Below are 57,671 nucleotides of genomic sequence, written 5' to 3'. Positions count from 1 at the left end.
GCGGGTGGTCGTCGCCAAGGAACCGCTGGCGAGTGCCGACCCCGACACGGTCTGCGCACTCGTCGCGGGCGCCCTGGGGAACCTGCTGGAGAACCTCCCGAAGGACGGCCCGGCAGACGGGGAAAGCACCGGGAATCCGGAGTGAACGGCCAGGTCACGGCGTGGTTCCTTGCCCTGCGTGCTGCGTTCCAGTGACTCTGCGGCGGGTCGCAGGGCGGTGGACAAATGCCCGCTTATCGTCGTCTTTGCAGGAAATATTCATTTTCTGCTGAGTCGAGTGAAGGTGGAAACATGCTCCGTTCGATCCCGCGCGGCCTTGCAGTGGCCGGCCTGACCGCAGCTGCCCTCGTGGTGCCGACGGCAGGCGCCGCCACCGCCGCGACCACGCCCCCCAGCAGCTCGCCCGCCAACTGCGCCTCGCACCGCTGCGAGAAGGGCCACCCCGGCAACCAGCAGCACGACCGCCACCACGGCCGCGTCGGGCAGCGTGGCCACGACGGCTATGACGGGTTCGGCCGCGACCGCCGCGACCGCCGCGACGGCTACGGCCGCGACGGTGGCTATGACCGCTTCGACCGCGACGGCTACGGCCGCGACCGCGACCGCGACGGCTACGGCCGCGACCGCGACCGCGACGGCTACGGCCGCGACCGGGACCGGGACCGCTACGACGGCGACCGCGATGGCTCCGGTCTGGGCAGGAACGGCCTGCTCAACCTCGGTCTGCTCGGCCTGCTCTGATACCCGTTCAGATGGCGCGTGGTGGGCCCGGGGTCCTGACCCCGGGCCCGCTGCTTGTCCGGGGGCGGCCGAAGTTCACCCTGTCGCGTCACCGGTGGTAATGGCTGGTCAGGGGCGTTGTCATGGGGCGGGATCAAGCCACATTTCACGATTCAACGTTTTTGTTTTCCATATAATCATTGTCATCGGCCTTGCGTGATGGCAGGATTGTTCTGTCACATCGCGAATGGGGGATTTGTGACAACGGGGGACGGGGGAAGAGTCCCTTCTGCGTAGCGCGCACCTGACCCGTGCGCCGACCAACAAGCCCGTGGGCTCCTCGCTTCGGCGAGCGCAATTGTTTTGCGCTGCCCATATTCAACGGTTTGGATTCTGGTGATAGCGGAAGAAGTTTATGATCTCGTACTGGATGATCTCTTCATCCGGCTTGACCAATTAGTTCCCGGCAGTTCAGTCTTCCTCAAGCTGGAAGGCCTCAATCCTGCCGGTTCGGTAAAACTCAAAACGGCTGTCGCACTGGTCGCGGCGGCCGAGGATTCCGGGCGCTGCTTCCCGCGGACCCGGCTGATCGAATCGACGTCGGGCAACCTCGGCGTCGCCCTGGCGATGGTGTGCGCGGCGAAGGGCTACCAACTCACCTGTGTCACGGACCCCAACGCCACCGCCCAGTCGCGGCGTCTGATGGAGGTCCTGGGCGCCGAGGTGGTGGTCATCGACGTCAGGGACGTCCACGGCGGCTTTCTCCAGTCGCGTATCGACTACATCGGCGAGCGGCTGCGCCGCGACCCCGACCTGTGCTGGCTGAACCAGTACGCCAACCCGGCCGGGCCGCAGGCCCACCGGGACCGCACGGGCCGTGCGCTCCTCGAGGAGATCGGCCATATCGACTACGCCTTCATCGGGGCCGGCACGACCGGCACCCTGATGGGCTGCGCGGAGTACCTGCGCCGCCACAGCCCCGCCACCCGGATCATCGCGGTGGACGCCGTGGGCTCCGTGACCTTCGGCGGGCCCGCCGCCCGCCGCCACATTCCCGGCCTGGGGACGAGCCGGCGGCCGGAAATTCTGGACACCGGGAATATCGACGAGGTCGTGCTCATTTCCGAGTCGGCTGCCGTGGAGATGTGCCGGACGCTGGCCGAAGAACGCGGGTTGCTGCTGGGGGGCTCGTCCGGCACGGTGCTGTGTGCCGTGCAGGATGCCGCGAAGGAAATCCCGGACGGAAGTGTCGTGGTGGCCCTTTCACCCGACTTCGGGGACCGCTATCTGGAGACCATCTACAACGACGACTGGGTGGCGGAACGCTGGCCCGAGAACGTCGGCAACAAGAAAATATCTCAGGCACCGGCCTGAGTGGGGGGAATTTCTGATGTTCAACTTTGAGATCGTGGCCGGGGAAACGGTCCGTCAAGTTCTGCACGACAAGCGCGGAGACGTGCTCGGCATTGTCAGCAGCGCCTACCGGGCGCACGAGGCCGGGGACTCCGTCAACCCCGACAGCTACTTCCTCCGCTTTCCCGAGAAGCCGGATTCCCGGATCATCGCGCTGCCGGCCTTCCTGGGCGCTGATGTCCAGCTCGCCGGCATCAAGTGGATCGCGAGCTTCCCGGGCAACACCCGCCACGGCAACCCGCGCGCCTCGGCCGTCCTGCTCCTGAACGACTACGAGACCGGCTACCCGATCGCCTGTCTCGAAGCCGCCAACATCAGCGCGGCGCGCACCGCCGCCTCCGCGGCCGTCGCGGCGACCGCGCTCCGCCCGGACGGCTTCGCGGGGACCCGTATCGCCGTCGTGGGCGGCGGCGTCATCGCCCGCAACATCTGCGACTACCTGAACGTCGCGGGCTGCGCGCCGGACGCCTATCTCGTCCACGACCTCGACGAGACCTCCGGACAGGCGCTGGCCGACCATGTGCGCACCACCCAGAACCGTCCGGCCACCTTCACCGCCGACCTCGACGAAGCGCTGGGGGCCGACACCGTCGTGTTCGCCACGACCGCGCTGGAGCCCTACGTCCGCACACCGTTCAAGCCCGGCCAGCTCGTGCTCAACATCTCCCTGCGTGACCTCGCCCCCGAGGTGGTCCTGGGCGCGGACAACATCTTCGACGACGTCGAGCACTGTCTGAAGGCCCAGACCTCACCGCACCTCGCCGAGCAGCTGTCCGGCTCCCGTGAGTTCGTGACCGGCACCCTCGCCGGAGTGCTGAACGGGGAGGTGACGCCCGCAGCGGACCGCCCGGTGATCTTCTCGCCGTTCGGGCTCGGCGTGCTGGACCTCGCTGTGGGGGCGTTCGTCCTCGGTGAGGCGCGCAAGGACGGCAGCACCATCGAGGTGCCCAACTTCTTCGGGGAGACGCGCCGGTGGTGAATCTCAGACCTCTCTCCGTCGCGATCGTGGGCGCCGGAGCGCGGGGGCTGGGCGTCTTCGAGCGGCTCGTCGCGCACTGCCTGGCGCAGCCGGCCCCGCTCACCGTCCACCTCATCGACCCGCAGCCCTTGGGCGCTGGTTTCCATCTGCCCGGCCAGCCCGACCATCTGCTGCTCAACACCGTCTGCGCACAGCTCTCGGCCTTCGCCGACGACCGGATGGTCGACGGCCCGGTACCGGTCTCCGGCCCCTCGCTGCACGCCTGGTGCCGGGACCGGGACCTGCGGCTGGCGGACGACGGTTACACCGTGCGCGCGGGGGAGGGGCGGGAGATCCAGCCCAACGACTTCCTGCCGCGCAGGCTGCTGAGTGAGTACCTCACCTGGGCGGCGGCGGAGATCACCGCCGCGGCGCCCGAGAGCCTCACCCTGCGGGAACACCGTACGACGGCCGTCGACATCCAGTCCGGAGCCTCCGGCACCGAGACGGTCGTCCTCGCCGACGGCACCCGGATCGACGCCGACGCCGTGTTCGTCACCGTCGGGCACCACTCGCTCTACGCCCCCGCGGAACCCGCTCCCGACCCGCGGCTGGTGACCCGCCCCTATCCGCTGCCCGAGGCGCTCGACAGCATCGGACCGGGCGAACGGGTCGCCGTCCTCGGCATGGGGCTGACGGCCATGGACGTGATCGCCACCCTGACCCTCGGCCGCGGCGGCACGCACACGACAAGCGCGCGGGGGATGCGCTATCTGCCCAGTGAGCGGGAGCCGTTGATCGTGCTCACCAACCGCTCCGGGATGCCCTCGCGCAGCCGCCCGCGCCTCCACCCGGGACGGATGCGCTTCGCTCCGCTGGCACTGACCACGGAACACCTCGACGCGCTCCGCGAGCGGCGGGCCGACCGGCGGATCGACTTCACCGCCGAGGTGCTGCCGCTCGTCGAGGCCGAGATGGAACTCGCCTACTACCGCGTCCTGTTGGGCCGGGAGATGGGCGACGCCACGGACGCGGGGCTGGAGATGGCCCGGCGCTGTGCCAAGTCCGGCCACGAAACCCTGCGCGACGAGCTGCGTACCCGGTTCGGCACCACCCCGGTGCCCGGGCTCCTGTCCGCGGACCTGTCCGACCGGCAGTGGACGGGGTACGCCGCCTACCGCGACTGGTTCACCACGGAGGTCGCCGCCGACCTGGCCGAGGCCCGCGACGGCCTCGGGGTGAGCCCGCTCAAGGAAGCCCTGGAGGTGCTCCGCGACCACCGCGATGCGCTGCGTGCGGTCATCGACCCGCCGGGCGTCGACGACACCTCCCTGGCCACCTTCTTCGGGGAGTTCGCCGCGACGGTGAACCGGCAGGTGATCGGCCCGCAGCTGGACCGGTCGGCGGAACTGCTCTCGCTGATCGATGCGGGGATCGTCCGGCTCGGCCCCGGCCCGCAGCCGAAGGTCGTCGCACCGGCCGGCCAGGGGCCCTGGCGGCTGGAATCCACCTGCCTGGCCGAGCCGTTGCGGATGGAGGTCGACCACGTGGTCCAGGCGCATGTGGCCGAGCCGAGCGCCGACCGGACGCCCGGGACGCTGCTCGGCACGCTCGTCGCCGCCGGCCGCGTCCGCACCCTCGCGCACCGCGGGACGACCGTGCACGGGCTGGACGTCACCCGCGAGGGCCAGGGGATCGACCGCACCGGCACCCCGCAGCCCCGCCTGTTCTTCCTCGGACCGCACACCGAGGGATCCAGCTACTACAACCACTATGTGCCCTCTCCCGGCGCGCCCTCCCGTGCGCTGCTGGACGCGGAACTTGCCCTGAGCACCGCTCTGCCGTCACTGATTACGAGGAAGCGATGAACAACAGCGAGACCTTCACCCCCTGGACGCAGGAGTACCGGCCCGAGACGCGCGCCGCGCAGGGCGACGGCTGGCGCTGTCCGACCACCGGCATGGTGCCGCCCCCGATCGGGCTGGGCGCGACCTTCGCGCGGGACAGCGAGTACCGGGCGCCGGCCGGCCTGGCGTATCTGCGCGATCAGGGCACACCGGGGTACGAGCAGGTCGAGCAGGTGGTGGCGGGCCTGGAGGGCGGCTCGGACGCGCTGGTCTTCTCGTCCGGCATGGCCGCCGCCACCGCCATCTTCCAGGTGCTGCCGGCCGGTGCGCGGGTCGTGGTCCCGGAGACCATGTACTTCGGTCTCACGAAGTGGCTGCGGGAGTTCGGTACGCAGCGCGGCCTGGAGGTCGTCCAGGCGCCCATGAACGACGTGGACGCGGTGACGGCCGCGGTGACCGCCGCCCCGACCGCGCTGGTGTGGGCGGAGTCCCCGGCGAACCCCACCTGGACGGTGACCGATATCGCCGCCGTCGGCGAGATCGCCCACCGGGCCGGTGCCCTGTTCGGCGTCGACAACACCGTTCCCACGCCGGTGCACTCCCGGCCGTTCGCACTCGGCGCGGACCTGATCATGCATTCGGGCACCAAGTACCTCAACGGTCACACCGATGTCGTCGCCGGACTCCTCGTCAAGGCGCCGGGGAGCAGCGAGGCCCGGGACGAGATCTGGGAGCGCCTGCAGCTGCACCGCCGGCTGACCGGCCCGATACTCGGCCCCATGGAGACCTACCTCCTGATGCGGGGCATACGGACGCTCTTCCCCCGTATGCGGCAGATCTCGGAGACCGCGATGGCCGTGGCCGAGCACTTCGCCGAGCACCCGCGGATCCGGCGGGTGGCCTACCCGGGGCTCGCCACCGACCCGGGACACGCGGTCGCCGCCCGGCAGATGACGGGCGGCTTCAGCGGCATGCTCTCGCTGCATGTCGACGGCGAGTGGAAGCAGTCGCTGCGGACCGCGAACCACTGCGAACTCTTCATCCGTGCCACCTCGTTGGGCGGCGTGGAGAGTCTGATCGAACACCGCTACACCTTCGAAGGGCCGGGTAGTACCTCGCCGAAGGACATGCTGCGGCTGTCCATAGGTCTGGAGAGCCCCGCAGACCTTGTCGCCGACCTCGAACAGGCCCTGGAAAAGGCCGTGAAGGAAGACCGTTGAGTTCCAAGACACCCACGCCCCACCCCGACGCCGCTCCGCCGGGGTCCGCCCCGCCGGAGCGCGCGGAGCCGGCGGCGGCGGACGGGTCCCCGGCACCGGGGGCCCGGCCCGGCCTGTTCCGTGACGCCTCGCTGTCCGCGGTCCTGGCGGGCTTCGTCGCCGTCGTCGTGTCCTACTCGGGCCCGCTCGTCATCGTGCTCGCGGCGGCCTCCGCCGGACATCTGAACACCGCTCAGACCAGCTCATGGGTCTGGGCCATCTCCATCGGCAGCGGGCTCACCTGTATCGCGCTGAGCCTGCGCACCAAGATGCCGGTGATCACCGCCTGGTCGACACCGGGCGCGGCCCTGCTGGTGACCAGCCTGGGCGCGTACTCCTATGCGGAGGCCATCGGCGCGTTCATCGTCACCGGCCTGGTGATCACCCTGGTCGGCCTGACCGGGGTGTTCGGCTGGCTGATGCGGCAGGTGCCCACCGCCGTGGTCTCCGCGATGCTCGCCGGCATCCTCTTCTCGTTCGGCACCGGGGTGTTCACCTCCCTCAAGACCGCGCCGCTCATCGCCGGTTCGGTGCTGCTGGCCTACCTCCTGGCCAAGCGGTGGCTGCCCCGGTACGCCGTCCTGGTCGCCCTGGCGGCGGGCGTCGCGGCCAGTGCGGTCAGCTCCCGGCTGGACATCCACCTGGACCACATCGAGCTGGCCAAGCCGGTGCTGACGACCCCGGAGTTCTCGCTCGCCTCCCTCATCGGCATCGCAGTGCCGATGATCCTGGCGACGCTCGCCTCCCAGAACGCACCGGGCATGGCCGTACTCACCGCCTCCGGCTACCAGCCCAAGGACCGCCTGCTGATCGGCTCCACAGGTCTGGTGTCCACGGCACTGGCCCCCTTCGGCTCTCATGCCATCAACCTCGCGGCGATCACTGCCGCCATCTGCACCGGCCCCGAGTCGCACCGCGACCCGCGGCGGCGCTATGTGGCCGGTGTCTCCTGCGGAGCGTTCTATCTCCTGATCGGCGCCTTCGGTTCCACACTGGTGGTGCTCTTCGCGGGCCTCCCCAAGGAACTGGTGGCGGCGGTCGCCGGAGTCGCCCTGCTGGGTGCGCTGGCCGGCGGGCTGACCGGGGCGGTGAAGGAGGAGAAGGACCGCGAGGCGGCCCTGATCACCTTCCTCGCCACCGCCTCCGGCCTCACCCTCTTCGGCATCGGCTCCGCCTTCTGGGGCCTCCTCTTCGGTGTCATCGCCCACCTCGTCCTGACCCGCTTCCGCAAGCCCGCGGAAGCCGCCAAGTAAGCCGGGCCGGCCCCGCGCCGGCCCCGGCCACGACGCGACCGGCGCCCACACGGGCCGCCGGGCACCTCTGTGTGTCCGGCGGCCCGTGTCGGCACACCGTTCCTGCCTCGTACGGAGGTCCGGTCCCGTGACGGGCGCCCGGCCCCGTACCGATCCCCGCTCCCGTCCCGAAGCCCGGCCCCGTACAAACGCCCGGTCAGGACGCCCCCGACCCCGCGCCCTCCTGCTTCAGCTTGGTCACCTTCCGGGGGAGCGGCCCCGTGCCGTCGGCCGGCGGGGGAGTGGGGCCGGGTGGGCCGGTGCCCTGCTTCAGGCTGTCGAGGATGGCCAGGGCCTGGCCGACGATGCCGGAGACGATCTCGTTCACGCCGTCGGAGCCGTTGAGGACGGTCAGCCGGGCGCCGGAGAGCCCTTCGGCGGCGGATTCGGCGAGGGCGGGGAGGTTCTCGACGGTGCGGTTGGCGGCGATCAGTTCCTGGTTGCCCTCGCGCAGCGAGACCGCGAGGGCCGTGTTGGCATCGGCACGCGCCTGGGCGACGGTCCGTTCGGTGTACGCGCGGGCGTCCGCCTCGTACCGGACCTGGTCACGCTGCGCCTCCGCCAGGGTGCGCAGCCGGTACGCCTCCGCGTCCGCGGGGCGACGTACCTCGGCCTCCAGCCGCTGGGCGGCGAGCGAGGCCTGCCGCTGGGCCAGCGCGGTCTGCTCCTCGATGACCTCCTGTGAGGCCCTGGCCTGGGAGAGCGGGCCGGCCTGCGCGGCGCGGGCGTTGTACTGCTCGGTCTCGGCCAGGAACCCGGCCCGCTTGATCGCGGTGTCCCGCTCGTACTCGGCCTTCAATGCCGCCGCCTGCTGCTCGCGTTCGGTCGCCTCCTGGTCGGCCTTGGCCTGCGCGATCCGGGCCGTGCTGGCCACCGCGGCGGCGTGCGGTGCGGCGAGATTGGTGATGTAGCCGGAGGTGTCGGCGATCTCCTGGATCTGGAGGGCGTCGACGACGATGCCGAGCTTCTCCATCTCGGAGTGGCTGCCCTCCTTGACCTCCTGGGCGACCCGGTCCCGCTCCCGGATGATCTGCTCGACGGTCAGCCCGCCGACGATCGAGCGCAGATGACCGGCGAAGATCCGGCCGACCAGCTCTTCCATGGTGGTCTGCTCGGCCAGGAACCGGCGCGCGGCGTTGGCGATGGACGTCTGGTCGTCCCCGACCTTGAAGACGGCGACGGCCCGGACGCCGAGCCGGATGCCCTGCTGGGTGACGCAGTCCTCGGAGATCTCCGCCTCCCGCAGCGACAGCGACAGCACACTCGCCTTCTGCTTGACGGGCATGACCCAGCAGCCATGGCCGGTGACGATACGGAATTGGGCGTCCCCGGTCCGGCGCTTCGAGCCGGAGATCAGCAGCGCCTCGTTGGGCGCCGGAACATGCCAGAACAACATCGGAAGGCTCCTGGTCCGATGCGACCGGCCCCGGTGGGGGTGCGGGCACGGCCGCGGGAAAAGGGAGTGCTCACGTGGCCGGGCGACGGTCGGCGGGACCGCCGGGTCACGCGGGCAGCGGCGCGACGATCACCGACCGCGCCGAGGTGTGGTCCACCACGATGACCTGCGTGTGCCGGGCGATGGGCTCGCGGGACCAGGCGGCGAAAGCCTCGGAGCCGCCGCGTACGGGCAGCAGCACCTCACCCGGGCCGTCGGTCGGGATGGAGACGGTCACCCGCCCGATCACCCCGATCGGGCTGAAGTCCGTGTCATCCGTCGCGCTCACCCGGGCTCCGTCGCTGGTCAAAGCCGCTGCCGGCGCAGCCGCCGGACAGCGGGAAATCCTCGACAACTCAACGGTACTCCGGCCGGCGTGCAGCCCGCGCCGACGGCCCGGCGGCCGCCGTCGACCTGCTTCAGGCGTCCAGACGGGCGGGCCGGGCGGCCGGGACCGTCGGCTTTCGCGGGGGCAGTACATCGGGCGCCCGATGGGGCCGGAGGGCCGTGAGGGCGATCTCGGTCTCCTCCATCAGCGCACGGTAGGAGACCAGCCGCTGCCACTCGGGATCGGCGACCCCGGGCACCGTGGCGGCGCGCTCGGTCCACTGCTTCACCAGCCCGGCGAACACCGGTGTCTGCCTGATGACCTCCGCGGTGATCCACCGGGGCATCTGCCCGGGGCGGGGGAGGGAGGTCGGTCCGTGACCTGCGACGGTGCCGGAAGAGGGGACGCTCATGGCCGTAGAAACGATTCTTCGACGCTGGGGTCACTGCGTATTTTTGCAGCCGCCCGTACTTCCGCCAGGCAGGCAGGGGTGCATCTCCCTCGAATATCACCTCATGCAGTGATCTATTGCCGGGAAGCGGTCCAATCCGGACGAAGGAACGTTGTCGCAGTCATGGAACCGAGGGAGTTGTGGGAGCGCCACGCGGTACTCGCACAGGCGTTTTGCAGCAGCGATGACGAGGTCCGCCGTACACAGGGACTCCTTGACGAGGCCGAGGCCCGCCGTTCGCGGACCCTGGCCGCGTTCGCCGTGACCGTCGGCAGCGACGCGGTGGTGGCGGATCTGCTCGGCCTGGACGAACGCGAAGTGCGGCTGGCCCGGCGCACGGTGGGCAAGGACGACGCCCGCGAGGTCGCCAAGAACCTGCTCGCCCAGCGCCCGAACGAGCCCGCCGCCGCACCGCAGCAGCCCGCACCCCAGGCCCCCGCGGCGCAGGCCCCCACCCCGCAGCCCGCTCAGGGGGCCGCCGCGCCGGGCCCCGCCGCGCACGCCACGCCACCACCGCCGCAGCCTGGACCGGCCGCCGCCCCCCAGCCCTCCGAACCGGCCTGGGCCCCGGCGCTGGACGCGGTCCTGATGAGCAGCTGGCACAGCGGCGTCGACCTCACCGCCCTGGCCACCGAACTCGGCCTCGATGTCCGGCTGCTGGTGGCCCGCGCACAACAACTGTCCGCAGACAGCCGCCCGATGCCGCCCACCCCCTCGGACCGCACGGGACGGCACCGCCGGCTGGTCAACGTCCCGCCCCCACAGCCGGACCCTTCCTCTCTGACGTGGCGCGAGCGCCCACAGCATCCCCCGCGGGAGCACTACGAGCAGGAGCCCTGGAAGCAACAGCCGTACCAGCACTACCCGGACCAGCAGCAGTACCAGGAATACCGGGTGTACGAGGAACACCAGCAGTATCAGCAGCCCGCCCAGCCCATCTGGGATGCCAATGCCATCACCGCCGCCCAGCACGACTGGGACGGCATCCTCAGCCAATGGGAAGCCACCGCCGCGCCCCAACCGCCCCTCTCCGCACCGGGGCAGGGCGGCGGGTAGCGGGGAAAACCGGACGCCGCCCCCTCCCGACGTCGATTACAGTGGGCGCCGAGCCGTGACTGGCGCTTGGGTGGAGTACCACCGGGGAGCGGCTCGGCCATCCACGGCCGGTGCCGCGCGCCTGGGCGATCCCACACGACGCTCAGGAGCAGCCCATGTCCCCGGAAGCCCGCCTCATGGACGGCAGCGCACTGGCCCGCGGCCTCGTCGAACAGGCCGCCCGGCGCGCCGCGGACCTCACCGAACGGACCGGCACGGCCCCGTGCCTGGCGACCGTACTCGTCGGCGACGACCCCGCCTCGGTGACGTATGTCCGTATGAAGCGCAACCGCTGCGCGAAGGCCGGGATCCTCTCCCGGCATGTCGCGCTGCCCGCCGCCACCACGACCGTGGAGCTGGTCGACACGATCACCGCGCTGTCGAACGACCCCTCGGTGCACGGCATCCTGTTGCAGCACCCGGCCGGCCCGCACATCGACGAGCGCGCCGCGTTCGAGGCGATCGCCCCGGAGAAGGATGTCGACGGCGTCACCTGCCACTCCTTCGCCGCGATGAGCTTCGGCCTGGACGGCTTCGCTTCCTGCACGCCCGGCGGCATCATCCGGCTGCTGGATCACTATGACGTCGACCTGGCCGGCAAGCACGCCGTCGTGGTCGGCCGCAGCGCGATCCTCGGCAAGCCCGTGGGGATGCTGCTGCTCGGGCGCAATGCCACCGTCACCTACTGCCACTCCCGCACCACCGATCTGGCGTCGCTCACCAAGGAGGCCGATGTGCTGATCGCGGCCGTCGGCCGGCCCCGGTTCCTGGGCGCTGAGCACATCAAGCCCGGGGCCGTCGTGATAGACGCCGGCTCCAACCCGGGCAACGTCGGGGATGTGGACTTCGACGCGGCACGCACCCGCGCCGCCCTGATCACCCCGGTCCCCGGCGGCGTCGGCCCCATGACCATCGCCACCCTGCTCACCCAGACCGTCGACGCCGCGGCCGCCCAGCTGAACGCGGGCTGACCGCCGCCCGGCGGAGCGGTTGCGGCCGCCGGCGGGGGGCGCGGCATCCCCGAGGGGCCGCGCCCCGTGCGGCCGGTGTCAGTTCAGTGTGCGCAGCATCGAGGCGTCGAACGGCACCAGGGCGTCGGTGCGGCCCGCCAGGATCTTGGCGGCCCATTCCGGGTCGCCGAGCAGGGCCCGTCCGATGGCGACGAGGTCGAACTCGTCCCGCTCCAGCCGGTCCAGCAGCCGGTCGATACCGGAGACCCCGGCCTGTTCGTGAGCGAACGTCGCGAGGAACTCGTTGTCGAGACCGACCGAGCCCACGGTGAGGGTGGGGCGGCCGGAGAGCTTCTTGACCCATCCCGCGAGATTGAGGTCCGAGCCCTCGTATTCGGGCAGCCAGTAGCGGCGGGTCGAGGCGTGGAACGCGGTGACGCCGGCGTCCGTCAGCGGCGCCACGATCTCCTGGAGTTCGTCCGGGGTCTCGGCGAGGCGGGCCTCGTAGTTGCCCATCTTCCACTGGGACATCCGGAAGAGGATCGGGAAATCGGGGGAGACCGCTGCCCGGCAGGCCGCCACGATCTCGGCGGCGAAGCGGGTACGGGCGGTGCGGCTGCCGCCGTAGGCATCGGTCCGCCGGTTGGTGCCCGACCACAGGAACTGGTCGATCAAGTAGCCGTGCGCACCGTGCAGTTCGACTCCGTCGAAGCCGAGCCGCTCGGCCGTGGCTGCCGCCTCGGCGAAGGCCGCGATGACCTCGTCGAGATCTTGCTGGGTCATGGCATGCCCGGACGGGGTGCCGTCGAGGGCGAGGCCGGACGGGCCGGACGGCGGGGCGTCGGGGAACGGCGGTGCGCCCGCTTTGCGTGCCATACCGACGTGCCACAGCTGCGGCATGATCGTCCCGCCCGCCGCATGCACCGCTTCCACGACCCGGCTCCAGCCGTCGAGTGCGTCCGCGCCGTAAAAGCGGGGGACGGCGTCGCTGGTTCCGGCGGCGGGGTGCCGGACGTAGGTCCCCTCCGTGATGATCAGGCCGACGCCGCCGGCGGCGCGGCGTGCGTAATAGTCCGCGACATCGGCGCCCGGGACACCGCCGGGCGAGAACTCGCGGGTCATCGGCGCCATGGCGATGCGGTTGGGCACGGTGCGGCCGCCCAGGGTGAAGGGACGGGAGAGCGTTTGGGCCGCACGGGTGGCGGCGGCGCTGGCAGTCACGTGTGGGTCTCCTAGGAAGAGAGCGCGGGCGCGGAACGCCGCCGGCCGGCAGACGTTCCGCTGTTCCGAACACCCCACGGCGCCGCCGTCATCCGCCGCGCACTGTCTGCTGCGCCACAGTCGCCACCCGCGGCCGCCGCACCGTTGCCGTCACACCGCTGTGGTCATCCCACAGCCGTCATCCGGCCGACCCTCCCGCTGCCGCCTCGCACCGCACCGCCGGCCGAGGTCAGGTGGTGACCGGCTGGGCGGCGCGGGCGAGTTCGCGGCGCAGGCGCATGAAGGGGCGGGGGCGGTTCAGGGCCAGGACCGCGGTGGTGTGCCCGTCGCGTTCGTAGCAGGCGAGGAAGCTGCGGTCGTCGGGCGAGCCCTCGATGATGCGCGGGGTGTCGGTGGGCAGTCTCCGGCCGGCGAACTGGATGCGCACGCCGTACTGGTCGGACCAGAAGTACGGCAGGCTCCGGTGGGTCGCGACGGTGCGGCCGGCCAGCAGGTTCCGGACGGCGACGGCGGCTTGTTCGGTGGCGCTGGTCCAGTGCTCGGCGCGGGTGCCGTCCGCCCTGGCGACATCGCCGACCGCCACGATATGGGGCTGCGGAGTGACCCCGCCCGCATCGCAGCACACCCCGTCGTCGAGCGGGAGTCCGGAGCCTTCGAGCCAGGCGGTGTGGGGGCGTACGCCGATACCGATGACGACCACGTCGGCGGGGAGCAGCCGGCCGTCGGCCAGCTCGACCGCGGTGACACGGTTGCCGTCGCCACCGGCGCCACCGTCGTGCAGGCGGGCGACACCGGTTCCGGTGAGCAGGGTGACGCCGTGGTCGGCATGGAGGGCGGCGCAGATCCCGGCCATCGCGTCGCCGAGTTGGGGGACGAGGGGGAGCGGGGCGGCTTCGACCACCGTGACGTCATGGCCGAGTGCGGCGCAGGACGAGGCGACCTCGGCGCCGATGAAGCCGCCGCCGATCACCACGACCCTGACCGGGCCGCCGGTCAGCTCCGCGCGCAGGGCCTGGGCGTCCTCAAGGGTGCGCAGAGTATGGGTTCCGGTGGGCGCCGGGCCGGGGAGGCGGCGCGGGGTGGCGCCGGTGGCGATCACCACACCGTCGGTGGTCAGGGAGCGGCCGCCGTCGAGGAGCACCGCGCGCCCCTGGGTGTCGAGGCCGGTGGCGCGGGTGCCGAGCAGCCATTCGGCGTCCAGTTCGGCGATCTCCTCGGCGTCGGCCAGGGCCAGTTGCCCCTGGTCGGCGGTGGCGCCGGTGAGGAAGCCCTTGGACAGCGGCGGGCGGTCGTAGGGGCGGTGGTGTTCCTCGCCGACGATCACCAGCCGGCCCTCGAATCCCTGGGCGCGCAGGGCCCGCGCGGCGTAGAGGCCGGCCAGCGAGGCCCCGATGACAGCGACCGACTTCATGCGGCGGTGCCTTCCTCGGCGGCGTGGTGGTGGACGTAGATCATGCCGTCCTCGACGGTCACGGGGTGGGTGCGCACGGCCCGGCGGGCTGGCAGGCAGGTGGCCGCTCCGGTGCGCAGATCGAACGACGCGGTGTGCAGCGGGCATTCGACCAGGCAGCCCTCCAGCCAGCCGTCCGAGAGGGAGGCGTCCTGGTGGGTGCAGGTGTCGTCGATGGCGTACAGCTGCCCGTCGGCATGGAAGACGGCGATCGGAGGTGCGGTGTCGATGCGTACGGACTCGCCGGTGGGCAGGTCGGCGAGCGGGCAGACAGGAATCACAGGACCCCCCTGTTACTGTTCGGTATCATCGAGTTTCGCGTTGCGCACGATGAGGCGCCATGCGCAACAGAATCCAGCCGGGGAGCGGATGCGTCAAGCGGTCCCCGGAAATGCCGGACCTTCGAATCCCGTGCCTCGGCCGGGGTGCCAGGTGGTGAGATCCAACAGATGACGGACAGCGTGGAGGGGCAGGCGGAAACCAAGCCGCCGAAGCAGCCGGGCGGTGTGCAGTCGGTGGACCGGGCCGTGACCGTGCTGGAGATCCTGGCCCGGCACGGCGAGGCCGCCGTGACCGAGGTCGCCGAGGAGCTGGGCGTCCACAAGTCGACCGCGTTCCGGCTGCTGGCCGTGCTGGAGAACCGCGGGCTGGTCGGGCAGGAGCAGGAGCGCGGCAAGTACTACCTCGCAGCCGGGGTGCTGCGGCTGGCCGGAGCGGCGGCCGTACGGCTGGACATCTCCCAGGAAGGCGCGCCGGTCTGCCGGGAGCTGGCCGCGGAGCTGGGGGAGACGGTGAACATCGCGGTGCTGGAGGGCGACGCCGCGGTCAACGTCACGCAGGCGCGCGGTCCGGCCTCGGTCACCGCGCAGAACTGGCTCGGCCGCCGTACGCCGCTGCATGCCACCTCCAGCGGCAAGGCGCTGCTCGCGTACCAGCCCAGGGCGGTCCGGGAGGCCGTGCTGGCACGGAAGTTGCCGCGGCTCACCGAGCGGACGGTCACCTCGGCGGCCGCGCTGCGCCGTGAGCTGGCCGAAGTGGTCGAGCAGGGCTTCGCGGTGGCGATCGAGGAGCTGGAGCTCGGGCTGCGGGCGGTCGCGGCGCCGGTGCGGGCGCCCGACGGCTCGGTGATCGGGGCGATCAGTGTGTCGGTGCCCGCCTACCGGCTGGCCGAGGAGCGGCTGCCCGAGGTCGTCAAGGCCACCGTTTCCGCGGCCGGGGAGCTGTCGCGGCGGATGGGGTGCGGCAGTTGACCCGATGACGGGTGCGGGGCGGAGGCGGGGCCGGGGCGTGCGTTCCGGCCCCGCCTTTGTGTCCGGGCGCGCGGGAAATCCGTTGCCAAGAGCTGGCTCGTACCCCTTGACGGTGTCGATCCGGCGTTCCCACTATGTCTCTCATCGCGCAACCAGTCGTGCAGTGCGCAACACGGAGGGGTAGGGCATGCCACACCACGTCCATGCCGTCGTCGCGGCGAAACAAGGCGCACCGGTCGAGCCGCAGATGATTGTGGTACCGGACCCCGGGCCGGGAGAAGTGCTCGTCGCCGTGCAGGCCTGCGGGGTCTGCCACACCGACCTGCACTACCGGGAAGGGGCAATCAACGACCACTTCCCGTTCCTCCTCGGCCATGAGGCGGCCGGTGTCATCGAGTCCGTCGGGCCCGGCGTCACCGATCTCGCCCCGGGTGACTATGTCGTCCTCGCCTGGCGGGCGCCCTGCGGCAGCTGCCGGTCCTGTCGCCGCGGCCGGCCCTGGTACTGCTTCGACTCCCGCAACGCCACCCAGCCGATGACCCTGCTGGACGGCACCCCGCTCGCCCCCGCGCTCGGCATCGGCGCCTTCGCCGAGAAGACGCTGGTCGCCGCCGGGCAGGCGGTCAAGGTCGACCCGCACGCCCGTCCCGAGGCGGCCGGTCTCATCGGCTGCGGAGTGATGGCCGGATACGGCGCTGCGGTGCACACCGGCGGGGTCGGCAGCGGGGACACCGTCGCGGTCATCGGCTGCGGCGGGGTCGGCAACGCGGCGATCGCCGGGGCCTCCATCGCCGGGGCGCGCCGGATCATCGCGGTCGACATCGACGACCACAAGCTGGACGGTGCCACCCGCTTCGGTGCCACCCACACCGTCAACTCCCGTGGTACCGACCCCATCGAGGCGGTTCGCGGACTGACCGGTGGCCATGGCGCGGATGTGGTGATCGACGCGGTGGGCCGGCCCGAGACCTACCGCCAGGGCTTCTACATGCGTGACCTGGCCGGCACCCTGGTCCAGGTCGGCGTCCCCGACCCGGGCATGCGGCTCGAACTGCCGCTCATCGATCTCTTCTCACGCGGCGGCGCCCTGAAATCCTCCTGGTACGGCGACTGCCTGCCCAGCCGCGATTTCCCCGTCCTCATCGACCGCTACCTGAGCGGACGGCTCGACCTCGACGGATTCGTCACCGAGACGATCGGCCTGGACGAGGTGGAGTCCGCATTCGACAAGATGCGCGACGGCCGGGTACTGCGCTCCGTCGTGGTCCTGTAACGGCGTTACACCCATCCCAGTGGACCACCCCGACCAGCAGGAGGAGGGACATGTCCCGTACGCCCGCCCCCAGTTCCCGTGTGGTTGTCATCGGTGCCGGCATCGTCGGCTGCTCCCTCGCCGATGAGCTGACCGCCCGCGGCTGGACCGATGTCACCGTCCTCGAACAGGGTCCGCTGCCGGCCCCCGGCGGCTCCACCTCGCACGCTCCCGGCCTGGTCTTCCAGACCGGCCCGTCCAAGACCCTCACCGAGTTCGCCGCCTACACCGTCCAGAAGTTCGGCTCCCTCGACGTGGACGGGCTGTCCTGCTTCCACCCGGTCGGCGGTCTGGAGATCGCCACCACCGAGGCCCGCTGGGCCGATCTGCACCGCAAGGCCGGACTCGCGGCCTCCTGGGGCATCCGCGGGGAACTGATCGGCCCGCAGCAGTGCAAGCGCCTGTGGCCGATGCTGGACGAGACCACGCTCTACGGCGGATTCCACACCCCCGACGACGGGCTGGCCCGCGCCGTGCTCGCCTGCCGCGCCCAGATCGCCCGGGCCGAGCAGCGCGGCGCCCGCTTCCTGGACCGGCACACCGTCACCGGGATCGAGCGGGCGGACGGCCGGGTCACCGGCGTCACCACCGACCGCGGCACCTTCCCCGCCGACCATGTCGTCTCGGCCGCCGGCTTCTGGGGCCCGGTGATCGGCGCGATGGCCGGGGTGGACGTGCCACTCCTCCCGCTGGCCCACCAGTACGCCACCACCGAGCCGCTGCCCGAACTCGCCGGCGTCAACGACCCACGGGACGAGGCGAGCAAGCCGATCCTGCGTTTCCAGGACCGCGACCTCTACTTCCGCGAACACACCGACCGGATCGGCATCGGCTCCTACGCCCACCGCCCGATGCCCGTCGACCCCTTCGCGGTCGCCGCCTTCGACGACGCTCCCCCAAGCTCTCAGCTGCGTTCGAGCAGGGGGGACCCCCATGTCATGCCGTCCTCGCTGCCCTTCACCGCGGCGGACTTCGCGCCGAGCTGGCAGGACAGCGTCGGACTGCTGCCCGCACTGGGCGCGTCCCGGGTCGCCGAGGGCTTCAACGGCGTCTTCTCCTTCACCCCCGACGGTATGCCGGTCCTCGGCGAATCCCGCGAACTGCGCGGATTCTGGCTGGCCGAGGCGGTCTGGGTCACCCACTCCGCGGGCGTCGCCAAGGCCGTCGCCGAGTGGATGACGGACGGCCGGCCCGCCATCGACATCCATGAGTGCGACCTCTACCGCTTCGAGGACGCCCAGCGCTCGCCCGCCTACATCGCCGACCGCGGCGCCCAGAACTTCATCGAGGTCTATGACGTCATCCATCCGCTGCAGCCCATGGAACAGCCGCGGCCGCTGCGCACCAGCCCCTTCTACCCACGGCAGCAGGAGCTCGGCGCGTACTTCCTGGAGGGCGGCGGCTGGGAGCGCCCGCACTGGTACGAGGCCAACGCCCCGCTCGCCGAAGGGCTCCAGCTCCCCGAGCGTGACGCCTGGTCGGCCCGCTACTGGTCACCGATCGCCGCCGCCGAGGCCCGCGCCACCCGGGAGCAGGTCGCCCTCTACGACATGACCCCGCTGCGCAGGCTGGAGGTCACCGGCCCCGGTGCCCTCGCCTTCCTCCAGCGGATGACCAGCAACAACCTCGCGAAGAAGCCCGGCGCGGTCACCTACACCCTGCTCCTGGACGAAACCGGCGGCATCCGCTCCGACCTCACCGTCGCCCGGCTCGCCCCGGACCGCTTCCAGATCGGCGCCAACAGCGGAGCCGACCTCGACTGGCTGCTGCGGCACGCCCCCGACGATGGGGGCCCCTCCCGCTCGAGCGAAGCCGAGAGTGGGGGAGTCCAGGTCCGCGACAGCACCTCCGGCACCTGCTGCGTCGGCGTCTGGGGCCCGCTCGCCCGCGCCCTGGTCCAGCCCCTGACCCGCGACGACTTCTCACACCAGGCCTTCGGCTACTTCCGGGCGAAGCAGACCTACCTCGGCCATGTCCCGGTCACCGCCATGCGCCTCAGCTACGTCGGCGAACTGGGCTGGGAGCTGTACACCACCGCCGATATGGGCCTGCGCCTGTGGGACACGCTCTGGGAGGCGGGCCAGGAGCACGGGGTGATCGCCGCCGGGCGCAGCGCCTTCAACAGCCTCCGCCTGGAGAAGGGCTACCGCGCCTGGGGCCATGACATGACCACCGAACACGATCCCTACGAGGCCGGGGTCGGCTTCGCGGTCCGCCCCGCCAAGGGCGACTTCATCGGCCGGGCGGCGCTGGAGGGCCGCAGCGAGGAGACCGCGTCCCGCCGGCTCACCTGCCTCACCCTCGACGACCCCGCGGCCGTCGTCCTCGGCAAGGAACCCGTCCTCGTGGACGGCACCCCGGCCGGCTATGTCACCTCCGCCGCCTACGGCTACACCCTCGGCCGCGGGATCGCCTACGCCTGGCTGCCGGCCGCCGCGGCGGTCCCCGGCACCGCCGTACACATCGAGTACTTCGGCGAGAAGATCCCTGCCACCGTCGCCCAAGAGCCCCTCTTCGACCCGCAGATGGAGCGCATCCGCAGGTAGCCCCGGGCCCGTCCGCGGTTCGCCGGTGATCCGCCCGCCCTCCGTACGCAGAAGGAGCAACCGCATGGCTCCCACCTACGACGTCATCGTTCTCGGCCTCGGCGGCATGGGCAGCGCCGCCGCCCACCACCTCGCCGCCCGGGGCGCCCGGGTCCTGGGCCTGGAGAAGTTCGGCCCGGTGCACAACCGCGGCTCCAGCCACGGCGGTTCGCGGATCACCCGCCAGTCCTACTTCGAGGACCCCGCCTACGTGCCGCTGCTGCTGCGCTCGTACGAGCTGTACGAGAAGCTGGAGCGGGACAGCGGCCGGGACATCGCCACCCTGTGCGGCGGGGTGATGCTCGGCCGCCCCGACAGCCGGACCGTCCGCGGCAGCCTGGAATCCGCCCGCCAGTGGGACCTCCCGCACGAGATGCTCGAACCCCGGGAGATCCGCCGCCGCTTCCCGACCCTGACCCCCGCCGCGGACGAGGTCGCGCTGTACGAGGAACGGGCCGGTCTGGTCCGGCCGGAGTACACCGTCGCCGCGCATGTCCAGCTCGCCGGGCAGGACGGCGCCGAGCTGCACTTCGAGGAGCCGGTCACCCGCTGGGAGGAGCTGCCCGGCGGCGCCGGGGTCCGCGTCCACACCCCCGAAAACACCTACACCGCAGGCCAGTTGGTGATCTGCCCCGGGGCCTGGGCGCCCCAGCTGCTCACCGACCTGGGCGTGCCGTTCACCATCGAGCGGCAGGTCATGTACTGGTTCGCCCCGGACGGCGGCACCGCGCCCTTCGTCCCCGACCAGCACCCGATCTACATCTGGGAGGACGCACAGGGCGTCCAGATCTACGGCTTCCCGTCGATCGACGGCCCCGACGGCGGCGCCAAGGTCGCGTTCTTCCGCAAGGGCACCGTCTGCACCCCGGAGACCATCGAACGCACCGTGCACGACCACGAGGTACGCGCCATGGCCGAGCAGCTCGCCCCGCGCATCCCCGCCCTCCCCGGCCGCTTCCTCAAGGCCGCCACCTGCATGTACTCCAACACCCCCGACGAACACTTCGTGATCACCCGGCACCCCGCGCACCCGGAGACGGTGACCGTCGCCTGCGGCTTCTCCGGGCACGGCTTCAAGTTCGTACCGGTGGTCGGCGAGATCGTCGCCGATCTCGCGCTGACCGGTGCCACCGCGCACCCCATCGAGCTGTTCGACCCCCGCCGGCCCGCCGCCGCGGCCGCTTGAGGAGAGCCACCATGACGACCACGCCCACCGAGTCCTCGCCGGCACCCACCACACCCGCGACCGCTGCCGCCCCGAGCCTGATCGCCACCCTCGCCGGCCACCACTACACCGACCCCGGGATCTTCCGCCAGGAGCAGGAGAAGATCTTCGAGCGGCTGTGGTTCTGCGCGGTCCGCAGCGCCGACCTGGAGAAGCCCGGCGCCTTCCGCACCGTACGGATCGGCCGGGAGAGCGTACTGATCACCCGCAACCGCGCCGGTGCGCTGCGCGCCTTCCTCAACATCTGCCGGCACCGCGGCGCGCAGCTGTGCACCGAGGAGTCCGGCGAGGTCCGCCGCAACCTCCAGTGCCCCTACCACGCCTGGACCTACGACCTCGACGGCCGCCTGGTGGCCGCCCCCAACCTGCAGAAGATGCCGGACGTCGACCGCGCCGAACGCGGGCTGGTCACCGTGCCGCTCCGGGAGTGGCTCGGCTACGCCTGGGTGTGCCTGGCCGACGAGCCGCCGTCCTTCGAGGACACCGTGATCGGCGCGGCCGTCGAACGGCTGGGGGACACCGCCTCCCTCGACCGCTACCGCACCGAAGGACTCGCCCTCGGCAAGCGCGTCACCTATGACGTGCGCGCCAACTGGAAGCTCATCATCGAGAACTTCATGGAGTGCTACCACTGCGCCACCATCCACCCCGAACTCACCGACGTGCTCCCGGAGTTCGCCGACGGTTTCGCCGCCCAGTACTACGTCGGGCACGGTGCCGCCTTCGCCGACGAGGCCACCGGATTCACCGTGGACGGCACCGACGGCTTCGGCCGGCTCCCCGGCATCGAGGACACCCAGGACCGCCGCTACTACGCGATCACCGTCCGCCCGCAGGTCTTCGTCAACCTCGTGCCGGACCATGTCATCGTCCACCGGATGTTCCCGATGGCCCCCGACCGCACCGTGGTCACCTGCGACTGGCTCTACCTGCCCGAGATCGTCGACTCCGGCACCGATGTCTCCAAGTCCGTCGAACTCTTCCACCGGGTCAACGCCCAGGACTTCGACGCCTGCGAGCGCACCCAGCCGGCCATGAGCTCCCGCGCCTACCGCGACGGCGGGGTACTGGTGCCCAGCGAGCACCACATCGGCGCCTTCCACCAGTGGGTCACCGACCGCCTGGCGGGCGGGAGCGGCTGACCGGGTGGCGACCCCGCCGCACGCGGCCTGACGTGGCCGACCGCCCCGCCGGATGCGGGGCGGTCGGCTCGGTGGCTCCGCCAGGCGCCGGCCTCAGGCGTCGTGGCGCCGCTGCCGGCGGCGTGGCGATGGCTCCGGTGGCTCCGCCGGGGAGGTGGGGCCGAGCGGGGCGACATCGGCGTTGACGGGCGGGGCGGGGTCGAGGACGTGCTCGCCGTACAGGTCCTGTACCCAGTTGTCGTGGTAGACGGTGTCGAGGTAGCGCTCGCCGAGGTCGGGGGCGATGGCCACCGCCGTGCGGTCGTGGGCGTCGTGCCGGGTGAGCCAGTCCGTCGCGCCGCTGACCACGGTGCCGGTCGAGCCGCCGAACACGAAGCCGCGTTTGGCCAGCCGGTGGCAGGTGCGGATGGTGTCGGCCTCCTCGACCCGTACCACGTCGTCGACGTAGGACTCGTCGAGCAGCGGCGGCTGGACGCTCATGCCCAGGCCGGGGATCATCCGGTGCCCCGGAGTGCCGCCGAAGGTCACCGAGCCGACGCTGTCCACGGCGATGATCCGTACCGCCCGGTGCCACTCCCGGAAGTAGCGGGCGCAGCCCATCAGGGTGCCGGTGGTGCCGGCGCCGACGAACAGCAGGTCCAGCCGCGGGAAGGCGCGGGCGATGGCCGGTGCGGTCCTGCGGTAGTGGGCCTTCCAGTTGCTCGGGTTGGTGTACTGGCTGAGCCACAGACAGCGGTCGTCGGAGGCGCACAGATTGCGGATGTACGCGAGCCGGGCGCCGAGGAAGCCGCCGTTGGACTCCTGGTCGGCGACCACATGCACCTGGCTGCCCAGCGCCTCCATCATCAGCCGGGTGGCCAAGTTGCAGCGGGAGTCCGTCACACACAGAAAGCGGTAGCCCTTGCTCGCCGCGATCATGCTGAGTGCCACGCCGAGGTTGCCGGACGAGGACTCGACCAGGACCGTCTCCGGACGCAGGTCACCGGCCCGTTCGGCGGACTCCACCATCTCGGTCGCGGCCTTCAGCTTGATCGAGCCGGCGAAGTTGAAGCCCTCGCACTTGAGGAAGAGGGAGTGTCCGAAGATCGACCGGAGGTCGACATAGAGCTCCTCCTCGTTGAACGCGTAGGGCGCGGATATGACTGGCACGTTGGTCTCCTCACCTGCGGCAGCGCACCGTTGGACGGTCCGTCCGACCGTGGCCGCTCATCCGTACCGGCGCAGTTCGTGGAAGAAGCCGTCGACGACCCGCAGTTCCCCGGACCTGACCACCTCGTCGTAGACGTACTTGCCGACCGCGAGATCGAGCACCCCGAGACCGAAAGGGGAGAAGACGGCGGTCCGGTCCGCGGGCACTGCGACCCGGCCGGCCAGCACGTCGTCCAGCGTGCCGTGCAGGAACTCCCGGTTTCCGGTGAGCTGTTCGGTCAGATGCGGGGAGGTGCCGGCGCGCAGACAGTGCTCGATGTCGTCGACGATATTGGTCGAGGCCAGCAGGATCTGCGGGGCGAGGTCGCGCAGCGACACATGCACCACCACCGGGTGATGGCCGAACCACGCGACCTCGTGGACATGCGGCTGCGGGGCGACGGTGGCGAAGACCAGCAGATCGCTGGAGCGGATCAGCTCCTCCGCACTGTGGTGCACGGTGACCCGCCCGGTCGTTCGGCACTGCTCCAGGTACAGGCGGAAGCCGGCCGCGCTCTCCGCGGACAGGTCGTGCACGCCGATCTCGTCGAACGACCAGCCGGTGCCTTCCAGGAAGGTGTGGATGTAGCGGGCGATCAGACCCGCGCCGAAGAATCCGACCCGGGTCGGGCGGGGGCGCCCGCGGCTGAGCCGGTCGGCCGCCGAGGCCGCCGACGCGGCGGTCCTGGTCGCGCTGATGATCGAGCTCTCCAGGCAGGCGAACGGGTAGCCGGTGTCGTGGTCGTTGAGGATCAGTACGGCCGATGCCCGGGGGATGCCGGCGGCCACGTTCGGCGGGAAGCTGGAGATCCACTTCAGGCCGTCCACCCGGGTCCGGCCGCCGATGGAGGCGGGCAGCGCGATGATCCGGGACGACGGGCGGTCGGGGAGGTGGAGGAAGGACGAGGGCGGGTTCACCGACTCTCCGGCACCGTGCAGCCGGTAGGTGGCCTCGACCACGTCCACGATCTCCTTCTCGCGTCCCTCCAGCGCCTGCTGCACCTGGGCACCGGAGATCACCGCGAAGGACGGTGCGGGGGGCGGCCCGGGGGGTGTGGGCCGGGACGGGGTGGGACGGACGGTGGTCATGGGTCAGTTCACCTCAACGGTCGGCGCGCAGTCGGCCAGACGTATGGGGTCGGCCAGGGCCACCACCACGTCCCGCGGCCCTTCGAAGGCCTCCCGGCTGTGCGCGCTGCGGACGTTGTCGACGAGCAGCAGGTCACCGGCCTCCCACGGCCGGCGCGCGGTGTGGGCGTCGTAGACCTCGTTGAGCTGCTGCACCACGTCCTCGGCGAGGGGGTCGCCGTTTCCGTAGCGGGTGTTGAACGGCAGCCCGTCGGGGCCGTACTCGTCGATCAGGTACTCCCGCACTTCGGGCGCCATCGTCCACTCGTTGAGGAACGCGATCTGGTTGAACCAGCAGCGGCGGCCGCTGACGGGGTGGTGCAGCACGGCACTGCGGTGCTGGGTGGTGCGCAGACCGCCGTCCGGCTGCCAGGCGAAGTCGATGGCGTGGGCGCGGCAGTAGCGCTCGACGGCGTCCCGGTCCTCGGTGCCGAACGCCTGGTCCAGCGTGGCCCCGATCTCGGGGTGATAGCTGCGGGTCAGCAGCCAGCCCTCCCGCTCGAACCGCTCGGTCAGGGCCGGGGGCAGCGCGTCCAGTACGGCCGCCGAGTCGGCCACCCCGGTGGACCCGCCGGTGGTGGGGGCGCCCAGGCACGCGAACAGCATCAGCCCAGGGAACTCCAGGGTGTAACTCAGCTCGTGGTGCATGCACATCGGCTGGTTCGGCGGCCATTTCGACGAGGAGTAGACGCCCTCGGAGTAGGTCTGCCGGAGGGCGAACGCCTCCCGCTCGGTCAGCGGGGCGACGCCCAGGCCGTGCAGCACGGCGCCGACCCCGGCCGGATCGCGCATCCCCAGGCCCCGGATCAGCACCGCACCGTGCTCGGCGACGACGGCGCGCAGGGCGTCCCGTCGCTCGGCCGCCCAGCGCGCCGCGCTGTCGGTGGTCCCGACCCGCAGCATCGGAGGTGTGCCGGGTTCCCGCTCCAGTTCGGGCAGCGAGATCGAGAGTGACGACACCATGGTGGTTCTCCTCTCCGTGGCGGCTCGGGACGCAGCCGGCCGTGCGGTGTCGCACCGCACGGCCTGTGCGGCGTCGTTCGGGTGGGGCTGTGGTCGTCCGGCCCTGGCGTCGACCTGCCGGGCGAGGTCGGCGAGGACCGGATGCCGGGTGAGGTCCTTGACGGAGACCGCCCGGCCCAGGCAGACCGCGAGGGCCACGGCGGACAGCGAAGTGCCGCCGCAGTCGAAGAAGTTGTCCTGCCGGCCGATCCGGTCCTGCGGTATGCCGAGCACCTCGGCCCAGGCCGCGGCCAGCTGTCGTTCCGTCGGCGTACGCGGTGCGTGGTAGTCGTCCTCGACCGTGTCGAGTCCGCCGGCGAGGGCCTCCAGCGCCTTCTTGTCGATCTTGCCGTTGGCGGTCAGCGGAAGGCTCTCCCGCCAGAGGAAGGCCGACGGAACCATGTACTCCGGCAGCAACTCGCCCAGCCGGCCCCGCAGGACATCGGCCGCCAGCGCGTGCCGCCCGGAGTAGAAGGCCACCAGGCGCTTGCCGCGCCCCGCCCGCTGGGTCACCACCACCGTGCCGTCACCGACCCCGGGCACCCGGAGCAGAGCGTTCTCGATCTCACCCATCTCGATACGGAAACCACGGATCTTGACCTGGCTGTCCCGGCGGCCGAGGAACTCCAGCTTCCCGTCCGGGAGCCAGCGCCCGTGGTCACCGGCCCGGAAGAGCCGCCGCCCCGGATGGTGCGGATCCGGCACAAAGGCCAGCCGGGTGCGCTCGGGATCGTTGATGTACCCGCGGCCCACGCAGACCCCGGAGAAGACGATCTCGCCTGGGGCGCCCAGCGGCACCGGCGCCAGGTGTTCGTCCACGACGTACACCCGCACATTGTTGACGGGGCGTCCGAGCGGCACCCGCTCGCTGTCCGGCACCGCGTCCATCACCTCGTGGTGGGTGTCGTCCGAGGTCTCGGTCAGCCCGTAGGCGTTGACCAGCCGGATCCCGGGCCGGGCCGCGAACCAGCGCTGCACCAGCTCCTTCTTCAGCGCCTCCCCGGTGACCGACACACACCGCAGATCCGGCAGTGCGCCGGGCCGCTGCGCGAGGGCGGACAGCACGACATCGAGATACGACGGGACCACTTGCAGCACCGTGGCCCGTCCGGCGCCCACCGTGTCGAGGAAACGTCCCACGTCCAGCACGGCCGCCTGCTCGACCAGCAGCGTCCGGCCGCCGACCAGCAGCGCCGAGAGCAGCTGCCACAGGGAGATGTCGAAGCACTGGGGCGCGGTCTGGGCGACCACCTGACCCTCGTCGATCGCCAGGTCGTCGATCTTGGCGTAGAGGTGGTTGAGCATGCCCAGGTGCTCACACATCGCGCCCTTGGGCTCCCCGGTGGATCCCGAGGTGAAGTAGATATACGCCAACTGGTCCGGCCCGACCCGGACCTCGGGGTCGCTGTCCGCGGGGCTCGCCGCGCAGACGGCATCGATGAACAGGGTCCGGACGCCGGGCACCGAGGTGCGGGCCCGGTCGAGGCCGGCGGTGCTGCCGGGTTCGGTCAGCACCTGCCGGCACCCGGCGCGCGAGAGCATCAGCGCGATCCGGCCGGGCGGAAAGTGCGGTTCCACCGGCAGATACACCCCACCGGCCTTGAAGATCGCGATGACCGCGGCCAGCCACTCCAGGTTGCGTTCGGTGACCACCGCGACGACGTCCTCCCGGGCCAGCCCGCGGGCCAGCAGGGCGTGCGCCAACCGGTTGGCGCGGACGTTGAGTTCGCGGTACGTCCACCGCCGGCTCCCGTGCACGGCCGCGATGGTGTCCGGGTGCTCCCGCACTCGCTGCTGGAACAGCTCGTGGAACCGGCGGTCCGGCAGTGGCCGGCTCGGTCCGGCCAGTCCTTCGAGCTGGCACCGGAGTTCCTCGGCGGAGAGCAGGGACTGCCGCCGGTGGTCGGCGTCCGGATCGGCGGCGAGCAGCGTGAGCGCCGTACGGTAGTAGCCGCCGATCCGGGCGGCGCAGCCCGCGTCGAGGACCTCGGTCCGGTACCGCAGTCGCAGCACCTCCCGGCCGTCGTGGCGTACGAGGGCGACCCACAGCACGGTTTCACCGGCCGGGCCGCCGTCCGCACCGGGCAGATCGAACACGGTCTCCGGGGACTCCTCGGCCGGTGCCGGTTCAGGTCCGGTTCCGGCGGCCGGGAAGCCCCGGCGCCGCAGCAGCTCCACCTCGGCCCGGTGGGTGTCCAGCAGGAGGGTCCGCCAGGAGCCGGCCGCGGTCGTCAGCCGGCTCGGCAGCGGAGTGCCACCCCGCTCGGCGAGGTAGCCGGTCGTGACCTCCTGGTCGCCGGACAAGACGGCGAGCACCTTGGCGTGCGCGGCCAGCAGCACCGAACTCAGCGGCATCCGCAGCCGGTCGGCCACCCGGCGCAGCGCGGCCGGCAGCTGCTCCGGGAGGGCCGTCAGGTGCTCGGCGGTGCCCGGAACCGGGACGCGGGTCCAGCGCGGAACCCTGGTGTACGCGCCGTCGGCCGACCCGCCGCGATCGCCGCGGGTGCGGGCCGTCATGGATGTGGTCATCGGCTCCTACCTCCAGCCCTCGCCGGTGTCCTGGCCGCTGGTCTGCCGGGCCGGATTGCCACCCCAGTGCGCATCCGGCGGGACGGCCTCGCCCTTCATGAGGAACGAGTCGGGCGCGAGCACCGCGCCGTCCCCCAGGGCCACGCCGTAATGGACGAAGGCACCGACGCCCAGCGTGCAGCCCGCGCCGAGCGTGCTGCGGTCGGACTTGAAGGTGCCGTCCTCCTGCGAGTGGCACTGGACGACACTCCCCACGTTGAGGGTGCAGCCGTCCCCGATGGCGGCCAGGGTCCGCTCGGTCAGATAGCAGCCGTCGTCGAAAACCCTGCGGCCGATCCGGACCCCCAGCAGACGCCAGATCAGGTTCTTGAACGGGGTGCCGTTGAAGAGCAGCAGATAGCTCTCCGAGGGCACCTTCCAGAAGCGTTCCCGCCGCCAGAAGCGCGGATCGTAGATCGAGCAGAACAGCGGGCTCAGCGGATGGAACACCGTCACTGCCCGTTCGACCAGCACGAAGTAGACGACACCGGACACCAGCACCAGGACGTTGCCCAGCGCGATCGCCAAGGCGCCGACGGAGTCATAGAGCTCCGCGGCGACCGCCACGAGCAGGGTGGCCCAGAAGAAGTAGAGCCACCGCACCAGGAGGTAGAGCCCCATGGTGGCGGCGTTGTGCCGGTTCTTGGCGGCGAGGTGGCGGCGCAGCTGCTCGCCGTTCTTCAGCTGGTCGAAGGTGCTGTCCCGCTGGACCGAGCGGGGAATCTCGAAGCTGGGCGAGCCGAGGAGCCCGACGCCCTCCCGGACCTCGCCGTCGACCGGGACCATGACCTTCGTCGCGAGCAGGCAGTTGTCGCCCGTCTTTCCCCGCGAGGGGTAGGCGATCCGGTTGCCGAGGAAGTTGCGCGGTCCGATCGAGGTCCGGCAGACGCGGAAGGACGTGTCCGAGAAGTCGGCGTTCATGACGGACAGACCGTCGGCGACCATCGTCCCGCTGCCGACGGAACTCAGGTACGGCGTCTCGTGCTTGACCTCGGTACCGAAGTTCGACCCGGTCTGTTCGATCCGGGAGAGGTCGTAGCCGAGGCCCCGCAGGTAGTGGACGATGGCGGAGCTGTCGCCGAACAGCCGCATCAGGAACTTCCGGTTGGTGGTGAGGGCGATCAGCCGCTGCACCCCGTAGTGGAAGCCGTACAGCGGATAGACCTTGCCCGGGGTGAGGGTCCGGCTGAGCAGCCGCGGGACCGTGGCCTGGAAGAGCAGCCCGAGCGGCACGGCGGCGAAGAAGAGCAAGGACACCAGCAGGGCGTCCACGTAGAACGACCCGTCGGCCAGCGCCGTGGGGCCGGGTTCCAGGACCGCACTGAGCTGCGGCGCCTCGGCCAGCAGGATGCTCACCCCGCCGACCGCCAGCGGTACGTACAGCAGCAGCACGGTCACCAACTGGACTGCGCTGTGCACCGTCCTGCGCACGGCACCGCAACGGGCCGGTTTCACCACGCGGTAGTCCACATCGGTCCGCTGTGCCGGTGATCCGTGCCAGTGTTCGCCGTCCGGCACCACCTGCCCGCTGTGCAGCGACGAGGCATGGCCGAGCTGCGCCCCGTCACCCAGCGCCGTCTCGATGTCGAGCACCGTGGCCTCGCTGATGACCACGTTCTTCCCGAGGACCACCGCGCCCGTCTGCACCACACCGGCCTGTGCCCGGTAGCAGTTGAGGAACGAGTCCTTGCGGACGACGGTGCCGTCGCCGAGGGCCAGCAGATCGGTGCACACCGGCACATTGCGCGAGAAGACCGCTACGCCGCGCCCGATCCTCGCGCCCAGGGCCCGGAGATAGAGCGTGTAGAGCGGCGAACCGACGAACAGCACCAGCGGGTTCGCGCGGATCAGCGTCTTGACGACCCAGAAGCGGACGTACGGCAGGCTCCAGACGCGGAACTGCCGGGGCTTCCACCGGCCGATGAGGACCCACTTCACCAGGATCGGAAACGCGCACAACAACAGCAGACCGGCCGCGCCGCACAGCACCGAACGCAGATATCTGCCGAACACGCCGGACCCGGCGGCGATCCACTCATAACCCCAGGCCGTGGCCACCGCGACGAGAGAGGTGTAGCCGAGGAACATCAGCAGTTGCAGCGCTCCGCACAGCACGTACCGTGAGGTGCCCCTGACAGCGGGAGCCGGCGCCGACGGGGGAGTCGGTGCCGGGGGCGGGGTCTCGACCGGGAGAGAGGGTGGGGAGCCCGCCAACGCCGTGGCCAGCGCCCGGATCGTCGGATACCGGTAGATGTCCTTCATCGACACCGGCGGCAGGTCGGCACGCTTCCTGACCCGCGCACAGAAATGTGCCATCACCAAGGAGTCGGCGCCCAGATCGTCGAAGAAATGCCGGTCCACCGGCGTCTGCCCGGTACCCATGACCTCGGCCAGTGTCATGGCGAAGGCGGCCTCGACACCGGGGGCCGGACCGTCCGCGCCGCACTGTCCGGCCGGGGATTCCTCCGGATACGAGGTCAGTTCTTCGACCGGCTCTCCGACCATGGCGACCTCCCTGACAAGCGCCGACGACCGTCGTCCCGTCACCGGGTCCCGCAGGCGCTCGATAGGCGTCGCACGGGCAGTTCCTAATGTGTATTCGAGGCCCGTACGGGCGTGGATTGCACCAAATGCGCTTTTTCTCCTGCGGAGGTCTCCCTATTCCCTTACGTAAGACCTCCACAGCCGGGGTGACCTGCTGCTTCTGCGCGGATGACCGGCCACTGCGGGCCCCTTACCGGCCTCGTGCACGGGCGTCGTCCGCGTCCCGCACACGACCACGCGCCGAGCACAGGGTGCGCGGGCCAGGGCTCCCCCTCAGTCGAACGGGCCCCGACCGGCTGCGGTCCGCGTGAGGGAACGTCAGCCTGGGAGGGCGCGGCCGAGACGTGGCAACGCGTCCCGGCGCGCTCCATCCCGGGGACCCGGGCCGCACCGGACGGACGAGGGGACGGTCGATACGTCGTGAGGCGCATTTCGCACACCGCACCCGAGGGGCCCCGCCCTCCCGAGCGGTCTGCCGCGGACCGTCTCGTGGACGAGCTGCTCGTGCGCGTCGCCCTGGGCGACGAGCCGGCGTTCGTCGGCGTGTACGACGCCCTCGTGGTGCCCGTCATGGGCCTGGCCTACCGGATCCTGCGCGATGAGGCGCAGGCTGAAGAGGTGACTCAGGACGTGATGATCGAGGTGTGGCGGAAGGCCGACCGGTTCCGTCCCGAGCGCGGTGCCGCGAAGTCCTGGGTTCTGACGCTGGCCCACCGGCGAGCGGTGGAACGGGTGCGATCGGTGCGGGCCGGCGCGGAACGCGAGCGGAAGGCCGCGCAGCTGGCCCACCAGACCCCGTTCGACGAAGTGGTGGAGGCCGTCGAGGAGCGGGAGGAACGGGCGCAGGTCTACCGCTGTCTGGCCGGCCTCGGCAACTCCCAGCGCCTGCCGCTGGTCCTCGCCTACTACCAGGGACTGACCTACGCGGAGGTCGCCGAGGCCCTGTCCACCCCCGCGGGCACGGTCAAGACGAGGATGCGCACCGGCCTGCGGAGACTGCGCGTCTGTATGGGAGGCGACTGATGTCTGCTGCCGAGGATCCGCACGAGGCGGTCGGGGCGTACGTCCTGCACGCCCTGCCGCCCGAGGAGGCGGCCGCCTTCGCCACCCACCTGGCGAGCTGCGACGCCTGCACCCGGGAGGTCGCCGACCTGGAGGCCACCGTCGCGTGTCTGGCCGACGCGGAAGCGGTCACCCCGCCCGACGCACTGCGCCGCCGGGTCCTCGACCGGATCGCGACCACCGCCCAGGAGCAGCTGCTCCGCCGCGAGCCGACCCGGCGCGACGGGCCGCGGCTGGACCTGGAGGTCTGACCTGGCGGTCTGACCTGCCGCGACGGCCGTACGCAGCCCCTCGGCCGAGCCCTCCGCAGCATCGGGCAGTGTGGTCCGACCACACGTCCTGTGTGACATAGTTTTTGCACGGGAGCATGAGGGCCGAGCCGGGGAGTTGGGGATGACCGCCGAATGGCGACCTGTGCGGCAGTCGCGCACGCATGAGCTCGTGCTGGAGCGCATCGAGGAGCGGGTGCTCGCCGGTGAACTCAAGGCCGGAGATCGTCTGCCGCCCGAGCGCGAGCTGGCGCCGGTCCTGGGCGTCAGCCGGTCCGCGCTGCGCGAGGCGCTGCGGGTGCTGGAGACGATCGGGGTGCTGGTCGCCCAGCCCGGGCGCGGGCCGGACGCCGGGGCGCGGATCGTCCGCAACCCGGACGATGCGCTGGGCCGGCTGCTGCGCCTGCACTTCGCCCTGGGCAGCTACCGGCTGCACGATGTGCTGGAGGCCCGGGTGGTCCTGGAGCGCTCCAGCTTCGAGGCGGCCGCGGAGCACGCCTCGGCGCGGGACCTCGACGAGGCGGAAGCGCTCCTGGACCGGATGCGCGAGCCCGGCGTGGGGGCCGCCGACTTCAACGACCTGGACACCCGGTTCCATGTCGCCATCGCGCGCAGCTCGGGCAATCAGCTGACCTCCACCCTCACCTCGGCCGTGCGGGAGTCGGTGCGTCCGCTGATCCTGCGGGCGCTGGAGACGGCGGAGGACTGGCCGGCCACGGCGGCGGCGCTGAACGCCGAGCACACCGAGCTGCTGCGACTGGTACGGGCCGGCAAGGGCGCGAAGGCCGCCGATCTGGCCGAGACACATATCCGCGGCTTCCACGGCCGACTGGTCGACGAGAACGCCCCGGCGGAGCAGGAGCAGGAGCAAGAGGACGAGGGCCGGGCGGGCGCGGACAGCCCTTAGGGTCTGTTGCGAAAGTGGATCTTGATCGGCGATGATCACGGTGTGGCGCGTGGAGATCTGACAGACGCTCAGTGGGTCCGGTTGGAACCGTTGCTGCCCAAGGGGAAGAAGTGGCGGGGCTGGGGGTCAGCCACCCGAGCCATGGACGGCAGCCAGCATGAGAACCATCCCTGCCCCACCCGCGCAGTCCCAGGGTCGCGACCTACTGGGACGCACCCAAGAAGGTAGGGCAGCGTGACGGCACCTGGCATCACATCCGCGAGCAGCTGCAGTCCGATGCGGATGCGAAAGACGCGCCTACAGGGCGCAGCTCGCCCGTCGCCGCTTCCCCTTCGGCGCGCGCGATCGGGCTGGAGCTGGTCTGCTGGATTACAGGGCTGTCGTGCCCGATTCAGGAGAGATCCAGATGAGTACACATCGAGTCGCGCAGGTCGCCGCCCCCGGCGGGACCTTCGAGATCGTTGAGCGTGAGGTACCGGAGCCGGGCCCGGGTCACGTTCGGGTGGCCGTGGACGCCTGCGGGATCTGTCATAGCGACGCCGCCTTCGTCGACGCCGCCTTTCCGGGCGTACGGTTTCCGCTGGTTCCCGGGCATGAGATCGCCGGGCGAATCGACGAGGTCGGCGAGGGGGCCCAAAGCCGCGGCTGGCATGCTGGTGAGCGGGTGACGGTGGGCTGGTTCGGCGGCAGCTGCGGCCACTGCACGCCCTGCCGACAGGGCGACTTCATCGTCTGCGAGAACCTGAAGGTCCCGGGATGGGCCTACGACGGCGGTTTCGCCGAGACGATGATCGCCCCGATGGATGCCCTGGCCCGGATCCCCGATGCGCTGGCGTCCACGGATGCCGGGCCTTTGGCCTGCGCCGGTGTGACCACGTACAACGGGCTGCGGCGCAGCTCTGGACGGCCGGGTGACCTGGTCGCTGTACTCGGCCTCGGCGGCCTCGGTCACCTGGGGGTGCAGTATGCCGCCGCGATGGGATTCGAGACCGTCGCCATCGCCCGTGGAACTGCCAAGGCCGACCTCGCCAAGCAACTCGGCGCGCACCACTACATCGACAGCACGGCGGACACCACCGTCGCAGACGCGCTGCGGTCCCTTGGCGGCGCGAAGGTCGTGCTGGCCACCGCCGGCAGCTCCGACGCGATCACGGCGACCGTTGACGGGTTGTCCCACCGCGGCGAGCTGGTGGTCATCGGTGCGGCCTTCGAGCCGATGGGCATCAGCCCAGTCCAGCTGATCTTGCAAGGCCGGATCGTACGCGGCCACCCGTCTGGCACCGCGCAGGATGTGCACGACACCATGGCGTTCAGCACCCTCCACGGGATCCGCCCGATGACGGAGATCATGCCGCTGGACCAGGCCGATGAGGCGTATCAGAAGATGCTCTCCGGCGCCGTGCGTTTCCGTATGGTGCTCACTACCCGCTGACGCACCCCGGTCGATCGAGGTCTCGGCGTGCTTCTTGACCGCGTTTCCAGCAGGTGTGCCGGTTCACCCCGAGCCGCCGCGCGACCGCCGACACCGTGGTGTCGCCGAGCCGCAGGAGGCTGACCGCCCACTCCACACCGGCGGACGGCCCGGCTTGATGCCCTGTGGCAACAACGGCTCCGGCCGGGCCCACTGGCCGTTCGTCAGATCACCACGTCCCACAGGGCGTGATCATCCACGACCAAGATCCACTTTCGCAACAGACCCTAAGCTTGTCTTTTAACCTCTGGCCTCGAACGGGGTGTCGTACGACGTCACTCACCTTGGGATTCGCCGGACAGGCGGACGGCCTTCGCATGATCCTGCATTCCGCCACGGAATCAGATTCATACGAAGGCCGCAGAGGTGAGTTTGCTGAACCACGATGCCCGGCGGGACGCGTTCGACTTCACGTCACACTTCCGGGAGGACTTCTACGCGTGCCTGACTCGGCGCGGTGACACCCTGTTCGAGCTGTGTGACGCGATGCTCTGCGAGAACGGGCCGGTGACCTCGCCCGTGGACCTGACACTGCTGGCCGAGCACCGCCGTGGGCACGGCGCGTTGTACGACGCGCTGAACTGCGGCCGCATCGCCGCGGACAGGCTTCGCCGCACTCTGGCTGTGCTCCCGCAGCCCAAGGCCGCCGACAACCGGCTCGCCCTCGCGGTCGACGTGACCAACTGGCTGCGTCCCGACGCCCCGTGCAGCCCGGACCGACTGTTCTGCCACGTTTATGGCCGCAACGGACGCTCCAGCGACCAGTTCATTCCCGGCTGGCCGTACTCGTTCGTCGCCGCCCTGGAGACGGGCCGCACTTCCTGGTGCCAGCTGCTGGACGCGGTCCGCCTGGGTCCCGACGACGATGTCGCCGAGGTCACCGCTGCCCAGGTCCGCCGCGTGGTCACCGACCTGATCGACGGCGGCCAGTGGGAGCCCGGAGACGCGGACATCCTGGTCGTCTTCGATGCCGGATACGACGCCCCGCGCATGGCCTACCTGCTCGACGGCCTGCCCATCGAGGTGCTGGGGCGAATGCGTGCGGACCGGGTGATGCGCCGTCCGGCGCCCTCGCGAAAAGAGTTCGCCCTGGCCAACCCCTACGGTGGCCGCTACCCCAGGCACGGCAACGAGTTCCGCTTCGCCAAGCCCGAGACCTGGGGAGAGCCAGACGCCGCGACGATGCAGGTCACCGACCGGTACGGCACCGCCCAGGCCATAGCCTGGGACCGAATCCACCCCCGGCTCACGACCCGCTCTGCGTGGATCGACCACGAGGGTGAACTCCCGCTCCTCGAAGGCACGTTGATCCGCCTCCAGGTCGACCACCTGCCCGGGGTCAGGACCCGCTGCCCCTCTGGCTGTGGTCCTCGAAGACCGGTATGACCAGCGAGGAAGTCGACCTGCGCTGGCAGGCGTTCCTCCGCAGATTCGATCTTGAGCACACCTTCAGAATGATCAAGCAGACGCTCGGCTGGGCCCGCCCGAAGCTCCGCACCCCCGAGGCCGCGGATCACTGGACGTGGCTCGTGATCGCGGCCCACACGCAACTGCGGCTCACCCGCGAGGCCGCTGCTGATCTCCGCCGCCCCTGGGAGAAGCCGACCGAGCCAGCACGCCTCACCCCCGCCAGGGTCCGCCGCGGGTTTCGGAACCTCCGCCCGCACCTGCACTGCCCAGCCCGTGCACCGAAACCCTCAACCCCCGGACCAGGCAGGCCAGTCGGGTCGAAGAACCGTCATCCCCCCACCCGTCACGACGTGGGCAAAACGACCAGGCGACCCGAGACCATCACCGAACGCAATCGCCTCAAAGGCCGCAAAGATCAAATAGCAAGCTGAGCGACCCTGCCGGGCATCTTGGAGCCCCGATGTCAGCTGACCTGCGTGCTGCCAGGCTCGGACGGTTGTCAGTGCCCGTTGCTACGTTCAAGCCGTTCGAATCACTCACGCCAAGGAGCATCAGATGGGATCTCAACTCAACCCGTGCCTCGCCTTCAACGGGAACGCACGGCAGGCGATCGAGTTCTATCAGGACGTCCTCGGCGGCCAGCTGGATATGGGCACCTACGCCGAATACGGCTCGCCGGACGTGCCTCACCCCGACAAGATCATGCACGCCACGCTCCGCACCCCAGACGGCTACACGCTGATGGCGTGGGACGTTCGGGAAGAGATGCCCCACACCCCGGGCAACAACGTCGCGGTCTTCCTCGACGGCGACGACGCCAAACTCCGCGACTACTTCGAGAGGCTGTCCGCCGGCGGCACGGTGACGCTGCCCCTGGAGAAGCAGTCATGGGGTGACGAGGCTGGCTCGCTCGTCGACCAGTTTGGGATCACCTGGATGGTCAACATCACCCAGCAGCCCAGGTAGACCACGGGGCAGCATCAACGTCCGATTCCGGGGTTAAAAGACAAGCTAAGGGCTGTCCCCGCCCTCCCCCGCCCGTATGTCTACGGCAGCATCCAGGACAGCGCCGACAGTGACTGGAGGTAGACCAGCACGCACAGGACCGCCAGCATCGCGACGCTGTAGCCGGCGACCTTGCGCAGCAGGATCCGCTCGGTGCCGGGCTGTTCCACCGCGGTCGCCGCGATGGTCAGGTTCTGCGGGCTGATCAGCTTGCCGACCACGCCGCCCGTGGTGTTGGCGGCCACCAGCAGGGTCGGGTCGATGCCCGCGGTCTTCCCGGCGGTCTGCTGAAGGGTGGCGAACAGGGCGTTCGATGAGGTGTCCGAGCCGGTCACCGCGGTGCCGAGCCAGCCGAGGACGGGGGAGAGCAGCGCGAAGAGCCCGCCCGCGGCGGCGAGCCAGGTGCCGATGGCGAGGGTCTGCCCCGACTGGTTCATGACGTAGCTCAGTGCCATCACGGTGGCGACCGTGGCGATGGCGGTGCGCATGTTCCGCAGGGTGCGCCCGGCGCAGGACAGTCCCGAGCGGGCGGTCATCGGGAAGCGGTCGGCGTCCTTCGCGCGGCTGTAGATCAGCATCACCAGGAGCCCGGAGAGCAGCAGCAGGGTGCCGGGATTGGCCAGGACCTCCAGTTTGTAGACGGCGCTGCCGGCGGGCGAGCCGTCGGGGGCGAGGAGGTTGCCGTAGAGGCCGGGCCAGTCGAGCTGGACGGTGAGGGAGCCGAGCAGCCCGGGTATGTCGAGTCCGCCGATGTCGAGCTTGGCGAGCGCGAAGACCGCGATGACCAGGAGGTAGGGCAGTACGGCCAGGAAGGTGCGGCGGCGGGTCAGCGGTTCGGCCGTGACCTGGGAGCGCTGGTCGTCCGGTGTCGTGGGGGTCCAGAAGCGCAGCATGACCACCGCGGCACCGAAGCCGGCGAGCGCGGCGACGACATCGGTGAGTTCGTAGGCGAAGTGGGCCGAGCACCAGAACTGGGCCAGGGCGAAGACGGCGCCGGTGGCCAGGGCGATGGGCCACAACTGCCGCAGACCGCGCCATCCGTCGACGAGGAAGAGCAGCAGCTGCGGCACGAAGAGGGCGAGCAGCGGGCTCTGCCGGCCGATGACGGCGGCGAGGGACTCCGCGGGGATGCCGGTGAGGTTGCCCGCGGTGGTGATGGGGATGGCCATGGCGCCGAAGGCGACCGGCGCGGTGTTGGCGACCAGGACGGTGACGGCCGAGGTGAGCCGGGGCAGTCCGACTGCCATCAGCATGGCGGCGGTGATCGCGACGGGCGCGCCGAAGCCGGCCAGCGCTTCGAGCAGTCCGCCGAAACAGAACGTGATGAGCATGGCCTGGATGCGCAGATCGCCGCGGCCGACGGCGTTGAAGGAGCGGCGCAGATCGTCGAAACGGTGGCTGACCACGGTGAGTTCGTAGAACCAGATGGCCGACACGACGATCAGCATCACCGGGAAGAGGCCGAAGGCCGCGCCCTGCGTGGCGGACAGCGCGCCGAGCCGCAGCGGCATGCCGTAGCCGAGGACCGCGACCAGGAGTGCGGTCAGCAGGGCGCCGAGGGCGGAGTGCAGCGCGGAGCGCCTGGCCGCCATCAGCAGCAGGAAGAAGGTCGCCAGGGGCACCAGGCCCAGTAGCGCGGTGGTGGTGAGGCTGTCCCCGACGGCGGCCACGTCGGGGGTGTAGGCCGCCAGGGCAGCGGGCGGAGTGGTGGCCACGGAGTGCTCCTCATCGAGTTCTGCGCGCCGTCCGGCCGGTGGTGAACGTCCCGTTCCGGCCATCGCGGCGCCGTGTGGCTGACGAACGGCCCTCAGTAGCCCACCGAAGATGTCGCATGTCAATAAGGTCGGACCAAACTGCGTCCTTACTTTTCTCACTCGGTTCGAGGGGAGTATGGTCGGACCATAAGCGCCAGGGAGGCTCTATGCGCATCGCCCTCTTCGCCACCTGTCTGGGAGACACGCTCTTCCCGGAGGCGGTGAAATCCACCGCGGTACTCCTGGCCCGTCTGGGCCATGACGTGGTCTTCCCACCGCAGCAGACCTGCTGCGGCCAGATGCATGTCAACACCGGCTATCAGCGTGAACCGGTGCCGCTGGTGCGGAACTTCGCCGAACAGTTCGGCGACCCGGCGATCGAGGCCGTGGTCGTGCCGTCGGGCTCCTGCGCGGGCTCGGTCCGTCATCAGCACGAGATCGTCGCCGCACGCTACGGTGACGCGGCCCTCCGCGCCGGTGTGGCCGCCGTACGGACCAAGACGTACGAGCTGTCCGAGTTCCTCGTCGACGTCCTCGATCTGACCGACGTCGGCGCGTACTTCCCGCACCGGGTGACCTACCACCCCACCTGTCACTCGCTGCGGATGCTGCGGGTCGGCGAGAAGCCGCTGCGGCTGCTGCGCGCCGTCGAGGGCATCGACCTGGTGGAGCTGCCCGAGGCCGACGCCTGCTGCGGCTTCGGCGGCACCTTCGCGGTCAAGAACGCCGAGACCTCCACCGCGATGCTGCGGGACAAGATGGACCACATCACCGGCACCGGCGCCGCGGTGTGCACGGCGGGCGACTCCTCCTGTCTGATGCATATCGGCGGTGGTCTCTCACGCATCAGGTCCGGCACACGGACCCTGCATCTGGCCCAGATCCTCGCTGCCACCCGCACCGCGCCGCACGTCCTGACGGAGGCCGCCCGATGAGCAGTCCGAACGGCCCCGCGACGCAGGGCACTTTCCTCGGCATGCCCGCCGTCCCCCCGCGCTCCCCGTACGGGACGGGCCATCTGCGCGGTGAGCGCAGCTTCCCCCGGGCCGCGCATGACGAGCTGGGCAACGGGCAACTGCGCCGCAACCTGGGCAAGGCCACCCACTCCATCCGCGCCAAGCGCCTCGCCGTCACCGGCGAACTGCCCGACTGGGAGCAGCTGCGCGACACCGGCTCGGCGATCAAGACCGACACCATGAACCGGCTGCCCGAACTGCTGGAGCAGCTGGAGCGGAAGGTCACCGAGCGCGGCGGCACCGTCCACTGGGCCCGGGACGGCGTCGAGGCGAACGAGATCGTCACCCGGCTGGTGCGGGATACCGGCAGCGACGAGATCCTCAAGGTCAAGTCGATGGCCACGCAGGAGATCGGCCTCAACGAGCATCTGGCGACTCAGGGAATCGCGGCGCTGGAAACCGACTTGGCCGAGCTGATCGTGCAGCTCGCCGACGACCGGCCGTCACACATCCTGGTGCCCGCGATCCACCGCAACCGCGAGGAGATCCGGGAGATCTTCCTCCGGCACCTCCCGGGCGTCGACCCCGCGCTGAACGCCGACCCCGCCCGGCTCGCCGCCGCGGCGCGCGCCTTCCTGCGCGAGAAGTTCATGACGACCAAAGTGGCCGTCTCCGGCGCCAACTTCGGCATCGCCGAGACCGGCACCCTGGCGGTGGTCGAGTCCGAGGGCAACGGCCGGATGTGTCTGACGCTCCCCGGGACGCTGATCACCGTCATGGGCATCGAGAAGGTCCTGCCCCGCTTCCAGGACCTGGAGGTCTTCCTCCAGTTGCTCCCGCGCTCCTCGACCGGTGAGCGGATGAACCCCTACACCTCGCTGTGGACGGGCGTGACACCGGGCGACGGCCCGCAGGAGTTCCATCTCGTACTGCTCGACAACGGGCGGACGGCGGCGCTCGCGGACCGGATCGGGCGCGCGGCGCTCCACTGCATCCGCTGCTCGGCCTGCCTCAACGTCTGCCCGGTCTACGAGCGGACCGGCGGCCATGCCTACGGATCGACGTACCCCGGCCCGATCGGTGCGGTGCTCACCCCGCAGCTGGCCGGTATGCATGGCGCCAAGGGCGATCCCAACAGCTCACTGCCGTACGCCTCCAGCCTGTGCGGAGCCTGCTTCGACGCCTGCCCGGTGAAGATCGACATTCCGTCGCTCCTCGTCGAGCTGCGCCACCAGCACACCGAACAGTCCGGGACGACCGCGGAGAAGCTGGCGATGAAGGCCGCGGCCGCGGTCATGAAGCGGCCCGGGCTGTTCACCGCCGCACAGAAGGCGGCCGGGCTCGGACGCGTACCGGCGGGGCGGGACGGCACCCTCTCCCGTCTGCCCCCGCCGCTCAACGGCTGGAGCGACAGCCGGGACACCCCCGCCCCGCCCCGGCAGACCTTCCGATCCTGGTTCGCCTCCGCCGAGGGCGCGGCCGCGATGCGGGCCGCGGCCGAAGAAGGCGCCCGGCACACCGACGACGCCCCGCACACCGACGACGCCCCGCAGGAGGAATCGTGACCGCGACCGCACGGGAGACGGTGCTCGGCCGTGTCCGGGACGCCCTGGCCCTCTCCGACGGGCCCGAAGTGACCGTCCCCCGCGGCTATCGCACCGGCCGCTCGCTCCCCGACGAGGAGCGGCTCGCCCTCTTCGCCGACCGGCTCGTCGACTACCGGGCGCAGGTCCGCACCTGCACCGCCGCAACCACGGCGACGGTGCTCGCCGAGGTGCTGCATGCGCACGGCGCGCGGAAGATCGGCCTACCTCAGGGGCTCGATCCGGCCTGGCTGGCCGGGTATGACGGGGAGACGGTGACGGATTCCGCCGACGTGCCGGCGCCCTCGCTCGATGCGCTGGACGGGGTGGTGACTGGCTCCGCCGTCAGCTGCGCCGAGACCGGCACCATCTTCCTGGACGGCGCCGCCGCGGATCAGGGGAGGCGCGCACTGACCCTCGTGCCCGATCTGCACGTCTGTGTCGTCGAGCTGTCGTCGGTGCGGACCGGGGTGCCGGAGGCGGTGGCGCAGTTGACGCCGGAGCATCCGATCACGCTGATCAGCGGCCCCTCGGCCACCTCCGACATCGAGCTGGAGCGGGTCGAGGGGGTGCATGGTCCGCGCACGCTGGCGGTGGTGATCCGCACCGACCGCTGAGCGGCCGCGGTATGCCCCCGGGTTGACGCCCCGTCAGGGACGGTGGACGTGCACGGCTGAGGGCCCGCCTACATGCTCCGGTTGTCCAGCACCGCCACCGCCCGCCGCACCCGGGCGGTCTCCTCGGTGTCCACGTCCCCGACGAGCAGGTCAGGGCGGTCGCCCAGCTGTCCGCGTACGGTCCCGTCGGGGCCGATCAGTGCGCTGTGCCCGACACCGGTCGGCGCCTTGGTGGGGGCCTCCGGGTCGGCCTGCGGATCCGGGGCGGCCTGGTTGACCGCCGCCAGCCAGACCGTCGCGTCCAGCGCGCGCGCCCGCACCAGCAGGTCCCACTGTGCGCGCTTGCCGGGCCCCGCGGCCCAGGCGGCGGGCAGCACCGACACCGTGGCCCCCGCGTCGGCGTGGGCCCGGAAGAGTTCGGGGAACCGCAGGTCGTAGCAGGTCGCCAGGCCCACCCGGACCCCGTCGACATCGATGGTCACCACGCGCTTACCGGGGGCGACCGCGTCGGACTCCCGGAACCCGAAGGCGTCATACAGATGGATCTTGTCGTAGAACTCCTCGACGCCGGGTCCGGTGGCCAGCAGGGTGTTGGTCACCCGCCCGTCGTCCGCCGGGGTGAACATGCCGGCCACCACGGTCACGCCGGTCTCCCGGGCCACCGCCCGCACGCCCTCGGCCCACGGACCGTCCAGCGGCTCGGCCACCTGCCCGAGCGCCGCCCCGAACCGCACCATGGCCGCCTCCGGAAGGACCGCCAGCCGGGCCCCCTCGCGTGCCGCACGGCGGACCTGGTCCTGGACGATCGCGAGGTTCTCCTTCGGATCGGTCGTTGCCGTCATCTGGCACAGCGCGATACGCATGCGGATCTCTTCTCTCTCGTGCGGTGTCTTCAGGACCTGGTTCCGGCGCCCGGCCCGTCTCACCCGGCCGGGAGCGCCGGTGACCATCCTGCCTGCCGACTGCCCGGAGCCGGTCGTCAGACAGGTGCACTCCTCCTCATCGTGCGCCGGAACCCGCCCCGGGAGCACGTCCAGGAGGGGGCCACGGCGATTCCGGCCCCCTCCTGGACGGCACGGCGGGTGACCTGCTCACGGTCGGTCACCGGTCGAGATCCTGTGTGACGTGGTCCCGGCCCCGGAACCGTTCGGCTGACGTGCTCCGGGCGGGCCGGTGTCAGACCGTGCTCAAGTCACCGCCCGTACCGGCGATTTCCTCCGGGCGCAGCAGCGCGGCGAGCCGGTCGGCCGGGAGCAGGCCCTGTTCCAGGACGAGTTCGGCGACGCCGCGTCCGGTGGCCAGCGCCTCCTTGGCGATCGCGGTGGCGGCGGTGTAGCCGATGTGCGGGTTGAGGGCGGTGACCAGGCCGATGGAGTTCTGCACACTGGCCAGGAGCGTCTCGGTGTTGGCGGTGATGCCCGCCACGCAGCGCTCGGCGAGGGTGCGGCAGGCCGCCCCGAGGTGGGTGATGCTCTCCGAGAGGGAGTGCAGGATGACCGGCTCGAAGGCGTTGAGCTGGAGCTGGCCCGCCTCGGCCGCCATGGTGATGGTGACGTCGTTGCCGATGACCTCGAAGGCGACCTGGTTGACGACCTCGGGGATGACCGGGTTGACCTTGCCGGGCATGATGCTCGAACCGGCCTGCACCGGCGGCAGATTGATCTCCGCGAGCCCGGCGCGCGGGCCGGAGGACAGCAGCCGCAGATCGTTGCAGCTCTTCGAGAGCTTGACGGCGATGCGCTTCAGGACGCCCGACAGATGGACGAACGCGCCGCAGTCCTGGGTGGCCTCGACGAGGTTGGCGGCGGTGACCAGCGGCAGCCCGGTGAGGGCGGCCAGATGGGTACGGGCCGCCTCGGCGTAGCCCTTGGGGGCGTTGAGGCCGGTGCCGATGGCGGTGGCACCGAGGTTGATCTCGTGGATGAGCAGGACCGCCTCCGCCAGCCGGCTCTGGTCCTCCTCCAGCATCACCGCGTACGCCGAGAACTCCTGGCCCAGGGTCATCGGCACCGCGTCCTGGAGCTGGGTACGCCCCATCTTGAGGATGTCGCGGAACTCTTCGGCCTTGGCCGCGAACGCCTCGCGCAGGACGGCCATCGAGTCGAGCAGTTCCCGTACGGCGATGATCGTGGCGACGTTGACCGCCGTCGGGTACACGTCGTTCGTCGACTGGCTCAGATTGACGTGCTCGTTGGGGTGCAGATGGCGGTAGTCGCCCTTGTCATGGCCCAGGATCTCCAGCGCCCGGTTGGCGATCACCTCGTTGGCGTTCATGTTCGTCGAGGTCCCGGCACCGCCCTGGATGACATCGACGACGAACTGGTCGTGCAGCTGCCCGCCGGACCGGATCTCCCGGCAGGCGGCGGCGATCACGTCGGCCCGCTCGGTGTCGAGCAGTCCGAGGTCCTGGTTGGCCCGGGCCGCGGCCTCCTTGACGGCGGCGAGCGCGTTGATCAGGTGCGGGTAGGTGGCGATCGGCGTACCGGTGATGGGGAAGTTCTCCACGGCGCGCAGGGTGTGCACGCCCCAGTACGCCTCGGCGGGTATCTCCCGGTCGCCGAGCAGATCGTGTTCGCGGCGGTGGCCGGCGGAAGTCATGGTGCAGCGGGTCCTTTGTGAGGTGGAGCGGAGGGGGAGGAGTCCGGGCGGGTGTGCCTGGCAGGGAGGTGATGGGGCGTCAAATGGCTTACGGGGCAAGGGCTTTCGTTGCCCGCAAGGATCCGACGGGGGTGCCGCCCCCGATGACGGGTGTGGTGGCGAACGGGGCCAGGGCGTCGGGGTCGACGCCGCAGCGCGCCAGGGCCGCCGCCGTCACCGGCATCCGGGCGCGGTCACCGCCGTCGGCGATCTTCACACCGACCGCCCGGCCGTCCGGCAGGGCCGCGATCTGCACGCCCTCGAAGCCGTCCTTGGCGAGCAGACCGGGCACCGCCCGCACCAGCCGGGCGACGTCCCGCCGGCTGCCGGACACCATCTCCGGGTGCGTGCGCATGGCGTGCGCGACCCGGCCCTCCCCGGTGCCGGGGGCGGCGGTCGCCAGCCGGGCGGCGGCCCGGGTCAGCCCGTGGAGGGAGACGGAGAACAGCGGGGCGCCGCAGCCGTCGACCGTGACCCGGGCGATGCCCTGGCCGGTGAGGTCTTCGACCGCCGCGGCGAGTTCCCGCTGCAACGGGTGGCCGGGATCGAGGTAGCCGTCCAGATCCCAGCCCCGGGTGCGGCAGGTCAGCAGCATCGCGGCGTGCTTGCCCGAGCAGTTCTGCGCGAGCCGGGTGGGCCCCAGACCGCGCCGGATCCACTCGTCCCGTACGGCGGGGTCGTACGGCAGATCGGGGACGTTGCGCAGCTCGTCCTCGGTCAGGTCGCCGGCGGCCAGGATGCCCCGGGCCGTGGCCAGATGCTGCTCCTCGCCGGAGTGGCTGGCCGCGACCAGGGCCAGCGACGGATCGTCCAGCGGCGGCAGGCCCGCGCGCAGCAGGCCGACCGCCTGGACGGGCTTGAGTGCCGAGCGCGGGTAGAACGCCGCCTCGATGTCGCCCGCCTGGAATGCCACGCTCCCGTCGGCCGCCAGCACCACGACGGAGCCGTGGTGGACGCCCTCGACGATGCCTGCGCGCATCACATCGGCGACGGGGACATGGGCCGGTTCGCGGACTGCGGGCGGGGCGCCCGCGGTGCGGTGCGGCGGCAGGGTGGTGCGCTGACTCATGATCAGTTCTCGGTGCTTTCGGTGCCGTGGGGGTTGTCTGTGCCGGGGGTGTCGCCGGTGCGCTGAGTGGGGAGTGCGGTGTCCGGGTGCTCGCCGCTCGCCTGTGCCGCCGCGGCGTCCTGGAGGGTGCCGACCCGGCCCCGTACCAGGAACCAGCCGCCGACCAGCGCGGCCACGATCAGCGGCAGCGACAGCACGGTGGTGCGGCCGGCTCCGCCGTCGGCCCACATCAGCACCAGGACCAGGGCCAGGAAGGCCAGCGTCACGCACTCGGTCCACGGCGAGCCGGGGAGCCGGTAATCGGGGCGGACGAGCAGCCCGGCCCGGGTCTTCCGCCAGAAGAGCAGATGACAGAGCATGATCATCGCCCAGGTGCTGAGGATGCCGATCGCCGCGAAGTTCAGCACGATCTCGAACGCCTCGCTCGGCACGACGTAGTTGAGGCCCACGCCCAGCACACAGACGCCCGAGGTGAGCAGAATGCCGCCGTACGGGACCTGGCTGCGGCTCATCACGCCGGTGAACCGCGGTGCGGAGCCGGACATCGCCATCGAGCGCAGAATGCGCCCGGTGGAGTAGAGGCCGGAGTTGAGGCTGGACATCGCGGCGGTCAGCACGACGAGGTTCATCACGCCGCCCGCGGCCGGTATCCCGATCTTGGACAGCACGGTGACGAAGGGGCTCTCCCCGGCCGAGTACGCGCTCCAGGGCAGCAGCATCGCCAGCAGGACCACCGAGCCGACGTAGAAGACGGCCACCCGCCACATGATGGAGTTGATCGCCTTCGGCATGACCTTCGCCGGCTCCGCGGTCTCGCCCGCCGTGACACCGACCAGCTCGACCGACGCATAGGCGAACACCACACCCTGGATGACCAGCAGCATCGCCAGGGTCCCGGTCGGGAAGATGCCGCCGTGGTCGGTGACCAGCGACGGGCCGGGGGAGTGGCCGGCGACCGGGTGCTGGGTGACGAGCAGGAAGATGCCGATCAGCATGAAGACGACCAGCGCACCGACCTTGACGATCGCGAACCAGAACTCCAGCTCACCGAAGATCTTCACGGAGATCAGATTCACGGTCAGCACGACCGCGAGCGCGATCAGCGCGATCACCCACTGCGGTACCTCGGAGAACATGCCCCAGTAGTGCGTGTACGTCGCCACCGCCGTGATGTCGGCGATTCCGGTGGTCGCCCAGTTCAGGAAGTACATCCAGCCCGCGACGAACGCGCCCTTCTCGCCGAGGAACTCCCGGGCGTAGGACACGAACGCACCCGAGGACGGCCGGTGCAGCACCAGCTCGCCCAGCGCCCGCACCACGAGGAAGGCGAACAGACCGCAGAGCGCGTACGCCACGGCCAGCGACGGCCCGGCACTGGCGAGCCGGCCGCCCGCGCCGAGGAAGAGCCCGGTGCCGATGGCCCCGCCGATCGCGATCATGTTGATGTGCCGGGAGGTCAGGGACTTCTGGTAGCCGGCGTCACCGGCGTCCACATGCCCGCCCTGCTGCTGGGTTCCCTGTTGTTGCTGCCGTTCCGCCTGCCGGAGGGATTGCTCGCTCACGCGTGATCCTCGTCTTCCGTGGAGGGGTCCGTGCGGTGTTGCGACCGCACGATGGTGGTCAGCGTCGTCTCGACGCGGGCGAGGTGGTGCGCCATGGCTTCCACCGCGTCGTGTTCGGAGCGGTCGACGAGTGCCTCGACGATCGCGCGGTGTTCCCGGTTCGACTGCTCGCGCCGGCCGCCGAGCTCATTGAGGAAGGCCGACTGGCGGGCCAGCGCATCGCGGATCTCCTCGATGACCCGGCGGAAGACCGGATTGCCGGCCGCCTGGGCGATGGCGAGATGGAAGAGGCTGTCCATCGCCACCCACGCGGTGGTGTCGGTCTCCTGCTCCATCCGCTCCAGCAGGTGGTTCAGCTGATCGAGATCCTCCGTCGTGTGGCGCACCGCCGCGTAACCGGCCACCGGGATCTCCACATGGCGGCGGACCTCCAGCAGGTCGCTCGCCGCGTAGTCGCCGAAGGTCGGGTCCGCCACGGCGCCGTCGGAGATGACGAAGGTGCCCTTGCCGGTGCGGGAGACCGTCAGCCCCATGGTCTGGAGCGCCCGCAGGGCCTCCCGGAGCACGGGTCTGCTCACTTCCAGCCGCCGGCAGAGCTCCGCCTCGGAGGGGAGCTTGTCCCCGACCGCGTACTCGCCCCGCTCGATGGCATTGCGCAGATAGTTCAGGACCGCTTCCATCGCGCTGATCCGACGGGGCATCTCGCCAGCTGTCTGGCTGTCTGACAGGTTCACCCCGGAATCGTTGATTCCAGTCGGGGGAGCTGTCAAGGGGTGCGACGCAGATCATCCCCGGATCCGGGCCCGGACCGGGGAATACCGCGCCCCTCCCTCGGGTTTTCGTTCCGCTGCGTGCCGCCTCCGCTACTGCGGGTGCGGCCCTTCCTCGTCGTGCCGTCCGTCGCCGCGGAAGTCCAGCATGTAGAAGACCTTGTCGTAGCGGCGTCCGCCCATCGCCACGAAGTCGGGCAGCCGGCCGTATTCACGGAAGCCGAGCGACCGGTAGAGGGTCAGTGCCCTGGTGTTGTCGGCCCGCGCGTCCAGGGTGAGGACCTCGATGCCCGCACCCCGCGCATCCTCGACCAAGGCGCTGGTCAGCGACCGGCCCAGGCCCTGGCCATGGGCCTCGGAGGCCACCGCGATCTTCTCCAGATCCGCATGCTGCCGATTGGTCGGACGGGCATAGCGCAGCCAGTACCCCAGCCCGACCAGCCGCGGGCCCGCGTACGCCGCCCGCAGTGCCCCGTCGCCGGTGTGGGCGGCACGTACGACACGGTCGACCAGCTCCGCCACCTCGCCCCGTCCGGGCGGGTCGACCCAGCCGAGCGGGGCGCCGCCGCTGACCAGATCCGCCAGGATCCGGTGGGCCGCCTCGGGGAAGTCCGTCGCCCGGTCCGCGTCGGCGGCCAGCTGGAGGCCGTCCAGGATCTCGGGCTGGGACTCGGGGTCCGTTCCGTTGGTTGTCGTGGGATTCATGATCGGCAGCCTAGGGGGCGGCCGGCGCCCGCTGCCATGGAGCGGCGGAGGGAGCAACTCCGGCTGCGGTCAAGGGGTATGGAAGGCCGGGGGAGTCGGCCGGGCCGCGCGAGCACCGGCTGTGCGGCGATGGCGGGACAGCGCGCGCCGGGCCCGGGCGGTCAGTGGGTGCCGGCCCAGCGGTAGCGGTGTTCGGGGCGTCCGGTGTCGCCGTATTTCAGGGTGAGGATGATGTGGCCGCTGCGTTCGAGGTGCTTCAGATAGCGCTGGGCCGTGGAGCGGCTGACGCCGGCGCGTTCGGCGACCTCGTGGGCGGACAGCGGGTCGCCGGACGCGCCCAGGATCCGGCGGATCAGGTCGACGGTCGCGGCCGAGTGGCCCTTGGGCAGCTCGGTGTGCGGGGCGTCGGTGGTCCGGAAGGCGCCGAAGATCCGGTCCACCTGTTCCTGGCCCGCCTCGCCACGGCCGCCGATCCCCGCGACGGTCCGGCGGAGCGCCGCATAGCCGTCGAGCTTGGTGCGCAGACCGGAGAAGCCGAACGGCTTGACGAGATACTGCAGCGCCCCGGAGCGCATCGCGTCCTGGACCGTACCGACGTCCCGGGCCGCCGTCACCATGATCACGTCGATGCGGTGGCCGCGCTGCCGCAGCCGCCGGACCAGGCTCAGGCCCGTCTCGTCGGGCAGATAGTGATCGAGCAGCACCAGATCGACATGGGTGCGCTCCAGCGTGGCCAGCGCCTGGGCGGCGGTGTGCGCGCGGCCGGTGACCCGGAAGCCGGACACCTGGGACACATACGCGGCATTGATCTCGGCGACGTGGAAGTCATCGTCCACGACCAGGACATCGATCATCGTGCGGTTCCGCTCCCCAAGGGTCTTCGCTTCCATGACTCCATGCGTTCCGGGCGCTCCGGACCCCGGGGCGCGCCCCGCGCCGAGGCGTCCTCCGGGGCGAGGGCCTCGGGCAGGACGACGGTGAAGACCGCGCCGCCGCCCGCGCGGGCGGTCACCCGGGCCATCCCGCCATAGCGTTCGGCGAGCCGGCGCACCAGCGCCAGGCCGATGCCCCGGCCCCGGTGGAAGGCCACCGGGCCCGCGGGCGTGCCCTCCCCGGCGACGGACCGCGCGGCCTTGGTGGACCAGCCCTCGGCGAAGATCCGCTCCCGTAGCTCCGGCGGCACCCCCGGCCCGGTGTCCGAGACCCGCAGTACGGCGGTGCTGCGCTCGGCCCGCAGCTCCACCTCGACGAACGGCTCGGCGCAGCGGCGCTCCGCGGCGGCGTCCAGCGCGTTGTCGAGGAGATTCCCCAGCACCGTTACCAGGTCACGCGGGTCGACCACCGTGTCGGGCAGCAGCGTCGACGGTGACACCCGCAGGGACACCCCGCGTTCGGCCGCGATCGCCGTCTTCCCGACGAGCAGCGCGGACAGCAGCGGATCGGCCACCCGCTCCGCGATCTGTTCCGCGGACGCCCGCTGCGTACTGGCCACTTCGGTGACGAACTCCACCGCCTTCTCGTACCGGCCGAGCTCCAGCAGCCCGCGCACGGTGTGCAACTGATTGGCGTGCTCGTGATCCTGGGCCCGCAGGGCGTCCAACAGGCCCTGGGTGCTGTCCAGTTCGCGGCCCAGCAACTCCAGCTCGGTACGGTCCCGCAGTGTCACCACCGCCCCGCCGTCCTGGGTCGGCATACGGTTGGCGACCAGCACCCGGCCGCCGCTGACGGCCAGCAGATCCGGGCCGGCCACCCGCCCGGCCAGCACCTCCGTCGTCCGGCCCGGCGGCAGCACCTCCTCCAGCGCCCGCCCGGCGGCCCGGGCGTCCAGCCCCAGCAGCCGTCCGGCCTCGTCGTTGACCAGCCGGATCCGGCCGCGCCGGTCGACGGCGACCACGCCCTCACGGATGCCGTGCAGCATCGCCTCCCGCTCGGCGAGCAGTGCGGAGATATCGGCGAACGCCACCCCGTGCGTACGGCGGCGCAGCCGGCGGGAGAGCACGATCGCGGCCAGCACCCCGACGGCCAGCGCGGCGCCCGCGTACCGCAGCAGCCCGGGGATGGTGCCGAGCAGCCGCTCCTGGACGCTGTCGTAGGCGATCCCGACCGATACCGCGCCGATGATCCGGCCGCGGCCGTCGCGCAGCGGCACCTTGGCGCGGGCCGAACGCCCCAGCGTGCCGGTGTCGATCTGCCGCACCTGCCGTCCGGCGAGGGTCCGGCTCGGGTCGGTGGAGACATGCCGGCCGATCTCCGCGGGGTGGGTGTGTGACCAGCGCACTCCGCGGGTGTCCATCACCACGATGTACAGCGCGCCGGTCGCGGTACGGATCCGCTCCGCGTCGGCCTGCACCGGGCCGTGAGCGTCCGGCGTGGTGGCGACCAGCTCCCGGGCGAGGCTCGGGTCGGCGGCGGTGGTCTGGGCGATGGACAGCGCCCGGCGCATCGCCTGGTCGTCCAGTTCGGCGCCGAGCGGGGCGAGGAAGAGACTGGTGGCGAGCACCATGACCCCGGTGGTCAGGGCCACTTGCGCGGTCAGTACCTGCGCAAAGACCCGTCGGGGCCAGCGGATCCGCATGGGCTCTCCCTTGTCTCCGGCCCTCCGCACCGTTGCGGAACCGAATCTTCCTGTTTCTTGTGGGGTGCCGGCACCGTAAGCCGTGCGTGAGCACCTGTGTACCCCCTGGTAGTCCCTTAGTGGTTCTAGCGTGAGCAAAATGAGCACAACAGGGTTTGCGCGCAGAAAGGCGGCTTGCGCCCACAAGGCTGCCGCTGCGGCCCCTATCGCTCCTAGCCTCGCGGGCCATGAGCAGCCACACGAGCCCCGCGATCGAACTGCGGGGTACGAGCAAGGCATTCCGGACACCTTCGGGGGCGCTGCACACCGCCGTCCGGGATCTGGATCTGGTCGTCGAGCGCGGTGAGTTCGTCGCGGTCGTCGGGCCCACCGGGTGCGGTAAGTCCACCACGCTGACGCTGGTCAGCGGCCTGGAGGAGCCCACGGAAGGCGAGGTGCTGGTCGGCGGTGAGCCGGTCCGCGGCATCGGGGACAAGATCGGGTTCGTCTTCCAGCAGGACGCCGTCTTCCCCTGGCGCACCGTGCTGTCGAACGTGATGGCCGGTCCCCGCTTCCGCGGCGTTCCCAAGGCCGAGGCCCGGCAGCGGGCGCGGGACTGGCTGGCCCGGGTCGGGCTGGCCGCCTTCGAGGACCGCTATCCGCACCAGCTCTCCGGCGGCCAGCGCAAACGGGTCGCCCTCGCCGCGACCTTCGTCAACGACCCCGAACTCCTGCTCATGGACGAGCCGTTCTCCGCGCTCGACGTCCAGACCCGGGCGCTCATGTCGGACGAACTCCTGGAGCTGTGGTCGGGGACCGGCGCCTCCGTCGTCTTCGTCACCCACGACCTGGAGGAGTCCATCGCCCTCGCCGACAAGGTCGTGGTGATGACCGCCGGTCCGGCGACCGTGAAGGAGGTCTTCGAGATCGGTCTGCCGCGCCCCCGGAAGGTCGAGTCGATCCGGCTGGAGCCGCGGTTCCTGGAGATCTACCGGGAGATCTGGTCCTCGCTCGGCGAAGAGGTCCGGATCACCCGCGAGAGGGGTGCCGCAGATGTCGCCTGAGACCACCGCCATCGTCAAGTCCCCCGGCGGTGCGCGCCGTTCGGACCGTTCCCGGACCAGGGAACGGGCCGCACGCCGGCACCGGTTCCTGGTCCACGGCACCCGGGTGCTGCTGCTCGTCGGACTGCTCGGGCTGTGGGAGTGGCTGGCCCGGGCCGCAGTGATCGATGCGTTCAACTTCTCGATGCCCTCGAAGATCTGGGACCAGATGAGCCAGTGGGCGCTGCACGGCACCCCGCAGGGCTCGCTGTGGGAGCAGATCTGGTACACGCTCTACGAGGCGCTGCTCGGCTGGGTGATCGGTGTCATCGGCGGTGTGGTGCTGGGGATCGCGCTCGGCCGGATCCGCTTCCTCGCCGATGTGCTCGGCCCGTACATCAAGGTGCTCAACGCCCTCCCGCGGATCGTCCTCGCTCCCATCTTCCTCATCTGGTTCGGCCTCGGACCGGCCTCCAAGGTCGCCTCCGCCGTCGTCCTCGTCTTCTTCCCGGTCTTCTTCAACGCCTTCCAGGGCGCACGGGAGGTCGACCGCAATCTGGTCGCCAACTCCCGGATCCTCGGCGCGAGCAACCGCCAGGTCACCCTGCAAGTGGTGATCCCCTCCGCCACCTCGTGGATCTTCACCAGCCTGCATGTCAGCTTCGGCTTCGCGCTGATCGGCGCGATCGTCGGCGAGTACATCGGCGCGACCAAGGGCCTCGGCCTGCTGGTCGCGGCGTCCCAGGGCACCTTCAACGCGGCCGGGGTGTACGCCGCCATGGTGATCCTCGCGGTGGTCGCGCTGCTCGCCGAAGGGCTGCTGGCCTTCCTCGAACGGCGGCTCTTCCGCTGGAAGCCCGCCGATAGCGCGGGCGGCCGCTGAGCCGAGCCCGTGGGCGGCCGCTGAGCCTGCCCCGCCGACCCGTTCCCACCTCACAAGGACGTGACACATGCGCACCGTACGGAAGTTCCCCGCCGCTCTGGCCGCCGCCGGCCTCGCCCTGACCACCCTCACCGCCTGCGGTGGCGGCGCGTCCGGGGCCGGTGCCTCGGACGACGCGAACGGCAAGATCAAGATCATGGTGGGTGGCCTCGACAAGGTCATCTATCTGCCCGCGAGACTCACCCAGCAACTCGGCTATTTCGAGGACGAAGGCATCCACGTCACCCTGCTCACCGAACCGGCCGGGGTGCAGGCCACCACCTCGCTGGTCTCCGGTGACGTCCAGGGCGTCGTCGGCTTCTACGACCACACCCTCGATCTTCAGGTCAAAGGCAAGCAGGTCGAATCGGTGGTGCAGCTCGCGCACGCCCCCGGGGAGGTCGAGGTCGTCTCGAACAAGGCGGCGGGCGAACTCACCTCGCCCAAGGACTTCAAGGGCAAGAAGCTGGGCGTCACCGGCCTCGGCTCGTCCACCGACTTCCTGACCAAATACCTCGCGGTGAAGAACGGTGTGCAGACGCACGAGTTCACTCCGGTCGCGGTCGGCGCCGGCCAGACCTTCCTGTCCGCCCTCCAACAGGGCTCGATCCAGGGCGGGATGACGACGGATCCGACGGTCGCGCAGATCCTGGACAAGAACCTCGGCAAGGTCCTGCTCGACATGCGCACCCCCGAGGGCTCGCAGAAGGCGCTCGGCGGCCCGTACCCGTCGTCCAGCCTCTACATGAACACCGACTGGGTGAACAGCAACAAGGAGGCCGTGCACAAGCTGGCCAACGCCTTTGTGAAGACCCTCAAGTGGATGTCCACGCACACCCCCGAGCAGATCGCCGCGAAGATGCCCGCCGACTACGCCCAGGGCGGCAAGAAGCTGTACGCCCAGGCCATCAAGGACACCCTGCCGATGTTCACCGAGGACGGGGTGATGCCGGCCGAGGGGCCCGCGACCGTCGAGCGGGTGCTGAAGGCCTTCAACCCCAACCTCAAGAACGCCACGGTGGATCTGAAGAAGACCTACACCACCGAGTTCGTCAAGAAGTCGGGCTGACCGGGCCGGACGGGCCGGGCGGACGCGCGGCGGCTCAGACGAAGTTGATGTCCGCCCGGCCCAGCAGCGGATCCTCCACCAGCTGCCACAGCGGTACGGCGAAGTTGCCGAAGCCGTAGCGGCCGCCGAAGTGCAGGCCCAGGACCCGGTGGTCGGTGAGGTCGATGACGGGGGAGCCGCTGTTGCCGCCGAGCGTGGAACAGTCGTGCTTGATGACGTTCTGGCCCGGCACCAGCTCCGTCGCGGTGCCGGGCTGAAGCCGCTTGACGTTGTAGATGTCCATGAAGATCCGGCGCATCGACTCCGGTTCGTTGCGCCGGCCGTCGTACGCCGGATAGCCGACGCAGTACACCGGACGACCGGGCAGATCGGCGGGCGCGTCCGCGGCCACGGCCAGCGGCGCGGGCAGCGCCCCGCCACCGGCCGCAGGCGCGACCCGCAACAGGGCCAGGTCCACGTCCTCATGGATGCCCAGCACCTCGACGACGTCAAAGGCGGGGCCGCCGCCCGCCGCGTCCCCGCCGTACTCCTCGCCCATGTCGAGCCGGGCGCTGATGCCCTGCTGAAAGGTCCAGCCGGTGCCGTCGCCACGGGCGAACTCCGCCGCCACATGACGGTTCGTCAGTACCACGTCCGGGCCGACCAGGAACGCCGTACCCAGCCAGTCCAGGCTCAGATGCCCGGACAGCTCCACCCGGCCCACCCGCGCCAGCGACTCCCGGATCGCCGCACGATGGCCGTCCAGCACCGCCCAGTCACCCTGCTGCGGTGCGAAGTCATGGTTCTGGACGAGGATGGCGGGGCGGCCTTCGAGCAGCACGATGGCTTCCATACCGAAGGACTCGTCGTCGTCGATCTCGTCCGCCCGCCCCTCGGCGAGCTTCTCCAGACCGCTGACGCCCGCCGACAGCACCCGGGCCCGCTCCTGCTGGGCGAACTGCGCGATCTGCCCGGCGGGCAGCTCATCGGCGGGCAACTCCTCCAGGGATTCCGGGATCTCCCAGGTCAGCCCCTCCTTCACTCGCGCCGCGACCTCCCGCAGATCCGAGAAGACCTGCTCCGGACCGGCCGCCACCGGTGATCTGCGCCGACTGTGCATCTCGCCTCCTCAGCCGCGCGGGGCGGCCTGTTGTGCCGTCTCGATCTCGGCATGGACACCGGGGCTGCTGGTCTGCAGATGGCGCATGATGCTGCGCATCTGGGTGCCGACATTGACGAAGGCCGTCGTCCGGCCCTGGAACTGCACGTTCTCCACCCGCCGCGTCCCCCGGTGGAGCGCCACCACCTGCCAGTCGTCCGTGAAGACCGGCGACCCCGAGGATCCGCCGCGGGTGTCGGTGAAGTAGCGGACATCGGTCTCGTCCGCCTCGTAGACGAGGTTGTTGCGCAGCGCGACCCGCTTCGGCTGGCCACCCGGGTGCTGGATGATGTTGACGGCCACATAGTCGCCGCCGGTGACCCGCAGCGGTTCCGCCGCCAGCCTCAACACCGGCCGCGCGGGCTCGGCGGCCAGCCGCAGCACCGCGTAGTCCAGCTCCGCGTCCGCGGCGACCAGTGCGCTTACGGTGGCCTCCGCCGTCTCCACGTCCTCGGTGTCGAAGTCGAACCGGGCCAGGGTGTGCTGAGCCTGGAGGCCCAGATCCTCGGGGTCGGCCAGCGGCCGTCCCGCCCCGGTCCCGGCCCTGGCGTTGACCACATGGTGGTTGGTGACCAGCAGATCCGGCGCGATCAGCCACCCCGTACCGGAGTGCGGGAACCCGTTCGGCTGGAGCGGAGCGCCCCCTTGGTACGGCGGCACCTTGAGACGGGCCACCGCGCCGCCCGCCCGTTCACCCCTGCGGAGGAAGCCGATCGGCACCGTGTCGTCCCGGTGCACGATCTGTTCCTTGATCTCCGCAGTGGGGGAGGGCAGTCCGGCCAGCACATCCGGCTCACCGCCCGCCTGCCGCGCCACATCGTCCAGGGCCTTCTGGAAGACGGTGAGCGGTGCGGCCTCGGTGGTCTCGGCGACGGCGTTGCGCAGCCAGATCTCCAGCGGCACCGAGCCGTCCACCAGCCGCTCCACCCGGTTCATCTCGTTCAGGTCGGAGTGCGCCTGCCGTCCGGGCGCCGGGTACAGCGGCAGCGTGCTGCGGTAGCGGGGCATGATGCCGTCGAGCAGCAGCGGCCGGACGGTGGGGTCGGCGAGCCCGGTCTCCACCGCGGCGTCCAGCACCCGGCGGATCTCGTCGGGCGAGAGATAGGCGGTCATCGGTCCTCAGGCCCCGCGGGGCCGCTCCCTTCGTCCTGGGGACGGCCCCCGTGCTCCGGCCCGGCCGGGTGGCCCGCCGTACGGGCACCGGTGCCCACGCCCATGGCCGCGGCCACCCCGGCGACGATCTCCCCGCTCTTATCGGGGACGGCCAGCAGCCGCCGGGCGAGCGTGTCGAGGGTGCCGCGGTCCCGGGCCAGCCGCAGGATCCCGGCGATACCGGTCGGCGCGCCGCCGGACGGCTGCCGGGACGGCCCCGCGGCCTCGTCGAGAATCCCCATCACCCGGCCCAGCAGCGCCGGTTGCCGGCCGGTCGCGCGGCGCATCGCCGCGCCCAGCGCGTCCAGCGTCTCGTCGTCGGCCGGCAGCCCCACCACCTCCAGCGCATGGTCGAGCGCGCCGGGCGCCCGGTCGTAGATCTGCGAGGCGACCGCGCGCACCAGCACCGGCCGGTCGGCGAGCACGGCATCGGGCAACTGCCGCAGCCGCACGGCGAGTTCCCGGTCCGCCTCCAGGTCGGCGCCGTCGGCGCCCGCCGTCAGCCGGGCGCGGGCCAGCAGCGCACCCATCGCTTCGAGGTCCTGCCCCAGACCGACCGCGACGTCCTCCGCGATCCGCAGCGCACGGCCCGCGCTCGCCAGGTCACCGGCCTCCTCCGAGAGCCGGGCGGAGAGCAGCAGCAGCTCCAGCCGGCGTTCCCCGCAGCCCGCGCGCTCCGCCGTGTCGATGGCGTCCGCCGTGGCCCGGCGGGCATCGTCCTGCCGGCCGAGCCGGTTGAGGGCCTCGGCGAGCAGCGCGTGCAGGGGGCTGCACGGTGTCCAGGGCTGCCGTCTGCCGAGCCGGTCGAAGGCCGCCTGGGCGTAGCCCTGCGCGAGCAGATCCTCCACCTCGCGGGCCGCGATCCGTTCCCAGTCCTCCTGGTCGGCGCCCGCCGCGACCTGATCGGGGGTGCCGCCGCCCAGCCGGGCGGTCAGCAGGCCGGCGGCTCTCGGCGTCATGTCCTGCTGCGCCCCGACCAGGAACCGTTCGACGCCCGGCAGCCACCGGGCCTCCACCGAGCGGGGGTTCTCGTCGAGCCGCAGCCGGTGGTAGATCTCCTCGGCCCGCGCCTCCAGGCCGTCGCGCGCGGCGTAGTGCCCGACCGCGCGCCGTTCGACCTCGCGCATCACGGCGGTACGGTCGCCGCCCGGCAGCCGCAGCATGATGGCGCGGACATCGCTGCGGTAGCGCACGGCGTCCGGGCGGGCCGGCTCGACCAGGTCCAGGCGGCTGAGCTCCGCGAAGAGAGCGCGCGCCTCGTCCGTGGTCGCCACCCGAAGCCCGCACGGCTCGGCGAGCACCTCCTTGATGATCTCCGGGGTGATGAACCGGAGCACCAGCCCGGGGTGGGCGAGCCGGCGGACGCCCTCATCGCTGATGTGGCTGAGGACGCGGTCGTAGAGAATCCCCTGGACCAGCAGCTGGTCGACCCGGCGGAAGACCTGATGGCGGCGTTCGGGCAGGCTGCGGATCAGCTCGCAGGTCCGCTCGGCCCCGGCGCCCGCGAGGGTGGCGGCGCGGGCGGCCAGTTTCAGACTGAGCGGATGGCCGCCGACCCGGTCCGCCAGCGCCCGGGCCACCTCCGGGTCCTTGACCCCGCAGGACGTCAGCAGGCCGACGGCCGCCTCCGGATCGAGTTCCCCGAGTTCGATG

The 57,671-nt window shown here is 71.1% G+C and carries 47 protein-coding genes, 1 pseudogene and 1 riboswitch (2 of these 49 cut by a window edge); of the genes and pseudogenes, 26 read left to right on the top strand and 22 right to left on the bottom strand.

Going from position 1 to position 57,671, the window contains the following annotated elements; translation table 11 throughout:
• The 7 genes from QT196_RS04355 to QT196_RS04325 all read left to right on the top strand — a co-directional run.
• Positions 1-145 carry the 3' end of a TetR/AcrR family transcriptional regulator gene (locus QT196_RS04355; RefSeq protein ID WP_290354377.1) on the top strand. 482 nt of this gene lie to the left of the window's left edge, so 145 of the gene's 627 nt are visible here — the last part of the coding sequence; its start codon lies off the left edge, out of view; the stop codon is at positions 143-145.
• 146 nt (positions 146-291) lie between these two features.
• Positions 292-741, top strand: coding sequence for a hypothetical protein (locus tag QT196_RS04350; protein WP_290354376.1), 450 nt, complete (start codon positions 292-294; stop codon positions 739-741).
• Between the two features lie 375 nt (positions 742-1,116).
• Entirely contained in the window at positions 1,117-2,094 is a 978-nt protein-coding gene (gene sbnA / locus QT196_RS04345; RefSeq protein WP_290354375.1) for a 2,3-diaminopropionate biosynthesis protein SbnA, read from the top strand.
• Between the two features lie 16 nt (positions 2,095-2,110).
• On the top strand, positions 2,111-3,112 hold the full coding sequence (gene sbnB, locus QT196_RS04340) for a 2,3-diaminopropionate biosynthesis protein SbnB (protein ID WP_290354374.1): 1,002 nt from the start codon (positions 2,111-2,113) through the stop codon (positions 3,110-3,112).
• The gene (locus tag QT196_RS04335; protein WP_290354373.1) at positions 3,109-4,959 is read left to right on the top strand and encodes an FAD/NAD(P)-binding protein; all 1,851 of its coding nucleotides are present in this window, start codon (positions 3,109-3,111) and stop codon (positions 4,957-4,959) included. The genes sbnB (QT196_RS04340) and QT196_RS04335 overlap by 4 nt, the downstream gene beginning before the upstream one ends.
• Positions 4,956-6,158: a PLP-dependent aspartate aminotransferase family protein gene (locus QT196_RS04330; protein WP_290354372.1), complete on the top strand. Its 1,203-nt coding sequence runs from the start codon at positions 4,956-4,958 to the stop codon at positions 6,156-6,158. Before QT196_RS04335 ends, QT196_RS04330 begins: the two co-directional genes overlap by 4 nt.
• On the top strand, positions 6,155-7,450 hold the full coding sequence (locus QT196_RS04325) for a benzoate/H(+) symporter BenE family transporter (RefSeq protein ID WP_168477673.1): 1,296 nt from the start codon (positions 6,155-6,157) through the stop codon (positions 7,448-7,450). Before QT196_RS04330 ends, QT196_RS04325 begins: the two co-directional genes overlap by 4 nt.
• Positions 7,451-7,646: 196 nt before the next feature.
• Here the strand turns inward: QT196_RS04325 and QT196_RS04320 are convergent, their stop codons facing one another.
• From QT196_RS04320 to QT196_RS04310, 3 genes are all read right to left on the bottom strand, one after another.
• Positions 7,647-8,885: a flotillin family protein gene (locus QT196_RS04320; RefSeq protein WP_168477672.1), complete on the bottom strand. Its 1,239-nt coding sequence runs from the start codon at positions 8,883-8,885 to the stop codon at positions 7,647-7,649.
• 106 nt (positions 8,886-8,991) lie between these two features.
• On the bottom strand, positions 8,992-9,213 hold the full coding sequence (locus tag QT196_RS04315; RefSeq protein ID WP_168477670.1) for a hypothetical protein: 222 nt from the start codon (positions 9,211-9,213) through the stop codon (positions 8,992-8,994).
• A gap of 130 nt (positions 9,214-9,343) precedes the next feature.
• Positions 9,344-9,664, bottom strand: coding sequence for a hypothetical protein (locus QT196_RS04310; RefSeq protein WP_235470693.1), 321 nt, complete (start codon positions 9,662-9,664; stop codon positions 9,344-9,346).
• A gap of 162 nt (positions 9,665-9,826) precedes the next feature.
• Here QT196_RS04310 and QT196_RS04305 point away from each other — a divergent pair, with 162 nt between their 5' ends.
• On the top strand, positions 9,827-10,759 hold the full coding sequence (locus QT196_RS04305) for a hypothetical protein (RefSeq protein ID WP_266734823.1): 933 nt from the start codon (positions 9,827-9,829) through the stop codon (positions 10,757-10,759).
• Positions 10,760-10,804: 45 nt separating this feature from the next.
• Positions 10,805-10,893: riboswitch (ZMP/ZTP riboswitch) on the top strand.
• 21 nt (positions 10,894-10,914) lie between these two features.
• A complete protein-coding gene (locus QT196_RS04300; protein ID WP_168477664.1) occupies positions 10,915-11,769 on the top strand; it encodes a tetrahydrofolate dehydrogenase/cyclohydrolase catalytic domain-containing protein in 855 nt (284 codons plus the stop codon).
• Between the two features lie 78 nt (positions 11,770-11,847).
• Here QT196_RS04300 and QT196_RS04295 read toward each other — a convergent pair whose 3' ends face one another.
• From QT196_RS04295 to QT196_RS04285, 3 genes are all read right to left on the bottom strand, one after another.
• Complete coding sequence (locus tag QT196_RS04295) at positions 11,848-12,969, bottom strand: NADH:flavin oxidoreductase (RefSeq protein WP_168477662.1); 1,122 nt, start codon at positions 12,967-12,969, stop codon at positions 11,848-11,850.
• A 229-nt stretch (positions 12,970-13,198) separates the two neighbouring features.
• Entirely contained in the window at positions 13,199-14,380 is a 1,182-nt protein-coding gene (locus QT196_RS04290; RefSeq protein WP_168477661.1) for an FAD-dependent oxidoreductase, read from the bottom strand.
• Complete coding sequence (locus tag QT196_RS04285; RefSeq protein WP_290354371.1) at positions 14,377-14,700, bottom strand: bifunctional 3-phenylpropionate/cinnamic acid dioxygenase ferredoxin subunit; 324 nt, start codon at positions 14,698-14,700, stop codon at positions 14,377-14,379. The genes QT196_RS04290 and QT196_RS04285 overlap by 4 nt, the downstream gene beginning before the upstream one ends.
• 168 nt (positions 14,701-14,868) lie before the next feature.
• Between QT196_RS04285 and QT196_RS04280 the strand changes: the two genes are divergently transcribed.
• From QT196_RS04280 to QT196_RS04260, 5 genes are all read left to right on the top strand, one after another.
• A complete protein-coding gene (locus QT196_RS04280; RefSeq protein WP_290354370.1) occupies positions 14,869-15,669 on the top strand; it encodes an IclR family transcriptional regulator in 801 nt (266 codons plus the stop codon).
• Positions 15,670-15,856: 187 nt separating this feature from the next.
• Positions 15,857-16,942 (top strand): S-(hydroxymethyl)mycothiol dehydrogenase, encoded by a 1,086-nt coding sequence (locus tag QT196_RS04275; RefSeq protein ID WP_290354369.1) that lies wholly within the window; start codon positions 15,857-15,859, stop codon positions 16,940-16,942.
• A gap of 50 nt (positions 16,943-16,992) precedes the next feature.
• Positions 16,993-19,527: an FAD-dependent oxidoreductase gene (locus QT196_RS04270; protein ID WP_290354368.1), complete on the top strand. Its 2,535-nt coding sequence runs from the start codon at positions 16,993-16,995 to the stop codon at positions 19,525-19,527.
• Positions 19,528-19,591: 64 nt separating this feature from the next.
• Positions 19,592-20,752: an N-methyl-L-tryptophan oxidase gene (gene solA / locus QT196_RS04265; RefSeq protein ID WP_168477658.1), complete on the top strand. Its 1,161-nt coding sequence runs from the start codon at positions 19,592-19,594 to the stop codon at positions 20,750-20,752.
• Positions 20,753-20,763: 11 nt separating this feature from the next.
• Positions 20,764-21,933 (top strand): aromatic ring-hydroxylating dioxygenase subunit alpha, encoded by a 1,170-nt coding sequence (locus tag QT196_RS04260; RefSeq protein ID WP_168477657.1) that lies wholly within the window; start codon positions 20,764-20,766, stop codon positions 21,931-21,933.
• 93 nt (positions 21,934-22,026) lie between these two features.
• On the opposite strand, the gene sbnA (QT196_RS04255) is transcribed toward QT196_RS04260, so the two are convergent.
• The 4 genes from sbnA (QT196_RS04255) to QT196_RS04240 are packed head-to-tail and all read right to left on the bottom strand — an operon-like array spanning position 22,027 to position 30,219.
• The gene (gene sbnA / locus QT196_RS04255) at positions 22,027-23,082 is read right to left on the bottom strand and encodes a 2,3-diaminopropionate biosynthesis protein SbnA (protein WP_168477656.1); all 1,056 of its coding nucleotides are present in this window, start codon (positions 23,080-23,082) and stop codon (positions 22,027-22,029) included.
• Between the two features lie 57 nt (positions 23,083-23,139).
• Complete coding sequence (sbnB, locus tag QT196_RS04250; RefSeq protein WP_168477654.1) at positions 23,140-24,210, bottom strand: 2,3-diaminopropionate biosynthesis protein SbnB; 1,071 nt, start codon at positions 24,208-24,210, stop codon at positions 23,140-23,142.
• A 3-nt stretch (positions 24,211-24,213) separates the two neighbouring features.
• Positions 24,214-27,768, bottom strand: coding sequence for an amino acid adenylation domain-containing protein (locus QT196_RS04245; protein ID WP_290356605.1), 3,555 nt, complete (start codon positions 27,766-27,768; stop codon positions 24,214-24,216).
• Between the two features lie 18 nt (positions 27,769-27,786).
• Positions 27,787-30,219, bottom strand: a complete 2,433-nt coding sequence (locus QT196_RS04240) for a Pls/PosA family non-ribosomal peptide synthetase (protein ID WP_290356604.1) — start codon at positions 30,217-30,219, stop codon at positions 27,787-27,789.
• 573 nt (positions 30,220-30,792) lie between these two features.
• On the opposite strand from QT196_RS04240, the gene sigK reads away from it, so the two are divergent.
• The 6 genes and pseudogenes from sigK to QT196_RS04210 all read left to right on the top strand — a co-directional run bounded on the left by sigK (position 30,793) and on the right by QT196_RS04210 (position 36,448).
• Positions 30,793-31,386: an ECF RNA polymerase sigma factor SigK gene (gene sigK / locus QT196_RS04235; RefSeq protein WP_266735633.1), complete on the top strand. Its 594-nt coding sequence runs from the start codon at positions 30,793-30,795 to the stop codon at positions 31,384-31,386.
• On the top strand, positions 31,386-31,676 hold the full coding sequence (locus tag QT196_RS04230; RefSeq protein WP_168477648.1) for a zf-HC2 domain-containing protein: 291 nt from the start codon (positions 31,386-31,388) through the stop codon (positions 31,674-31,676). The genes sigK and QT196_RS04230 overlap by 1 nt, the downstream gene beginning before the upstream one ends.
• A 142-nt stretch (positions 31,677-31,818) precedes the next feature.
• A complete protein-coding gene (locus QT196_RS04225) occupies positions 31,819-32,601 on the top strand; it encodes an FCD domain-containing protein (protein WP_168477646.1) in 783 nt (260 codons plus the stop codon).
• Between the two features lie 406 nt (positions 32,602-33,007).
• Positions 33,008-34,033: an alcohol dehydrogenase gene (locus tag QT196_RS04220; protein ID WP_290354366.1), complete on the top strand. Its 1,026-nt coding sequence runs from the start codon at positions 33,008-33,010 to the stop codon at positions 34,031-34,033.
• A gap of 411 nt (positions 34,034-34,444) precedes the next feature.
• A pseudogene (locus QT196_RS04215) lies at positions 34,445-35,913 on the top strand (NF041680 family putative transposase).
• A 124-nt stretch (positions 35,914-36,037) separates the two neighbouring features.
• Complete coding sequence (locus QT196_RS04210) at positions 36,038-36,448, top strand: VOC family protein (protein ID WP_168477642.1); 411 nt, start codon at positions 36,038-36,040, stop codon at positions 36,446-36,448.
• A gap of 80 nt (positions 36,449-36,528) precedes the next feature.
• On the opposite strand, the gene QT196_RS04205 is transcribed toward QT196_RS04210, so the two are convergent.
• Positions 36,529-38,202, bottom strand: a complete 1,674-nt coding sequence (locus QT196_RS04205) for an L-lactate permease (RefSeq protein WP_290354365.1) — start codon at positions 38,200-38,202, stop codon at positions 36,529-36,531.
• Positions 38,203-38,408: 206 nt separating this feature from the next.
• Between QT196_RS04205 and QT196_RS04200 the strand changes: the two genes are divergently transcribed.
• The 3 genes from QT196_RS04200 to QT196_RS04190 are packed head-to-tail and all read left to right on the top strand — an operon-like array spanning position 38,409 to position 41,397.
• On the top strand, positions 38,409-39,176 hold the full coding sequence (locus QT196_RS04200; RefSeq protein WP_168477637.1) for a (Fe-S)-binding protein: 768 nt from the start codon (positions 38,409-38,411) through the stop codon (positions 39,174-39,176).
• Complete coding sequence (locus tag QT196_RS04195) at positions 39,173-40,762, top strand: lactate utilization protein B (protein ID WP_290354364.1); 1,590 nt, start codon at positions 39,173-39,175, stop codon at positions 40,760-40,762. Before QT196_RS04200 ends, QT196_RS04195 begins: the two co-directional genes overlap by 4 nt.
• Complete coding sequence (locus QT196_RS04190; protein ID WP_168483548.1) at positions 40,756-41,397, top strand: LUD domain-containing protein; 642 nt, start codon at positions 40,756-40,758, stop codon at positions 41,395-41,397. Before QT196_RS04195 ends, QT196_RS04190 begins: the two co-directional genes overlap by 7 nt.
• Positions 41,398-41,465: 68 nt before the next feature.
• Here QT196_RS04190 and QT196_RS04185 read toward each other — a convergent pair whose 3' ends face one another.
• From QT196_RS04185 to QT196_RS04150, 8 genes are all read right to left on the bottom strand, one after another.
• A complete protein-coding gene (locus tag QT196_RS04185) occupies positions 41,466-42,260 on the bottom strand; it encodes a carbon-nitrogen hydrolase family protein (RefSeq protein WP_266734852.1) in 795 nt (264 codons plus the stop codon).
• Positions 42,261-42,573: 313 nt separating this feature from the next.
• A complete protein-coding gene (gene aspA, locus QT196_RS04180; RefSeq protein ID WP_290354363.1) occupies positions 42,574-43,995 on the bottom strand; it encodes an aspartate ammonia-lyase in 1,422 nt (473 codons plus the stop codon).
• 88 nt (positions 43,996-44,083) lie between these two features.
• Positions 44,084-45,103, bottom strand: coding sequence for an asparaginase (locus tag QT196_RS04175; protein WP_290354362.1), 1,020 nt, complete (start codon positions 45,101-45,103; stop codon positions 44,084-44,086).
• Positions 45,104-45,105: 2 nt separating this feature from the next.
• Positions 45,106-46,665: an amino acid permease gene (locus QT196_RS04170; protein WP_290354361.1), complete on the bottom strand. Its 1,560-nt coding sequence runs from the start codon at positions 46,663-46,665 to the stop codon at positions 45,106-45,108.
• The gene (locus QT196_RS04165) at positions 46,662-47,399 is read right to left on the bottom strand and encodes a FadR/GntR family transcriptional regulator (protein ID WP_168477628.1); all 738 of its coding nucleotides are present in this window, start codon (positions 47,397-47,399) and stop codon (positions 46,662-46,664) included. The genes QT196_RS04170 and QT196_RS04165 overlap by 4 nt, the downstream gene beginning before the upstream one ends.
• Positions 47,400-47,528: 129 nt before the next feature.
• Entirely contained in the window at positions 47,529-48,140 is a 612-nt protein-coding gene (locus tag QT196_RS04160; RefSeq protein WP_290354360.1) for a GNAT family N-acetyltransferase, read from the bottom strand.
• A gap of 161 nt (positions 48,141-48,301) precedes the next feature.
• Entirely contained in the window at positions 48,302-48,994 is a 693-nt protein-coding gene (locus QT196_RS04155) for a response regulator (RefSeq protein WP_168483547.1), read from the bottom strand.
• Positions 48,991-50,715 (bottom strand): sensor histidine kinase, encoded by a 1,725-nt coding sequence (locus QT196_RS04150; protein WP_290354359.1) that lies wholly within the window; start codon positions 50,713-50,715, stop codon positions 48,991-48,993. The genes QT196_RS04155 and QT196_RS04150 overlap by 4 nt, the downstream gene beginning before the upstream one ends.
• A gap of 227 nt (positions 50,716-50,942) precedes the next feature.
• Here QT196_RS04150 and QT196_RS04145 point away from each other — a divergent pair, with 227 nt between their 5' ends.
• The 3 genes from QT196_RS04145 to QT196_RS04135 all read left to right on the top strand — a co-directional run bounded on the left by QT196_RS04145 (position 50,943) and on the right by QT196_RS04135 (position 53,728).
• Positions 50,943-51,758 (top strand): ABC transporter ATP-binding protein, encoded by an 816-nt coding sequence (locus QT196_RS04145; protein WP_168477622.1) that lies wholly within the window; start codon positions 50,943-50,945, stop codon positions 51,756-51,758.
• Complete coding sequence (locus QT196_RS04140; protein WP_168477620.1) at positions 51,748-52,620, top strand: ABC transporter permease; 873 nt, start codon at positions 51,748-51,750, stop codon at positions 52,618-52,620. Before QT196_RS04145 ends, QT196_RS04140 begins: the two co-directional genes overlap by 11 nt.
• A gap of 67 nt (positions 52,621-52,687) precedes the next feature.
• Positions 52,688-53,728, top strand: a complete 1,041-nt coding sequence (locus QT196_RS04135) for an ABC transporter substrate-binding protein (RefSeq protein ID WP_290354358.1) — start codon at positions 52,688-52,690, stop codon at positions 53,726-53,728.
• 34 nt (positions 53,729-53,762) lie between these two features.
• Here QT196_RS04135 and QT196_RS04130 read toward each other — a convergent pair whose 3' ends face one another.
• The 3 genes in view from QT196_RS04130 to QT196_RS04120 are tightly spaced (at most 9 nt apart) and all read right to left on the bottom strand, a layout consistent with a single transcriptional unit that may run on beyond the window.
• Positions 53,763-54,827, bottom strand: coding sequence for a serine protease (locus QT196_RS04130; protein WP_290354357.1), 1,065 nt, complete (start codon positions 54,825-54,827; stop codon positions 53,763-53,765).
• A gap of 9 nt (positions 54,828-54,836) precedes the next feature.
• The gene (locus QT196_RS04125; protein ID WP_290354356.1) at positions 54,837-55,979 is read right to left on the bottom strand and encodes a trypsin-like peptidase domain-containing protein; all 1,143 of its coding nucleotides are present in this window, start codon (positions 55,977-55,979) and stop codon (positions 54,837-54,839) included.
• A protein-coding gene (locus tag QT196_RS04120; protein ID WP_290354355.1) for an AAA family ATPase crosses the window boundary here: on the bottom strand, positions 55,976-57,671 show its 3' portion. It continues 1,316 nt past the right edge of the window; the window shows 1,696 of its 3,012 coding nt (coding positions 1,317-3,012); its start codon lies off the right edge, out of view; the stop codon is at positions 55,976-55,978. Before QT196_RS04120 ends, QT196_RS04125 begins: the two co-directional genes overlap by 4 nt.

Origin of the sequence: Streptomyces sp. P9-2B-2, assembly GCF_030406865.1 — a bacterium.
GTDB classification, from domain to species: Bacteria; Actinomycetota; Actinomycetes; order Streptomycetales; family Streptomycetaceae; genus Streptomyces; species Streptomyces platensis.
The sequence above is the reverse complement of the archived record's forward strand: the minus strand, read 5'-3'. Positions and strand labels throughout refer to the sequence as shown.

What these genes read in the sequence shown, in the direction of transcription:
- QT196_RS04220 (WP_290354366.1), top strand. Translation starts at nt 33,008, where the DNA reads ATGAGTACACATCGAGTCGCGCAGGTCGCCGCCCCCGGCGGGACCTTC.
- QT196_RS04160 (WP_290354360.1), bottom strand. Translation starts at nt 48,140, where the DNA reads ATGAATCCCACGACAACCAACGGAACGGACCCCGAGTCCCAGCCCGAG.
- QT196_RS04125 (WP_290354356.1), bottom strand. Translation starts at nt 55,979, where the DNA reads ATGACCGCCTATCTCTCGCCCGACGAGATCCGCCGGGTGCTGGACGCC.
- QT196_RS04330 (WP_290354372.1), top strand. Translation starts at nt 4,956, where the DNA reads ATGAACAACAGCGAGACCTTCACCCCCTGGACGCAGGAGTACCGGCCC.
- QT196_RS04195 (WP_290354364.1), top strand. Translation starts at nt 39,173, where the DNA reads ATGAGCAGTCCGAACGGCCCCGCGACGCAGGGCACTTTCCTCGGCATG.
- QT196_RS04130 (WP_290354357.1), bottom strand. Translation starts at nt 54,827, where the DNA reads ATGCACAGTCGGCGCAGATCACCGGTGGCGGCCGGTCCGGAGCAGGTC.
- QT196_RS04350 (WP_290354376.1), top strand. Translation starts at nt 292, where the DNA reads ATGCTCCGTTCGATCCCGCGCGGCCTTGCAGTGGCCGGCCTGACCGCA.
- QT196_RS04310 (WP_235470693.1), bottom strand. Translation starts at nt 9,664, where the DNA reads ATGAGCGTCCCCTCTTCCGGCACCGTCGCAGGTCACGGACCGACCTCC.
- QT196_RS04275 (WP_290354369.1), top strand. Translation starts at nt 15,857, where the DNA reads ATGCCACACCACGTCCATGCCGTCGTCGCGGCGAAACAAGGCGCACCG.
- sbnB (WP_290354374.1), top strand. Translation starts at nt 2,111, where the DNA reads ATGTTCAACTTTGAGATCGTGGCCGGGGAAACGGTCCGTCAAGTTCTG.
- QT196_RS04145 (WP_168477622.1), top strand. Translation starts at nt 50,943, where the DNA reads ATGAGCAGCCACACGAGCCCCGCGATCGAACTGCGGGGTACGAGCAAG.
- QT196_RS04200 (WP_168477637.1), top strand. Translation starts at nt 38,409, where the DNA reads ATGCGCATCGCCCTCTTCGCCACCTGTCTGGGAGACACGCTCTTCCCG.
- QT196_RS04210 (WP_168477642.1), top strand. Translation starts at nt 36,038, where the DNA reads ATGGGATCTCAACTCAACCCGTGCCTCGCCTTCAACGGGAACGCACGG.
- solA (WP_168477658.1), top strand. Translation starts at nt 19,592, where the DNA reads ATGGCTCCCACCTACGACGTCATCGTTCTCGGCCTCGGCGGCATGGGC.
- QT196_RS04320 (WP_168477672.1), bottom strand. Translation starts at nt 8,885, where the DNA reads ATGTTGTTCTGGCATGTTCCGGCGCCCAACGAGGCGCTGCTGATCTCC.
- QT196_RS04245 (WP_290356605.1), bottom strand. Translation starts at nt 27,768, where the DNA reads ATGACGGCCCGCACCCGCGGCGATCGCGGCGGGTCGGCCGACGGCGCG.
- aspA (WP_290354363.1), bottom strand. Translation starts at nt 43,995, where the DNA reads ATGACTTCCGCCGGCCACCGCCGCGAACACGATCTGCTCGGCGACCGG.
- QT196_RS04260 (WP_168477657.1), top strand. Translation starts at nt 20,764, where the DNA reads ATGACGACCACGCCCACCGAGTCCTCGCCGGCACCCACCACACCCGCG.
- QT196_RS04300 (WP_168477664.1), top strand. Translation starts at nt 10,915, where the DNA reads ATGTCCCCGGAAGCCCGCCTCATGGACGGCAGCGCACTGGCCCGCGGC.
- QT196_RS04135 (WP_290354358.1), top strand. Translation starts at nt 52,688, where the DNA reads ATGCGCACCGTACGGAAGTTCCCCGCCGCTCTGGCCGCCGCCGGCCTC.
- sbnB (WP_168477654.1), bottom strand. Translation starts at nt 24,210, where the DNA reads ATGACCACCGTCCGTCCCACCCCGTCCCGGCCCACACCCCCCGGGCCG.
- QT196_RS04150 (WP_290354359.1), bottom strand. Translation starts at nt 50,715, where the DNA reads ATGCGGATCCGCTGGCCCCGACGGGTCTTTGCGCAGGTACTGACCGCG.
- QT196_RS04225 (WP_168477646.1), top strand. Translation starts at nt 31,819, where the DNA reads ATGACCGCCGAATGGCGACCTGTGCGGCAGTCGCGCACGCATGAGCTC.
- QT196_RS04280 (WP_290354370.1), top strand. Translation starts at nt 14,869, where the DNA reads ATGACGGACAGCGTGGAGGGGCAGGCGGAAACCAAGCCGCCGAAGCAG.
- QT196_RS04140 (WP_168477620.1), top strand. Translation starts at nt 51,748, where the DNA reads ATGTCGCCTGAGACCACCGCCATCGTCAAGTCCCCCGGCGGTGCGCGC.
- QT196_RS04175 (WP_290354362.1), bottom strand. Translation starts at nt 45,103, where the DNA reads ATGAGTCAGCGCACCACCCTGCCGCCGCACCGCACCGCGGGCGCCCCG.
- QT196_RS04290 (WP_168477661.1), bottom strand. Translation starts at nt 14,380, where the DNA reads ATGAAGTCGGTCGCTGTCATCGGGGCCTCGCTGGCCGGCCTCTACGCC.
- QT196_RS04305 (WP_266734823.1), top strand. Translation starts at nt 9,827, where the DNA reads ATGGAACCGAGGGAGTTGTGGGAGCGCCACGCGGTACTCGCACAGGCG.
- QT196_RS04230 (WP_168477648.1), top strand. Translation starts at nt 31,386, where the DNA reads ATGTCTGCTGCCGAGGATCCGCACGAGGCGGTCGGGGCGTACGTCCTG.
- QT196_RS04240 (WP_290356604.1), bottom strand. Translation starts at nt 30,219, where the DNA reads ATGACACTGGCCGAGGTCATGGGTACCGGGCAGACGCCGGTGGACCGG.
- QT196_RS04270 (WP_290354368.1), top strand. Translation starts at nt 16,993, where the DNA reads ATGTCCCGTACGCCCGCCCCCAGTTCCCGTGTGGTTGTCATCGGTGCC.
- QT196_RS04185 (WP_266734852.1), bottom strand. Translation starts at nt 42,260, where the DNA reads ATGCGTATCGCGCTGTGCCAGATGACGGCAACGACCGATCCGAAGGAG.
- QT196_RS04155 (WP_168483547.1), bottom strand. Translation starts at nt 48,994, where the DNA reads ATGATCGATGTCCTGGTCGTGGACGATGACTTCCACGTCGCCGAGATC.